Annotated in this window: 45 protein-coding genes and 3 pseudogenes; 26 read left to right on the top strand and 22 right to left on the bottom strand. The window is 61.5% G+C overall.

The genetic code is table 11. From position 1 onward, the window contains the following. On the top strand, positions 1–2,376 hold a 2,376-nt coding region (locus tag CXR02_RS13825; RefSeq protein WP_104062530.1), incomplete at its 5' end, for an Ig-like domain-containing protein. A gap of 87 nt (positions 2,377–2,463) precedes the next feature. Here the strand turns inward: CXR02_RS13825 and CXR02_RS22175 are convergent. After that, a complete protein-coding gene (locus CXR02_RS22175; RefSeq protein ID WP_258060968.1) occupies positions 2,464–4,281 on the bottom strand; it encodes a S8 family peptidase in 1,818 nt (605 codons plus the stop codon). An 876-nt stretch (positions 4,282–5,157) separates the two neighbouring features. On the opposite strand from CXR02_RS22175, the gene CXR02_RS22650 reads away from it, so the two are divergent. Further along, a complete protein-coding gene (locus CXR02_RS22650; protein ID WP_219816434.1) occupies positions 5,158–5,778 on the top strand; it encodes a transposase family protein in 621 nt (206 codons plus the stop codon). A 53-nt stretch (positions 5,779–5,831) separates the two neighbouring features. Next, positions 5,832–6,149, top strand: a pseudogene (locus CXR02_RS13805) (alkaline phosphatase D family protein); the annotation flags it as partial. A gap of 135 nt (positions 6,150–6,284) precedes the next feature. On the opposite strand, the gene CXR02_RS13800 reads toward CXR02_RS13805, so the two are convergent. The 3 genes from CXR02_RS13800 to CXR02_RS22420 all read right to left on the bottom strand — a co-directional run bounded on the left by CXR02_RS13800 (position 6,285) and on the right by CXR02_RS22420 (position 7,054). Continuing rightward, a complete protein-coding gene (locus CXR02_RS13800; protein ID WP_104062528.1) occupies positions 6,285–6,611 on the bottom strand; it encodes a type II toxin-antitoxin system PemK/MazF family toxin in 327 nt (108 codons plus the stop codon). After that, complete coding sequence (locus CXR02_RS13795) at positions 6,608–6,811, bottom strand: antitoxin MazE family protein (RefSeq protein ID WP_104062527.1); 204 nt, start codon at positions 6,809–6,811, stop codon at positions 6,608–6,610. Before CXR02_RS13795 ends, CXR02_RS13800 begins: the two co-directional genes overlap by 4 nt. Positions 6,812–6,892: 81 nt before the next feature. Then, positions 6,893–7,054 (bottom strand): hypothetical protein, encoded by a 162-nt coding sequence (locus CXR02_RS22420; RefSeq protein WP_181037230.1) that lies wholly within the window; start codon positions 7,052–7,054, stop codon positions 6,893–6,895. A gap of 139 nt (positions 7,055–7,193) precedes the next feature. On the opposite strand from CXR02_RS22420, the gene CXR02_RS13790 reads away from it, so the two are divergent. After that, positions 7,194–7,793, top strand: a complete 600-nt coding sequence (locus tag CXR02_RS13790; RefSeq protein ID WP_104062526.1) for a hypothetical protein — start codon at positions 7,194–7,196, stop codon at positions 7,791–7,793. 38 nt (positions 7,794–7,831) lie between these two features. On the opposite strand, the pseudogene CXR02_RS13785 reads toward CXR02_RS13790, so the two are convergent. Together CXR02_RS13785 and CXR02_RS13780 are read right to left on the bottom strand one after the other, a co-directional pair. Beyond that, positions 7,832–8,216: pseudogene (locus CXR02_RS13785) on the bottom strand (GyrI-like domain-containing protein); the annotation flags it as partial. Positions 8,217–8,297: 81 nt separating this feature from the next. Beyond that, positions 8,298–8,696, bottom strand: coding sequence for a DUF6416 domain-containing protein (locus CXR02_RS13780; RefSeq protein WP_104062525.1), 399 nt, complete (start codon positions 8,694–8,696; stop codon positions 8,298–8,300). 215 nt (positions 8,697–8,911) lie between these two features. Between CXR02_RS13780 and CXR02_RS13775 the strand changes: the two genes are divergently transcribed. Beyond that, complete coding sequence (locus CXR02_RS13775) at positions 8,912–10,171, top strand: S8 family serine peptidase (protein WP_104062524.1); 1,260 nt, start codon at positions 8,912–8,914, stop codon at positions 10,169–10,171. 110 nt (positions 10,172–10,281) lie between these two features. Continuing rightward, positions 10,282–10,704, top strand: coding sequence for an alkaline phosphatase D family protein (locus CXR02_RS13770; RefSeq protein WP_258060967.1), 423 nt, complete (start codon positions 10,282–10,284; stop codon positions 10,702–10,704). A gap of 599 nt (positions 10,705–11,303) precedes the next feature. Here CXR02_RS13770 and CXR02_RS13765 read toward each other — a convergent pair. From CXR02_RS13765 to CXR02_RS13755, 3 genes are all read right to left on the bottom strand, one after another. After that, positions 11,304–11,798, bottom strand: coding sequence for a hypothetical protein (locus tag CXR02_RS13765; RefSeq protein WP_104062523.1), 495 nt, complete (start codon positions 11,796–11,798; stop codon positions 11,304–11,306). Positions 11,799–12,012: 214 nt separating this feature from the next. Further along, positions 12,013–13,068, bottom strand: a complete 1,056-nt coding sequence (locus CXR02_RS13760; RefSeq protein WP_104062522.1) for a 2,3-butanediol dehydrogenase — start codon at positions 13,066–13,068, stop codon at positions 12,013–12,015. Between the two features lie 56 nt (positions 13,069–13,124). After that, positions 13,125–14,915, bottom strand: coding sequence for an NAD(P)/FAD-dependent oxidoreductase (locus tag CXR02_RS13755; protein ID WP_104062521.1), 1,791 nt, complete (start codon positions 14,913–14,915; stop codon positions 13,125–13,127). 182 nt (positions 14,916–15,097) lie between these two features. On the opposite strand from CXR02_RS13755, the gene CXR02_RS13750 reads away from it, so the two are divergent. The 5 genes and pseudogenes from CXR02_RS13750 (at position 15,098) to CXR02_RS13735 (ending at position 20,047) form a co-directional block, all read left to right on the top strand. Further along, the gene (locus CXR02_RS13750) at positions 15,098–16,384 is read left to right on the top strand and encodes a GAF domain-containing protein (RefSeq protein ID WP_104062520.1); all 1,287 of its coding nucleotides are present in this window, start codon (positions 15,098–15,100) and stop codon (positions 16,382–16,384) included. Positions 16,385–16,619: 235 nt separating this feature from the next. Further along, positions 16,620–16,868, top strand: a pseudogene (locus CXR02_RS23275) (hypothetical protein); the annotation flags it as partial. 67 nt (positions 16,869–16,935) lie between these two features. Beyond that, the gene (locus tag CXR02_RS23225) at positions 16,936–17,130 is read left to right on the top strand and encodes a hypothetical protein (RefSeq protein WP_308470688.1); all 195 of its coding nucleotides are present in this window, start codon (positions 16,936–16,938) and stop codon (positions 17,128–17,130) included. Between the two features lie 486 nt (positions 17,131–17,616). Then, the gene (locus tag CXR02_RS13740; RefSeq protein WP_219816433.1) at positions 17,617–18,822 is read left to right on the top strand and encodes a Shedu immune nuclease family protein; all 1,206 of its coding nucleotides are present in this window, start codon (positions 17,617–17,619) and stop codon (positions 18,820–18,822) included. A gap of 160 nt (positions 18,823–18,982) precedes the next feature. After that, a complete protein-coding gene (locus CXR02_RS13735) occupies positions 18,983–20,047 on the top strand; it encodes a DUF3800 domain-containing protein (RefSeq protein WP_146072549.1) in 1,065 nt (354 codons plus the stop codon). A gap of 581 nt (positions 20,048–20,628) precedes the next feature. Here the strand turns inward: CXR02_RS13735 and CXR02_RS13730 are convergent. Beyond that, the gene (locus CXR02_RS13730) at positions 20,629–22,239 is read right to left on the bottom strand and encodes a hypothetical protein (RefSeq protein ID WP_104062516.1); all 1,611 of its coding nucleotides are present in this window, start codon (positions 22,237–22,239) and stop codon (positions 20,629–20,631) included. A gap of 361 nt (positions 22,240–22,600) precedes the next feature. Between CXR02_RS13730 and CXR02_RS13725 the strand changes: the two genes are divergently transcribed. From CXR02_RS13725 to CXR02_RS13700, 6 genes are all read left to right on the top strand, one after another. After that, positions 22,601–24,637: a DEAD/DEAH box helicase family protein gene (locus CXR02_RS13725; protein WP_146072548.1), complete on the top strand. Its 2,037-nt coding sequence runs from the start codon at positions 22,601–22,603 to the stop codon at positions 24,635–24,637. 6 nt (positions 24,638–24,643) lie between these two features. After that, complete coding sequence (locus tag CXR02_RS13720; RefSeq protein ID WP_104062514.1) at positions 24,644–24,901, top strand: hypothetical protein; 258 nt, start codon at positions 24,644–24,646, stop codon at positions 24,899–24,901. Beyond that, positions 24,898–26,871, top strand: coding sequence for an AAA family ATPase (locus tag CXR02_RS13715; RefSeq protein ID WP_104062513.1), 1,974 nt, complete (start codon positions 24,898–24,900; stop codon positions 26,869–26,871). The genes CXR02_RS13720 and CXR02_RS13715 overlap by 4 nt, the downstream gene beginning before the upstream one ends. After that, positions 26,871–27,263, top strand: a complete 393-nt coding sequence (locus CXR02_RS13710; protein ID WP_104062512.1) for a hypothetical protein — start codon at positions 26,871–26,873, stop codon at positions 27,261–27,263. Before CXR02_RS13715 ends, CXR02_RS13710 begins: the two co-directional genes overlap by 1 nt. Before the next feature lie 278 nt (positions 27,264–27,541). Continuing rightward, positions 27,542–27,730 carry a hypothetical protein gene (locus CXR02_RS13705; RefSeq protein WP_104062511.1) on the top strand — a complete coding sequence of 63 codons (189 nt, stop codon included), beginning with the start codon at positions 27,542–27,544 and terminating at the stop codon, positions 27,728–27,730. 116 nt (positions 27,731–27,846) lie between these two features. Next, positions 27,847–28,521 carry a helicase associated domain-containing protein gene (locus tag CXR02_RS13700; protein WP_104062510.1) on the top strand — a complete coding sequence of 225 codons (675 nt, stop codon included), beginning with the start codon at positions 27,847–27,849 and terminating at the stop codon, positions 28,519–28,521. Between the two features lie 157 nt (positions 28,522–28,678). Here the strand turns inward: CXR02_RS13700 and CXR02_RS23220 are convergent, their stop codons facing one another. Together CXR02_RS23220 and CXR02_RS22415 are read right to left on the bottom strand one after the other, a co-directional pair. After that, complete coding sequence (locus tag CXR02_RS23220; protein WP_104062538.1) at positions 28,679–29,182, bottom strand: Chromate resistance protein ChrB; 504 nt, start codon at positions 29,180–29,182, stop codon at positions 28,679–28,681. Positions 29,183–29,211: 29 nt separating this feature from the next. Beyond that, positions 29,212–29,376, bottom strand: coding sequence for a hypothetical protein (locus tag CXR02_RS22415; RefSeq protein WP_181037229.1), 165 nt, complete (start codon positions 29,374–29,376; stop codon positions 29,212–29,214). 67 nt (positions 29,377–29,443) lie between these two features. Between CXR02_RS22415 and CXR02_RS13690 the strand changes: the two genes are divergently transcribed. Beyond that, on the top strand, positions 29,444–29,755 hold the full coding sequence (locus CXR02_RS13690) for a hypothetical protein (RefSeq protein WP_104062509.1): 312 nt from the start codon (positions 29,444–29,446) through the stop codon (positions 29,753–29,755). 22 nt (positions 29,756–29,777) lie between these two features. Here CXR02_RS13690 and CXR02_RS13685 read toward each other — a convergent pair whose 3' ends face one another. The 7 genes from CXR02_RS13685 to CXR02_RS13655 all read right to left on the bottom strand — a co-directional run bounded on the left by CXR02_RS13685 (position 29,778) and on the right by CXR02_RS13655 (position 38,248). Continuing rightward, positions 29,778–31,784, bottom strand: coding sequence for a hypothetical protein (locus tag CXR02_RS13685; RefSeq protein ID WP_104062508.1), 2,007 nt, complete (start codon positions 31,782–31,784; stop codon positions 29,778–29,780). A 4-nt stretch (positions 31,785–31,788) separates the two neighbouring features. Then, a complete protein-coding gene (locus tag CXR02_RS13680; RefSeq protein ID WP_104062507.1) occupies positions 31,789–32,961 on the bottom strand; it encodes an AAA family ATPase in 1,173 nt (390 codons plus the stop codon). Next, positions 32,958–33,755, bottom strand: a complete 798-nt coding sequence (locus CXR02_RS13675) for a hypothetical protein (RefSeq protein WP_104062506.1) — start codon at positions 33,753–33,755, stop codon at positions 32,958–32,960. Before CXR02_RS13675 ends, CXR02_RS13680 begins: the two co-directional genes overlap by 4 nt. Before the next feature lie 61 nt (positions 33,756–33,816). After that, positions 33,817–35,652: a DNA methyltransferase gene (locus CXR02_RS13670; protein WP_104062505.1), complete on the bottom strand. Its 1,836-nt coding sequence runs from the start codon at positions 35,650–35,652 to the stop codon at positions 33,817–33,819. Then, a complete protein-coding gene (locus CXR02_RS13665; protein WP_104062504.1) occupies positions 35,649–37,430 on the bottom strand; it encodes a DNA methyltransferase in 1,782 nt (593 codons plus the stop codon). Before CXR02_RS13665 ends, CXR02_RS13670 begins: the two co-directional genes overlap by 4 nt. Further along, positions 37,427–37,621: a helix-turn-helix transcriptional regulator gene (locus CXR02_RS13660; RefSeq protein ID WP_104062503.1), complete on the bottom strand. Its 195-nt coding sequence runs from the start codon at positions 37,619–37,621 to the stop codon at positions 37,427–37,429. Before CXR02_RS13660 ends, CXR02_RS13665 begins: the two co-directional genes overlap by 4 nt. A 153-nt stretch (positions 37,622–37,774) precedes the next feature. Further along, positions 37,775–38,248 (bottom strand): DUF1643 domain-containing protein, encoded by a 474-nt coding sequence (locus CXR02_RS13655; protein ID WP_104062502.1) that lies wholly within the window; start codon positions 38,246–38,248, stop codon positions 37,775–37,777. A gap of 688 nt (positions 38,249–38,936) precedes the next feature. On the opposite strand from CXR02_RS13655, the gene CXR02_RS13650 reads away from it, so the two are divergent. The 4 genes from CXR02_RS13650 to CXR02_RS13635 all read left to right on the top strand — a co-directional run bounded on the left by CXR02_RS13650 (position 38,937) and on the right by CXR02_RS13635 (position 43,242). Next, positions 38,937–40,166, top strand: a complete 1,230-nt coding sequence (locus CXR02_RS13650; protein WP_146072547.1) for a hypothetical protein — start codon at positions 38,937–38,939, stop codon at positions 40,164–40,166. 227 nt (positions 40,167–40,393) lie between these two features. Continuing rightward, the gene (locus tag CXR02_RS13645) at positions 40,394–41,170 is read left to right on the top strand and encodes a DUF5677 domain-containing protein (protein WP_104062500.1); all 777 of its coding nucleotides are present in this window, start codon (positions 40,394–40,396) and stop codon (positions 41,168–41,170) included. A gap of 357 nt (positions 41,171–41,527) precedes the next feature. Continuing rightward, a complete protein-coding gene (locus tag CXR02_RS13640) occupies positions 41,528–42,121 on the top strand; it encodes a hypothetical protein (protein WP_104062499.1) in 594 nt (197 codons plus the stop codon). A gap of 701 nt (positions 42,122–42,822) precedes the next feature. Beyond that, a complete protein-coding gene (locus CXR02_RS13635) occupies positions 42,823–43,242 on the top strand; it encodes a DUF732 domain-containing protein (protein ID WP_104062498.1) in 420 nt (139 codons plus the stop codon). A 487-nt stretch (positions 43,243–43,729) separates the two neighbouring features. On the opposite strand, the gene CXR02_RS13630 is transcribed toward CXR02_RS13635, so the two are convergent. Next, the gene (locus CXR02_RS13630) at positions 43,730–45,337 is read right to left on the bottom strand and encodes a hypothetical protein (protein ID WP_104062497.1); all 1,608 of its coding nucleotides are present in this window, start codon (positions 45,335–45,337) and stop codon (positions 43,730–43,732) included. A 109-nt stretch (positions 45,338–45,446) separates the two neighbouring features. Here CXR02_RS13630 and CXR02_RS13625 point away from each other — a divergent pair, with 109 nt between their 5' ends. Both CXR02_RS13625 and CXR02_RS13615 read left to right on the top strand, forming a co-directional pair. Next, positions 45,447–45,650: a hypothetical protein gene (locus CXR02_RS13625; RefSeq protein ID WP_104062496.1), complete on the top strand. Its 204-nt coding sequence runs from the start codon at positions 45,447–45,449 to the stop codon at positions 45,648–45,650. An 843-nt stretch (positions 45,651–46,493) separates the two neighbouring features. Then, positions 46,494–47,087: a hypothetical protein gene (locus CXR02_RS13615; RefSeq protein ID WP_146072546.1), complete on the top strand. Its 594-nt coding sequence runs from the start codon at positions 46,494–46,496 to the stop codon at positions 47,085–47,087. A 155-nt stretch (positions 47,088–47,242) separates the two neighbouring features. Here the strand turns inward: CXR02_RS13615 and CXR02_RS13610 are convergent, their stop codons facing one another. Further along, positions 47,243–48,652 carry an amino acid permease gene (locus CXR02_RS13610; protein ID WP_104062493.1) on the bottom strand — a complete coding sequence of 470 codons (1,410 nt, stop codon included), beginning with the start codon at positions 48,650–48,652 and terminating at the stop codon, positions 47,243–47,245. A gap of 54 nt (positions 48,653–48,706) precedes the next feature. Then, positions 48,707–49,804, bottom strand: coding sequence for a histidinol-phosphate transaminase (gene hisC, locus CXR02_RS13605; RefSeq protein WP_104062492.1), 1,098 nt, complete (start codon positions 49,802–49,804; stop codon positions 48,707–48,709). A 92-nt stretch (positions 49,805–49,896) separates the two neighbouring features. Between hisC and CXR02_RS13600 the strand changes: the two genes are divergently transcribed. Further along, on the top strand, positions 49,897–50,400 hold the full coding sequence (locus tag CXR02_RS13600) for an Lrp/AsnC family transcriptional regulator (RefSeq protein ID WP_056346961.1): 504 nt from the start codon (positions 49,897–49,899) through the stop codon (positions 50,398–50,400). 120 nt (positions 50,401–50,520) lie between these two features. Continuing rightward, positions 50,521–51,828: thiamine pyrophosphate-binding protein (locus CXR02_RS13595; RefSeq protein WP_104062491.1), on the top strand; the 1,308-nt coding region annotated here is incomplete at its 3' end.

Here is a 51,828-nt window from a genome sequence, read left to right as displayed (position 1 = left end):
TACACCGCCACCCTGACCGCCACCAACGACACCGGCTCAAGTTCAACCACCTCGACCATCACGGTCAGCCCGGCACCACCGCCCGTTGCGCCCACGTTGGACGCACCCTCCGTCGTCAACATTGCCAACGTCGATGCCGTGCCCGTCTCCGGCACCGCCAGGGCCAGGCCCGCGGACACCGTGAGTGTCACAGCGTCCGACGGCGCGGGCAATGCCGTGAGCGGAACGGCCACGGCCAGCTCGACCGGAGCCTGGTCCCTTCCGACACTCAACCTGACGAGCCTCAACGACGGCACCGTGACCCTGACCGCCACCGCCACCGATACGGCGGGCAACGTCAGCCCGGCGACGACGGCAACGGTCCCCAAGGACACCGTGCCCCCCGCCGCGCCCACGCTGGACGCACCCTCCGTCGTCAACGTGGCCAACGTCGATGCCGTGCCCGTCTCCGGCATCGCCGGGGACGCGGGCACCGTGAGTGTCACAGCGTCCGACGGCGCGGGCAATGCCGTGAGCGGAACGGTCACGGCCAGCTCGACGGGAGCCTGGTCCCTTCAGGCACTGAACCTCTCGAGCCTCAACGACGGCACCGTGACCCTGACCGCAACCGCGACCGATACGGCGGGCAACGTCAGCCCGGCGACGACGGCAACGGTCCCCAAGGACACCGTGCCCCCCGCCGCGCCCACGCTGGACGCACCCTCCGTCGTCAACGTTGCCAACGTCGATGCCGTGCCCGTCTCCGGCATCGCCGGGGACGCGGGCACCGTGACTGTCACAGCGTCCGACAGCGCGGGCAATGCCGTGAGCGGAACGGCCACGGCCAGCTCGACGGGGGCCTGGTCCCTTCCGACACTCAACCTCTCGAGCCTCAACGACGGCACCGTGACCCTGACCGCAACCGCAACCGCAACCGATACGGCGGGCAACGTCAGCCCAGCGACGACGGCAACGGTCCCCAAGGACACCGCGCCCCCCGCCGCGCCCACGCTGACGGCCCCCGCCACAGTCACCGCCGCGACCGTCACGTCCGTGACGGTCAGCGGCAGCGCCGAGGCCGGCACGACCGTCACACTCAACGTCACGGACGCCAATGCCGTTCACACCGTCACAGCGACCGCGACCGCGGACGGAACCGGGTATTGGTCCGTAACGCCACTGAACCTGACGAGCCTGAGCGACGGCCAGCTCACATACACCGCCACCGCGACCGACACGGCCGGTAACACCGGCCCCGCGACGACAGCAACGGCCCCCACGGACACCGCACCCCCCGCCGCGCCGACACTGACGGCCCCGGCCACCGTCACCGCCGCGACCGCCACGACCGTGACCATCAGCGGCAGCGCCGAGGCAGACGCCACCGTCACGCTCAACATCACTGACGCCGACACCGTTCACACCCTCACCGCAACCGCCACCGCGGACGGAACCGGGAACTGGTCCATAACGCCACTGAACCTGACGAGCCTCAACGACGGCCAGCTCACATACACCGCAACCGCGACCGACACGGCCGGCAACACCGGCGCGTCCGCAGCGCAGACCGGAATGAAGAAGACCACCGCAACGGCACCGCAGTTCACGAGCATGCCGTCCCAGATCACGGGCGACACGGTGACCGCCGTGCCATTCGCGGGGACCTCCGATCCGGGGGCAGCCGTGGCGCTCACGGCCACCGATTCGGGGAATTACAGCCTGTCGGCCACGGCAACGGCGAACGGCGCTGGAAACTGGTCCGCGACGATGAACTTGAGCCAACTCAACTCGGGCCTGGTCACGTTCTCGGCCCAGGCCACGGACTCCTACGGCAACATCAGCACGGTGATGACGGCGACGAGCCGCATCGGCCCGAGGGTCGTGTCCGTCACGCTACAGAACGGCGGAATCGCCGGCAAAGCGGACACCAACGACAAGGTCGTGGTCGTGTTCAACGAGCCGATGAGCCCGAGCTCGTTCTGCAGCACCTGGACCAGCCCCACAGGGCCGTGGACCCATATGAGCAGCAGCGTCAGCGTACTCATCAGCCGCAACACCTCCGCACCCAACGACACCCTGACCCTCTCGACGGGTTGCACGACCAACAACTTCGGCACCGTCAACCTCGGCGCCCGCTACACCACCAGCACCGGCGGAAACCTCACCTTCAAGGGCAGCAGCACCGTCCAACGGTCCTCCGTCTCGCTGAGCGCGGACGGCAAGACCCTCACGATCACCCTCGGAGCCCTCAAGAGCGGCACCCGGGCCACGGGCGTCATCGCCGGCACCCCCACGTACCAGGGGACCGCGAACGGCCAACCCGGCATCGCAACCGACATGAACGGAGTCCCGCTCGGAACCAAACCCTCCGGCTCCGGGACGGCGTCGGGCTTCTGATCCTCGAATCGCGCCGCATAACTTCCTGCAGAAACGAGACCTCAGCCGTTCCGTGTCTGACCGTTACAAATCAAACAGAAGGTGGGGTCATACTGTCAGCCGCCGTCGGTGATTCAGCCTCCTGATTGCATATGCAGCAGCCACGCCACCAAGGACCAGTCCGATCGTGATTACCCAGAATGAGTTGTTCGCTGCAGCGGTAACGGTATCCGCCGCAGCGTCGTCGAATGTATCCGCTACAGGGGCAATGGTGGCACCGCCATTTGGTAATGGGGCAGGGTTGGAGTTCGCTGCCACTGTTGCCGGTGTTTCCGAAGATGTGGTTTCTGGTCGTTGAGTGGCTTCGTCCACCACCTGCTCAGGTGAGATCACTCCAGGTTCAGCAATTGCCACTGCCTGTGCCGCGTTCGCAGCGGGAGGGTTATTTAGGGGCGATGCGGCTGCAGCCTGCTGGGAGGGAGCATCAGCAGGTTCGGGAGCCGGTTGCGCGGGAGCGGGTTGTGCGGGCCCTGGAGCTGGGGCAGTCGCAGCAGGTGCCGGGGCGGCATTGGTCGTAGCAAGGGGAGCGGGAGCTTCATCAGCGGTTACGGGGAGAGCTTCAGCGGTAGACGGGGTAGAAGCTGCTGATCCCTGCAACCCGCAATGCGTACCTGCCCCCGCCCATGCATCACCAGGCTGGAGATTGGAGCAGGAGGGAGCAGGTGGATTAGGCGCGGGGATAAATAGCAACCTGTTAGGGGTTGCGCCCTTATTGGCACTGATGACACCCGTCACCGCGTTGTTGATCATCGACTGGTGAACCTGTGCCGGGGATAACGAAGGGTCACGGGAAAGCAGGATTGCAGCCGCACCGGAAACGTGTGGAGCGGCCATTGAAGTACCGTCCAGAGTGTTGTAGCCGGTAGCAGCGTTGTTCCAAGCAGACCTGATGGATATTCCCGGCGCTTGAATATCAACGCAAGAGCCGTAGTTGGACCATGACGCCTGAGCGTCGTTAATATCCGTAGCTGCAACGGTAATGGCAGAGCGAACTCGAGCAGGAGAAGCAGCACAGGCATCAGCGCCGGCGTTGCCTGCTGAAGCGACTACCGTCATCCCGTCGTTAACAGCACTTTGAACGGCTTCGTCAAATGAAGAATTAGTGAAACCGCCAATGCTGAGGTTTAGTACTGCTGGCTGACCGGCCACGTGGTGCTGAACTGACCAGTCGATCCCGGCCATGATTGTTGACGCCCAGCCGCTTCCATCACACTCAAGCGCCCGGATGGGGATGATGCTGGCTTTCTTGGCAACGCCGTATGTTGTTCCGGCGGCGGTTCCAGCGACGTGTGTCCCATGACCATTACAGTCATTGATTCCATTGCCATCATGAACTCCCCACCAGGTTGCAGGAATCCTCCCGGAAAATTCCGTATGGGAAACATGCAGCCCAGTGTCAACAACATAGATGTTCACGCCAGCACCTTCATTGCCGATGCTGTACTGCCCATCTCGCCCTGATCGCTGATCTACCCGGTCAAGCCCCCAGATAGACGTGGCACCGGAGATTGAAACGGGAGTGTCAAGTTCAACTGAGGCCACGTCTTCTGATCTTTTCAGGGACTCCATTTCCTTCGGTGTCGCTACAACTACCGAAGCTTTCATTGCATGGGAAAGAGTCGCCTTAACTTCAATCCCCTGTTGCCGCAGGGACGTGGACTCCGCTTCTGCATTCACATCATTGCCATATTTCACGATGTACCTTTGCTCTCCTGCGGGCGGAGCAGAGGGCGAAGGAGAAGGAACAGTGGCAGATGGCGGATCAGTTGCAAAATCAGCATGAGCAACAGCAGGGGCCAGAAATAGAACCATTGAGGCAAGGAATACGGATGTGGCGGCTTTAAGGAAATACGGCCGTGTGGACATCTGCACTGTTCTTTCGTACGAAGGATGCCTCTTACCGCAGGAGCAGCCATAAGTGATTACCGAGCATTAATAGAAGCTGCACTACCGTGTGCCATACAAATGATAACGGCGAGGCTCCAGATATTAGACCTCAGCGGACTGATTGTCGAACATTCGCGTTGACTCATAGAAGATGCGCGCGTAGTGGGTATCGAAGAATCATTTGGTAATGCGCGCGTAGCGGGGTGTCTGCGGCTGCCGGTTCGCTGGCGGGGGTAGGGCTGCTGCTATGGAGCTGACGATGAGCGAACGCAGGGCTGTCACGAAGGTTCTGGCCACGGAATACCGGCGTGCTTCCAAGGCCAGGAAGGGCGAGATCCTGGATCAGATCTGCGCGGTGGCGGGCTGGCACCGTAATCATGCCCGCAAGGCGCTGGGTCTGGTCCTGACGGTCAGGGTTGTCCGTCCGCGGCCGCCGAGACCGCTGGTCTATGACGAGGCCGTCATTGAGGCGCTGCGGTTCTGCTGGGCGGTGCAGGGCACGCCGTGCGGGCGGCTGCTGGCGGCGGCTCTGCCTGATCTGGTGCCGCGGCTGCGGCGGTTCGGGGAGCTGGATATTGATGAGGGGACGGCGGCGCTGCTGTTGCGGATAGCGCCGGCGACGATTGACCGCCGGCTCAAGGCGGACCGGGCCAAACTGAATCCGCGGGGCCGGTCCCATACCAAGCCGGGAACGCTGCTGAAGGACTCGATCCCGATGCGGACCTGGGCCGAATGGGATGAGGCCAGACCCGGTTTCGTGGAGATCGATCTGGTCGGTCATGAGGGCGGAAATTCCCGGGCGAGTTCTGTTTCACCCTGGATATCACTGACATCGCGACGGGCTGGACGGAGACCGTGTCGGTGCGGAACAAGGCGCAGAAGTGGGTGTTCGCCGCGATCAAAGAGGCGACCGCGAAGTTCCCCTTTCCCATTCTGGGCATCGATTCGGACAACGGGTCCGAGTTCATCAACTGGGGGCTGTTCCACTGGTGCGAGCAGGAGCAACTGACGTTCACCCGGTCCCGGTCAGGGAACAAGAACGACGGCGCCCACGTGGAGCAGAAGAACTGGCACATCGTCCGTCAGACCGTCGGGTACCACCGCTACGACACCCCCGGTGAGCTCGATCTGCTGAACCGCATCTGGGAGCTGCAGCGGCTGCTGACGAACCATTTCGGTCCCCAGCAGAAACTCGTCTTCAAGGAGCGCAACGGCGCTAAGACCACGAAAAAGTACGACCTGCCCGCCACGCCATACCATCGGATCCTGGCCGACAAGGGCACGGTCCGCCAAACGGTCAAGACCAGACTCACCCGGGAAAACCAGCCGCTGAACCCGGCAGCCATCCAACGACAGATCCAGGCACTCGCGGCCGAGTTACTAACGCTCACGACCAGCAAACAAGCCGCCAAACCCAAGCCCGCCGCGCGCGCACTTCGGAATGATTCCACGAAGAACGCTACGCGCGCATCTTGACATGATTCCCCGGGACATTATGGTCCGGCACGAACGTCTTTGCCTAAGAGCACCTCGCCGAGGACCGCACCATCACCCGCGCCGAGCAGGAGAAGTGGCTGCTGGACGACTTCAAGAACTCCACCCAGCGTTGGGACATCCTGGGCCAGCAGGTATTTTTCGCCGAGCGGGACCGGAACTAGGCGCCGGAGATCGACGACGTCTCCATGGACGGGTGGGACGGCTACGCCGCCTCCCGCCGCCGCATCACGAAAGAGGCGATGACCGCGGACTTCCGGGTGCTGGACTGCGTCACGACGCCGGGATCCCCCGTCAGCACGAAAGCCTCCTTTGAGATTCGGGACGGTTTGGCGGGACTGATCGGTGGTTGAGCCTGTCGAAACCACCGCACGACGTCGGCTACCTCCCGCCGGTTGGACGAAGTATTCGGCCGAATCGAGGAGTCCCGTCATGGCGTCGTCCCCCCCGAGACCTAGCCATTGAACCTACAACACCAGGTGTGTGAGTCAGCGTCCCAGACCAAGAAAGACGGCCAACGACTGCTCGACTGCGACCATGGTCTTGGCATCCACTCGCCCCATCCGCAGGCCAAGGTTGGCGCGACGCACCGTGGTCAGCTTGTCCACCATGATCTGACTCACGCGCTCCAAGCCAGTGAGTTGGCCGGGTTCAACCGTCAGCCTCAGCAGTGGGGCGTCCGTCAGTTGCGACGTCAAGGGCAGGAGGGTGATCGACTCTGAAGCCGCAAACAGGTCATCCTGGATGATCAGTGCCGGCCTGGGTCTTTGAGCATATGTTCCGCCTGAGACCGTCCACAACTCGCCTCGATTCACTCCGGCCAGTCTTCCGAAATTTGCTCAACGAAATCCTGGTCGTCACTGCCGCGGTCAGCGGCGGCAACTGCCATGGCTTGCCGGCGCGCTTCACGCTTGAATTCTTCCGTGCGTGCGTCCGGCACCCACATTTGAATCTGTCGGAAGCCACGCTCGCGCATGGCAACCCGGTGCCGGGCAACGCGATCCCTTACGCTCATGGGTCAATGTTACATGTAACGCGTCCGCAGCGAGGTGATTTATTCCCATCCAGGTTCGAGAGCCGCGGCCAAACAAACTCCCTAGATCTTGACCCGGGCCACGTCAAAGAAGGCCTCGAAACCAACGCCGAGCTCGCCATGTTCAAGCTCGCGAAGCGCATAGCGCCTGAGCCCGGCACGGGCGTCCACCATGATGCGGCCGGCCCGGATGAGCCGGCCCCGAGGGCTACCGCAAGCTAACACTGTGGCAGGAGCAGTTCGACGCCTTGGACTCCAGCCGGCACGACAGTTAAACATCTGCCGCGGACGCCCGGTGCGACTGGGATAGGCTCGCCTGGGACCGGGGCACGCATGGCACCGGCGGCAAGGAGCGAGGAATTCATTGGATCTGCTGGGTGGCTTGAGCCGCGACGAACTCCGCTTCTTTCCCTGGATTGCTGCCGCCGTCTTCGCGCTGTCGGCCGGCCTCTGGCGTCCGCGCAGGTTTCATTGGACGGCGCTTGGTTCCGTCCTGCTCTTTGCGGCCCTCAACGCGGGTGCCGGGATCTATGTCCTGAGCCAATTCCGTGATTCCCGATGGTCCGCAGGAGGGGAACCGCCGCTGACCGTCCCGTCGTTCTCCGGGACGCCAATCGTGGGCCAGTATCTGGGCCCCCTGGACTCCGCGCTGAACGGGGTGGTCGGTGGCGTGAACGAGTTCCTGGCATTCAAGCAGGCACTTCCCATAGCGCTGGACTTCCTTGCCGTGTCCGGCTGGGCCCTGCTCCTGTCGTTCCCGCTCGCCATTGTCGCCGCCGTCGTCAGTTACGCCGTGGCTCGGCGCCGAGCGGCGGACTTTGAAAGGTACCGCGCCACCGTTGACCTGCTCAAAGAAGAGCTTGAGCAGGTCAAGCGGCAGATCTCGTCAGGGAGTTTCGTTGACACGGCGCTCCCTGCAGAGGGCGAGGTCAGTGATGTGCGGCGCAGACAGACGGGCCGATAATTCCGCTAGGCGCGCCTCACCGGCAGCCACAACTCGGTGACTGCCCACGTGCCGGCCGGGACTCGATTGCATCGAGGTCCTCGGGCACCGGCGTTCCTTCGCTGACGGCGACGCCGTGCAGGTAAGTCAGGCTGCTGCCTCGGTGTAATCGGGGTCGACGTCGGCGCGCACCTGCAGCAGTCCTGCCGGATCGGTGTTGCTCAGCACTTTGAGGCGAAGGTGCTCCCCTGCGGGCGCGCCGCGATATGCGCTGAATGTGCGGGTTTGGGCCGTGGTGAATGAGCGGCACGCGGGCCGCATGGTGGAGCCATAGCCGAAGCGCACTGAAGTCCACAACAGGTCGCGGCCACCTATGACATCGGCCGCGGCGACGGTCATGCGCCGCCGCCGGATGAACTCGGACAACGCGCATCCAGCCTCGCTCATCGACCCAATCTCACACCCAACCATGGCGATTCGATCCGTTCGCGCTCCGGCCAGTCCTCATCGGAAGGTTCCTTGCTGTCAGTTACCGGCGGCCGTGCGCAAGAGCCGAGCGACCTCGGGGGTCATGCAGTAGCGCTGACCGTCCCAATCCCAGATGTAGTGCCAGGAATTGCCCTTGGGGGTGGTGTACATCGGAAGCCCCGCGCGACGGATGGCCTTCCCCTCGCCACCGAGAGTGCCTGCGACGCCCGACGCGCCTTTCGGGTGCGAAATCGCCTTGGCGATCTCCTCTGGAAGGAAGTGCACGGCTTCGTCACCGGTCCCCCGGATCAAGTGAAGGAGAACTCCTTGTCCCTGCGGCGAGATCTTGTCCCACAGGGTCGCGGCGATAGCTGGAGCTTCGTCGGCCTCAACCCAGGAGGGGACGGTCCCGGACGGCAGCCGGTGGGCGCATCCGGACGCCCTGAACTCCGGCAAGCCTTGGTTTCCGCTACTCTTTTCTGTCTAGGTCAGCTGTCTCTTCGGGGCACTTGTCTTTCACACCCGATCCACCTGGCCAAACCGCCGTCGTCCGTAATGTTGGGTGACGTCCGCGGGGACCGTTGACCATGGACCGCAACCGGCGGAGCATTGGCTTCCTTGGACCCGTGCACTGCGTGCGGGCTGATGGAAGCGACATGCAATGGGGTTTGATGATGAAAAAGGTTATAGCTGGCTTCGCGGCGGTAATTATGGGATTTGGTGCAATTGCGTTCGCCGCCCCAAGCAGCCCGGCAATTGCCAGCAGTGCAGCGAGTCAGGAGTCGCACGCCTCGGGCCAAATCATCATCAAATTCCGCGACGACAGGGCGGCAGCCGGCATATTGCGCCGGCACGGCCTTGGCGACGGCCCTGGCATCGGCAGCACCGGCGCCCACCTCATCAAAGTACCGGCCGGCAGGGAACTGCAGCTCATCGATGCCCTGAGCCGGAACCCCGCCGTTGAGTATGCCGAGCCCGACGAACTCGTGACTGCCTCGACGGATGACACGTATTTCCCGCGCCAGTACGCCCTACAAAACACCGGCCAGTCGTTTACCAACACCGCCGGCACCATCGTGGTAGCCGCCGGCAAAGCAGACGCTGATGTGGACGCCGTCGAAGCATGGGACGTCGCCACCGGCAGCGAGATCAGAGTTGCCGTCCTCGATTCCGGCGTCGCCAGCGACAACGCAGACATCGCACCGAAGGTGGTCGCCCGCGCCAACTTCAGCGGCGCGGCAACCGGCGAAGACAACTACGGCCATGGCACCTACATTGCCGGCGCTGTGGCCGCGAGCGCCAACAACGCCATGGGCGTCGCCGGCGTGTGCCCGGGGTGCGAGATCCTGGACGGCAAAGTCCTCAACGACAGCGGGATCGCATCCAGCTCAGGCCTGGTGAACGCCATCAACTGGTCCGTCAATAACGGTGCGAAGGTGATCAACATGAGCCTCGGAGTGCGCGCGTCACGCACGCTCGAAACTGCCGTCAATAACGCCTGGAGCAATGGTGTGGTGCTCGTTGCCGCAGCAGGCAACGGCGGCAACCAGACCAAGATCTACCCCGGCGCATACCCTAACGTCATCGCCGTCGCCGCAACCGACAACAACGATGCCAAGGCATCCTTCTCCACCTACGGGGCCAGTTGGGTGGATGTCGCAGCGCCAGGGGCCAACGTCTACTCCACCTTTCCGAACCACCCGTTCTACCTCGGTACCCAAAACGGCCGCTCCCAGGGGTACGACGTCGGCAACGGCACCTCAATGTCCTCAGCCATCGTCGCCGCAACCGCCGCGCTTGCTTGGAGCTCACATCCAGGCGCTACGCAAACGTCAGTCCGCGCCAATGTCGAAACGACCGCCGACAAGATCGCCGGCACTGGCACCTACTGGGCACATGGTCGCGTGAACGCCTACAACGCCGTCCGGTAGTTTCCAGCCAGTACAGAAACACTCCCGTCAGTTGCCCGCGGACGAATGAGGGTTCGACGACGACGTTGTTCCCCGGCTGCGCGGCCCGTCACCGCATCGCCGACGTCTCCATGGACGGCTGGGACGGCTGGGACGGCTACGCCGCGTCCCGCCGCCGCATCACCCAAGCTGGGTTGACGCCAACGTGCGCAACGCCGTGGTCCTCACCTGCGACGTGCACCGCAACTGGGCCAACGACCTCAAGGTCGACTACAAGGACTCCGCCTCCCCCCGTGGTCTGCTCCGAACTCGTCTACACCTCCATCACCTCCACCGGCAACGGCAACGGCTCCACCACGGACCCGACCATAGCCTGGAGCCCCCACCTGAAGTTCCACAACGACAACCGCGGCTACGTGAACACCCGCATTACGAAGGACGCGATGACCGCAGACTTCCGCGTGCTGGACGACGTCACGACGCCGGGCCACCCCGCCAGCACGAAGGCCTCCTTCGCGATCCAGGACGGGGTGCCCGGCCTCATCGGTGGTTGAGCATGTCGAAACCCCCGGTGGTTGAGCCTGTCGAAACCAGCCCGTCGAAACCCCCGGCCGAGTCCGCTCAGCCGGGGGTTTCCCTGCTGTTTGAGCGGCACGATCTTTCGAAACTACGTATCGTTCCGAGGGAGCCGTGTTACGCGGCGTGGCCGGCCGCTTCGCAGGTGGCCACCCAGGAATCCGCTGGCCAGCAGCAGCACTGCTCCTGCCCGTGCCAGGCCAATACCTAGCCCGTGGCGGCCGCGTTCACGGGCTGCCCAGGAGGCCAGGTATACAGGCGTGGCAGCGGCATTGATGGCGGCGTGGACGATGCCTACGCGCTTCGTGGCTTGACCCTTCAACGACCACTGCGCCCAGCCGGAGACAGCGGTGGGAACTGCTGCTGTCTACCCAGGCCGACTAGCCGTTCTGCGGCGTTCCGGGAGCAGTCGTCCGACGATCGTCCCCACGCCCGGCGACGAGGCACTGCTGCGGAAAGTCGGCGCTCCGCGCATCCGCCAACGATTTTCCTCGGCCCTCTTTGAGTTCTTACGATTGGCCGCACAAAGTATCGCCTGGGCAGCAGTGCTCTACCGCTGCCCAGGCGATACTTGCGTCTACCTCAACTCTGCACAGATGTCCCGCTGCGTACCTGTTTGCTGCTGGATAGGCTCGTGCAGGGTGTAATTGCTGTCAGTGGTGAATCTGACCAGCCCCGTGTACAGGACGGTGGACGGACCGCCAACGTCGACCTTGTCGAACAACAGGACCAGGTTTGCACCCGAAAGCGCAAACTCGATATCGCCCGTTGTGGTGTTCGTGGCAGTCCTGGTGACCGAACCCTTCGTATTGAAAGTCACGGTTTCGCCGGTATCAGCATTCGTCACCGATATGGTCGTCCCGCGGCCGGCAACGATCGTGTAGATGATGCCGTCCTTGAGTCGCGTCATACGGACGTCTTGGTTCCCGCCACTTGAATTGATGGTGACGCTAAAGCCGGGGCAGGCAGGATACGCAGTAACGGGCGGTGCGGCCAGGGCCGATTGTGGAACGGTCAGCGTCATTGCTGCCAGCAGCGCCGTGAGCAGCAGACGCCACAAAATTTTCCTCATTTTGGGGTTCCTCCATTTGCCTGAAGTTGTGCATGTTTGGGCTGGCGCACCACCAAAATGTGGGGAGGAGACCGTCCGCCGTACTAAGTCCGGGTCGTGCCCTGTGTACAGCACCGGAGCGGGCTGTGAGACGTCGTTGGCCGGAATCCGACCCACGCGCCATCATACTTAGAACTTCGATTAGATGTAAGAGGTAGCGCACCATCGACCACCCCTAAGGGTGCACCAGCACGTTCACCGCCGTCTCCTTGTGGTTGATCAGGATGTCGAAGCCCTGCTCCACCAGGTCCTCCAGCGCGATCCTGCCGGTGATGAACGGCTTGAGGTCCACCTTCCCCTCCTGCACCAGTTTGATGGCCGCCGCGTGATCCCGGACGTAGGCGATGGTCCCGCGCAGGTCGATCTCCTTGAGCACCAGCTTCTGCATGTCCACTGTGGCCGGCGCACCCCAGATGGACACGTTGACCACCACGCCCGCCGGCCGAACGGCGTCGAGCATGGTGTCCAGCACCGCGTTCACGCCCGCGCATTCGAAGGCGACGTCCGCACCGGTACCACCGGTGAGTTCCAGCACCCGCGCCGGGACATCCTCCTTGCTGGGGTCCAGCACATGGTCGGCCACGCCGCTGGAAACTGCCTTCTCCTTGCGGGCCAGCGTCAGCTCGCTGACGATCGTGGTCACCCGCATGCCCTTGAGGACGGCCGCCGTGAGCAACCCGATCGGACCCGAACCGCCCACCAGCGCCACGTCGCCCGCCTTCACGCCGCTGCGCGCCACCGCATGGTGCGCCACGGACAGCGGCTCGATCAGGGCCGCCTCATCCAGCGGGATATCCCCGATGGGGTGCACCCAGCGGGCGTCCACCACGATCTTCTCGCTCAGGCCTCCCCCGCCGCCGGAGAGCCCGATGAACCCCATCTTGCGGCACAGGTGGTAATTGCCCGCCTGGCAGGAATCGCGTTCGTCGCAGACAAAATAGGGTTCGACGACGACGTTGTCCCCCTTCGCGAGGCCCGTCACCCCTTCGCCGACTTCAGACACAGTCCCGGAGAACTCGTGCCCCAAAGTCACCGGAGCCTCCTCCCCCGAGAGCGGGTGGGCATGCCCCGGGGCGGGGACGAAGATGGGGCCTTCGAGGTACTCGTGCAGGTCGGTTCCGCAGATGCCGCACCAGGCGACGTCGATCTTGACGGCCCCGGCGCGGAGCTCCGGCTCCGGCACATCCTCGATCCGGATGTCTTTCCTGCCGTGAAAACGTGCTGCTTTCATGATTTCTCCTCAAATTAGCGGGTTTCGACGGTTTCGACAGGCTCAACCACCGGGCGTCAGCGCGCGTGGTGCGTCGGCTGCAGTTCGTACACCGGCGTTTCCAGCCCTACCATGCGGGCTTTGAGCTGCAGGGCCAGGTAGGAGGAGTAGTGCCGGCTTTGGTGCAGGTTGCCGCCGTGGATCCAGAGGTTGGGCACGTTGGTGGGCTTCCACATGTTGCGCAGCTCCCCTTCCCAGGGGCCCGGGTCCTTCGGGGTGTCCGAGCCGTACCCCCAGCATTTCCCCACGCGGTCTGCCACCTCGGGTGACACCAGGTCCGCCAGCCAGCCGTTCATGGAGCCGTAGCCGGTGGCGTACACAATCAGGTCCGCCTCAAGCTCGGTGCCATCACCAAGGACCACCGCATTCCCGGTGATCTTCGAAACCTCCCCCGAGCGCAGCTGCACCCGGCCGTCGATGATCAGCTGCGAGGCGCCGACGTCGATGTAGTAGCCGGAGCCGCGCCGCAGGTACTTCACGAACAATCCGGACCCGTCCACGCCGAAGTCCAGGTCGAAGCCGGCGGCCTCCAGCTGGGAGTAGAACTCGGCATCCCGGGCAGCCATCTCCTTGTACACCGGCACCTGCGCCTCGGGCAGGATCCGCATGGGCAGCGACGCAAACAGCAGGTCGGCCTTCTCCGTGGTCACCCCGGCAGCCAAAGCCTTCTCGGAGTACAGGTCTCCCAGCGCCAGGTCCATCAGCGACTCGCTGCGGGCGATGTGTGTAGAGGAGCGCTGCACCATGGTGACGTCGGCGCCGTGCTCCCACAGGTCCGCGCAGATATCGTGCGCGGAGTTGTTGGAGCCGATCACCACGGCCTTCTTCCCGGTCCAGTCTCCACCGCCCGGGTGCTGCGAGGAATGCCGTTGCTCCCCCAGGAAGGAACCCGCGCCGTCGAACGCGGGAATGTTCGGGTAGCCCGAGACGCCCAGGGCGAAGACAAGCTGCTTAGGCCGCAGGGTCACCGGTGACCCATCGCGGACTACACGGACCACCCATTCCTGGGTGCCGTCGTCGAACTCGGCGCCCACGCACTCAGTGCCGCCCCAATAGTTCAGCTCCATGATGCGGGTGTAGTGCTCCAGCCAGTCGCCGATCTTGTCCTTGGCGGCGAAGACGGGCCAGTCGTCGGGGAACTTCAGGTAGGGCATGTGGTCGTACCAGACGGGGTCGTGCAGGTGCAGGGACTTGTAGCGGTTCCGCCAGGAGTCGCCCGGCTTCTCGTTCTTCTCGATGACGAGGGTGGGGACGCCCAGGCGCCGCAGCCGGGCCGCGAGGCCGATGCCGCCCTGCCCGCCGCCGATGATGACGGTGTAGGGCTGCTCCTCGTAGCCGAGCCGCGCCTCGCGCTCCTCCTTCTGTTCCAGCCAGGAGCGGCGGCCCTTGATGATTTCGTGCGCCACGCTCTTCTCGCGGCGCGTCCCCTTCTTCTCCTCGAAGCCTTTCAGCTCCTGCATGGTGGTGAGCAGAGTCCAGCATTTGCCGTTCCGCAGCCGGAGGTGGCCGTAGCCGCGGGCGGCGGCGGTTTCGAACGTGATCCAGGCTTCTGTGGTGCCGGCGTCGCCCGTGGCCTCCTCGGCCAGAATCCAGTGGGCGGGCTGCACGTGGTCCAGGGTGGCCTCGAGCATCTGCAGGATGTCCGCCTTGCCTTCCAGCGTTTTCAGGTTCCAGGTGAACGCCACGAAGTCGCGCCAGTAGCTGTCGTCCTCGAAAAGCTCCAGTGCGGCGTCCACGTCGCGCCGCTGCAGGGCGGTATCCAGTTCCGTCAGCCAGGCCTGCGCGGCTGCGGTGGGTGTTTCGGTCATTGCCACTCCTTTGTGTCTTATGGTCCGTGTCTCTGGTGGTCCCGGCGGCCCCGTCCCGCCGGGATCCCCTGCGCTATGCTGGGACGGGCGTGAGCTGCATCACTAGTGGAACGCAGTGGGGGTAACAGCCGCGTTACACGGGCACTGCCGGCAAGGACGCCGCCGGTGAGGAGGACACTGTTTTGGACTACGGCCTGAGGTTTTCGGACCCGGCGAAGTACTCGCGCGCCCTGCGCCGCGCCCACGAACTGGTCATCTCCGGCGTCCCGCGCCCGGAGATCCCCAACGACCTGGCGGATTCGTGGCGCCGCTCCATGGCCCTGGGCATCAGCCCGGACCAGCACAGCCCGCGGCACCTGCACGACGCCGCCGACGTCCTGGAGCTGCGGCGGGAGCACCGGCTGCAGCAGGTCATGCCGGCGCTGCACGACCTGCTGGCCGACGACTCCAGTTCCGGCCGACACCTGCTGGTGCTGACCGATGCCCGCGGCGAGATCCTGTGGCGGGTGGGCAGCCCGGACGTGCTGCGGCGGGCGGACCGGCTGGAGTTTTCCGAAGGGGCCGACTGGTCCGAGGCCGGCATCGGCACCAACGCCATCAGCGAGGCGCTGGTCACCGGCCGGCCGGTGCAGCTGTTCTCCGCCGAGCACCTGGTCCGCACACATCACGAGTGGGCCTGCACGGCGGCACCCATCACGGACCCGGCCACGGGCCGGCTGCTGGGCGTGCTCGACGTCTCCGGACCGCTGGACACCCTCAGCGCGGATACGCTGCGGATGGTGCGGTGCGCGGTCCGGGTGGCTGAGGCTCTGTTGGGAACGCCCGACGGCGGGACTTCCGTGAGTGCCTCACCTCCCCGGAGTGCGTCCCGGCAACCCGTCCGCCGGCCGGTTGCGGCCGTTGAGTCGCTGGAGCTGCTCGGGGACAGGCCTGCCGCGGTGTTCCGGGACGGCAGCCGGGCGCCGCTGACCCTGCGCCGGGCGGAGATCCTGGCGCTGCTGGATTCACGCGCCCAGGGCTGGTCGGCTGAGGAGCTGGCCTATGAGCTCTACGGTGATGCGGGCACCACGGCCGCCATCCGCACGGAGATGTTCCGGGTCCGCTCGATGCTGGGCGATGCCGTGGAGTCGAACCCTTACCGGTTCGTCGCGGGCCTGACCGGACGTTCGGACTCGGGGCGGGTCCTGCAGCTGCTGCACGAGGGGCGGGTGGCCGACGCTTTGGAGGCGTACCGGGCTCCCCTGCTCAGCCGCTCAGGCGCCCTGGCGGTGCAGCTGCTCCGGGACCAGCTGGACCTGGCCCTCGGTTCCGCCGTGCGGTCCAGCGGCGACGCCGGGCTCCTCATCCGCTGGCTGTCCACGGACATGGGCTCCGCGGATTTTGAGGCAGTCGAGGCACTGGGCCGGCTGGTGGGTCACGGGGATGCGCGGTACTTGTCGTTCCGGGCGTCGTCCGTTGTCGGTGGTTAAGCATGTCCCCGATGGTTTGACCTGCCTTCATTGGTTGAGCCTGTCGTAACCCCGATGGTTAGCCTTGTGGAACCAAATGCGCTACCCATTCGGTTCGAGGTGACGGCCTCCACTGTGGGCCCGAAGCCGGCGACGCCGTGGCCGCGGGTTCACACCCGGAGGCGTCGCTGCGGCAAGCCCCGGGGAGGCGTTCGAGCAGAAGCACCCCATCGCCCGCTGGGCGGCGTCCGTAATCGTGCCCGGAAGAACATCCTCCTCGACGCCGGCTCCACCACGGGCGCCCTTGCCCACGGACTGCGTGGCGTTGAGAAGCTATTCCGTGACCACGCCGGGCATCGACTCTATGCAGAAACTGGCCCAATCCGATGGCATTGAGGTGGACTGCTTGGGCGGACGGCTGCCAAGCCTCAGCCAAAGGTTCGTCGGTCCGCTGGCCAAAGCCGCTTTGGAGCGCCTGAGCTTTGACCGGGCATTCCTTGGCGCTGACGCCGTCACCGCAGTGGACGACATCTGCGAGACCGACCACGCCCAGACCGGGCTCAAGGTAGCTCATGGCCCGGTGCGGCAACAACGTCTACGTGCTGGCGGATTCGTCCAAGCTCGACCTGAGACCGTTCCATGCCTGGGCACGCCTCGCGCTCCCCTGGACTTTGGTGACGGACGACGGCTCCCACCCCGAGCAGGTGCAGAAGTTCCGCGACGCGGGGGTGCAGGTTGAGGTAGCTGCAGTTGCGGCAGGGCGTTGAGCTCTCGAAATCGAGGCAACGTCCCCCCACTCTAGGCGACCTCCCCACACCACAGAGCTACCCCGTAAGACAAGAACACTGGAAAGGTGACCTTTTCACTCGTAATGAAAAGGTCATCAGTTCGATTCTGATAGGAAGCTCGGGACAGACCCCCTAGAAACCACTGCTTCTTGGGGGTTTTTCGCTGGTTCTTGACAAATTGGCATTCTTGCTAGTTCCATTCTTTTTCTGCCGATTCCCAGACTTTCCGTCACTTTTTCGTCACCTTCGGAGGCCTCAGAAAATGCCTCCGGGCAGCCGCATCGGGATTGTCCCCCGCTGCCCTATGATCGGGAAGAGAGACCGGGGCCGCATCTGGGTACGGTTGTGGATTGATTGGGGCCCGGAATGCAAAAGTCTTGGAATGAGCTGATGGACATGGCTAACGCCGCTCCATCGGCCGACGAGGTGACTTACGCCCGCGGGAGACTCGCTGGCTTTACATACATGAGCCAATCATTTCCTTTTGCGCGTCATGGTTCGTCTGATGAGAACGAGCCATCACGCTTCGTCGTCAAGGTCTTCGACACGGTCGATGAAGATCCACTCGACGACGCCGATCCCTCCTTCGAGAAAACGGAGACCACGTTGACAAGTTCGTCCCGCACGCGCACCCAGATCTCATCTCTAGTTGTTCGGGAAACCGGCCGCGTACGGCAGATTCAGATTCAGAGGGTCCCGCAGAAGCCCAACGCCCCGCGTTTGGAGCCCCTGCTGACGTTGAGAGATGAGGATGCTCAGACGCTGATTGACTACATCTCGTTGCTCAAAGATGTATCGCCGGCAGGTGAAACCAGCGCCCGCATCGACGACCGACTCCTGGAGGCGGCATTCTCAGACCCGACAGCCTTCAAACGAGCTTACGTAAACCACAGTGAGGAACTGCGCTCTCTTATCGAGAACGATATTTCGGCTGCTGATGTGATCGCTATCGCATCCCGCAAGGCGACAGTTGCTGAGTTTGAAAAGCTACTGAACGACGACGCGCACTTCGACAGCGTGAAAAGCGAACTAAACTGTGGGCCCGAGGGCGTATGGCAGAAGTTTCTCGAACGGAACCCTTGGATTCTCGGGGCCAACTTGTCCGGGCAGCTGCTAACTAGTTGGTCCGACGACAAGCTCGAACAGACGGTTACCGGGAAATCAATCACGATGCCGGGGAAGCGAACCGATGGACTACTCCGTACCAACGGAGAAATTAGGTCCATGGTTTTTGCCGAGATCAAGCATCACCGGACCGACCTCCTCCGCGGGCCCGACCCCTACAGGTCAGGCAGCTATTCGCCCACTGACGAGCTGTCCGGCGGAGTCGCACAAGTCCAGCAGACCGTTTACCTCGCGGTTCAACAAATAGGCGCGTTTCTTGCTGACAAAGATCCGGAAGGTTTCCGCTTGTCTGGACGGGGCACTTATCTTCACCGTCCCCGTTCCTTCCTAATCGCTGGCAGTCTTGCTGAGTTCAAGAAGGAGGAAGCGGTGCACGAGGACAAGTACCGTTGCTTCGAACTCTATCGCCGCAACTTATATGAACCCGAGGTGCTCACTTTCGATGAGCTTCTTGGGCGTGCTCAGTGGCAAGTTGCTTTAGCCGAGGCTGAGTCTGAGGCTGCAGGGAGTCCGGAGGACCAGCAGCAAACGGCTTCCGGCGCATAGCAAGGGGCTTGGGAAGGGTCTCCTTAGCAGAGTCATCCCAGCAGTGAGGTTGCCGCAGCCATAGATGACTGCGTGAAGAAATCGCTCCAGAGCGCCGTCAAGAAACGTCTAAGTTAGTTCAGCGCAACTCTTACTTGACCCAGGACCTGAAGGGGTTGTCTTGCCAGAAGTACCGGAAACAGAAATTTGCTGCGACGAATCCGGCAACGATGGTGAGAATCTTATAGCCGGCACAACTACTGTGTTCGCTCATGGGAGCGTTGACTTACGCCCCGATGAGGCCGCGGAGATAATTGCCGCTTTGCGGGCCGAGACGGGAAGCCGTTCCAGCGAGTTCAAGACAAAAAATCTTCTTACTCCAAGGAATCTACCGATTGTGCTTGATCTCTTCGGTGGTGGCGGTCCGATTATGGGGCGAGCCAATGTCGTCTTAGCGGAAAAGTACTATTTCGTCGTCGGCAAGGTCATCGACCTTCTGGTGGAAGAACTTGCCTATGCAAACGGTGTTGACTTGTACACGGGGGGCAAGGCTAGGCGGCTTGCATACCGTTTCTACCGGGACGGGCCGAAGGCCTTCGCTGCAGCGGACTGGACCGAACTCCTCAGTTCCTTCAACTCACTCATGCGGATGACGCAAAACAATGGTGCCAAAACAACTGTTGATGAGTTCTTTTCGACCGTCGACAGGCTTCGTTTGAAAGGGACTAAAAAAACTGTCGAGGGTGTTCTCGACCTGGTTTGGAAATCACGCGACCACGCAGAAGAGTTCCAACGAAGCATCACCGACGGGACCGGCTACCGAGCGTTGGAGCCGTTGATCCCCACCATAGCTCAGACCGCTCGAACCTGGCACGAGAAGTTGAAAACCCCGATCACCATCGTGCATGACGAACAAAACACGCTAACGCCTACCGCCGTGAGCCAACTCGTTCAGGGACTCAACGATGTTCCGCTGGAATTCCGAAAGTACGGCATTAAGCCTGTACCCCTGACCGGCATCGTCCTTGTCGATTCGACAAAGGATCCGCGGATTCAAGTTGCTGATCTCGTTGCCGGAGTTGGGCGGGCCGTTGCAACCGCGGCTTTAGAGGGCTCTGCTTCAGACGAGATGCTCACCGCCCTGCAACCATATGTGGATGCCAACTCCCTCTGGGGCAATGGCGCAAGCTGGAAGCAGTTGACGAATAGGGAACTTCCGGACTTAGGAGAAACTGCTGGTCCTTAAGGCCCGGTGGTTGAGCCGGTCGAATCCGAACGAGTTGAAACCACGGTAATTGCCCTCTGCGACCACCAAAACGAGCTGCAGGTCTGATATGCCGCATGGTGGTGGGCACTGGTCTGATGTTATGAGCGCAGATTAGTAATTGACAGGGGAAGCGTATGGGCAGCTTGGGTGACTGCCAACTGATTACGTCCGTTGCCAAAAAGTTGGCGGACCCAAATCCATGACGGCGATCGTGGTTGAGCCCGTTGAAACCCAGCGTCTGGGTCGGTCGTTGCGGCCAGGAATACGCAGACCCTGAAGACCGGCGGTTCACGCGGAAAAGTCCCACTGGCCTTCAGAGGTCGACGTTGTCCTGTGAAATTGATAAGAACCTGGTCAGGGCTCGGCCGGGTGGAGGAATGGGCCGTGATAAGTTGCTTCATTCCATGCCCGATCTGATCTCGGCGATCGAGCGCTACCTGCCCACGACGATGAGCCCGCCGGGCCCTGACGTGAACGGCAACAGCGGGATTTGTCCTCAAAACGGTTGCCCGCGGCCTCGCCACGTTCAAAACCGTCAAGCCAGAAACGTAGAGGCACCACTAGATCCCATACAGCTTCAGCCCAACGTGGTTGACGACGATTCGTCCCCTCGCTTTGTCTAGATCGAAGTAGATTCTCCCGACTTCGTTGGGCTTTACCGCGTCGCGTACTTTGACATGCGGTTCCTGCGAATAAACCTCATCCTCGAACCTAAACGCCCGAAGCTTCCGGTCTTGGCCGATGGTCTGGTCCTTCATAGCGACATTCAACCCGAAGTTAGTCTTAAACCAGCTGCCTAGATGACCCATTCCGTCTGAGGGACCGCTGTACAGCTGCTCGGCTGCGCGTGCCAGCCGGATCACTTTATCTGTCATGTCCGCAGGATCCGGGTAGTCGATGCTGCGCCAGGAGGCTTCTGCCGCAGCCGTGAAGGCAATATGACCTTCCGACGCATCTTCTATGGCCCGGAAAACGTCCGAGGGGTTCTCGCCTGGCAATAGCATCGGAATGACTGTCCACGGATCCGTGACTTCAATTGGTTCAGATACTTGTGCGGTGTACTGTTCACGCCAGTAGTTGGCATCCGCCTGATGTCGACGAGCAGATTCTGCATCCTGCTGAAGGCTGTTGGCCCGTTGCTCTTCAAGTTCTGACAGCTCGCGCCACGTGTCGACGTCAGCATGCAACTTCGTTATCGTCTCATTCAGCGTCGCTAATTCTTCCGCCTTGTTGCCTGTGGAACGGGCGACCTTCAATCTGGCTTCCAGTTTTGCCGACGCCGCTTTGTCGACGGCTGATCGCACATCCCGCCACCCGTTGTCTCTGCCACGAACTAGGACGGAAACTGCGGCCAAATGACGCATAGCTTCCTGCAACACAACAGGCGCAGTCCGGCCGTCTATATCATTCTGGGTCCAGCCCGGGCCCTTCACTGCGCAGTCAGACCAAATCAACAAGGCACCGCCAAATGGCACTGCCACACCAGGGTTCTGGGCACGCAGGGACTGTGCCGTGTGAAAGTTGACGGTAGCGACCCGGGCCAAGCCAATCAACTTTTTAGCCAAAATACCGGCCAAGTTCCAAGTCTCATTACTGCGCGGATGGACGAGGATAATGGGAAGTCTTTTCCGGTCCTGAAGTGCTTCGGACCAGACAATGACGTCGTCAGGCGAACGCACCTGCAAGTATCTCGAGTCGAGAAGCTGGCCGGCCGATCGTGCAACGATTTGTGGATCGTCATACAAAATCCGGACAAGACCCGGCTGGAATATTGACGTAGTTGCCAGAGGCGACAGTCGCCCCGAGGATTCTTCGCGTCCCAAGCTGATGCGGACCAAGACACCGGAAGGCAACGTGGAGACGGTGCAGCGTGTAATCAACGAAGCATCAGCGCCAGTTTCAAGCGCTTGGACGATTTGCAGTCTCATTGCCCGGCTTTTGCCGGCGGCCAGTGATTCCCACCTCAGGTTTCTGTCTGGGTTCCTCCGGCCCCAGGTGTCGTGGGCAAGAATCTTCAGGCTTCCATCCATCGCGAAGTCGGCGGTTTTTGGGCCTTGCCCACCGCCGTGCAGCCACTTTTCTACCGCGCCAAGTACATGCATGTAGAGATCATCAGTGGCCGCCGGTAGCGCCCAGGTAGCTTCGAACTCAGTTACATACAGAAGTTCCATTCGTCCCCAATTCAGCTGATCGCATCAGCCCGAAAACCGATACTGAGCAGGCCATAGACCTTTCAATCTCTGGGGAAAGGCTACTAGCAACTCCGGCTTCATTCGCAATTGAAACGACAGCGAAATGCACCAACCTCGACGGGATCTACCAAATTGGAAAATCAGACTCAAACTGCGACATGCCATGTATCTAGTTGCCTATTTATTCCGGCCTTAGACGATTAACGGTCCGGAAACCGCAACATCCCGTGCGGTTTAAAAATAGCGACCTCCAGCTTCCCGATTTCGGCACTTCAGACGGTTACAATTTCGTAGGCTCGCAGGGGGCTACGAGGGGGCGATCGACGTCGTGTTGGAGGATTTGAGTCTGCAGACAAGCTATCGGTCTGGGCGCGACGCCTTGCTCGATGACTTCTACATCCCCTGCCTGCAGGAAGCAGTGCGCTACGACAGAGCGGTCGGTTACTTTTCCAGCACCCTGTACCAGGTTGTCGGGCTCGCATTCACCGACTTCGCTCGACGGGGAGGGCGCTTACGCCTGGTGTGCTCGCCGGCATTGACCCCTGAGGACTTCGACGCAATGAAGCAGGGTGACGAGATCGGTCGACGTGCGCAAGAGACCGTCCGTGAAGACTTGGAGCGCCTGCTTAACGACCCGGCCACCGTGCCGGCAACGAGGCTGATGGCGACACTGATCGCCAACGACATCATGGACGTTCGGATCGCGTTCGCCGATAAGCCGAGTGGTCTGTTTCATGACAAGCTTGGCATCTTCGAGGACCTCGAGGGGAAGCGCGTCTCCTTCAGGGGTAGCGCCAATGAAACATGGCGTGCCTGGGGATACAACCATGAGTCGTTCGATGTCTCGTGCAGCTGGCGGAACGAACAGGAACTACTACGTACTCGCGAACACGCCGACAGCTTCCAGGATATCTGGCGGGGTAGGGAGCCGGGTGTCCTGATCGCCCGGCTCGACCAAGTCACCCGCGAACAACTTGAGGCAGTGGCCGACGAGGACCTCGACCACGCCCTCGATGAGGTCCGACTTCATCAGGGCCGCAGGCTCACTCAGGTGGTCGGCCGGCCACTAATGGAGCACCAGCGTCTGGTCCTTGATGACTGGGAAGCTCAAAGTCATAGTGGCATCGTGAATTTCGCTACCGGTGCCGGAAAGACACTCACTGCGATAGAGGGCGTAAAGCGCTGGACCAACGCAGGAGGCGCGGCGGTCATCCTGGTTCCGGGCCGGGAGCTGCATGCTCAATGGATCCGCGAGGTCGAGAGTGAGCTCGGTGCGGTCCAGATTCTGCCCGCCGGCGCCGGCAGCAGCAAGAAAGATTGGATGCAACTGCTGCCCACTTTCACTGCGCCCGGAAACTCCGCCGACCTGCGCCGGGTAGTTGTTGCCACCAACGCCACCTTTGCGTCCGAGGACTTCCAGCGACGTCTGAAATCGGGCAGCCACCTACTCCTAGTGGCCGACGAAATGCACCGTGTAGGCAGCAAGAAGGTGCTGCCTACGCTTGAGCAATCGGCGTGTGGCGCAACGTTGGGTCTGAGTGCAACCTTCCGTCGTCAGTTCGATGACGACGGCACCGACCGTCTCATCGGTTTCTTCGGTCCAGTGCTCTCCCCAGTCATTGGACTCGCTGAGGCGCTCATGCTCGGACTCCTCGTGCCCTATGATTACCGATTGCATGAAGTGACCTTGGACGACGACGAGCAAGAGGAGTACGACCATCTGACGAAGCGGATCGGCCAGCTGGTAGCTCAAGGGGAAGCGATGGGTGACCCTGACAGCCCGCTCCAGATGCTACTCATAAAGCGCTCTCGTGTCCTCAAGCAGGCCCGCAGTAAGGTCCCGACCGCCGTCGACATCCTGGTGAGCGAGTACCGGCCCGGCCATAGATGGCTCGTCTACTGCGATGACGTCGCACAGCTCCATGCCGTGATCGACGGGTGCCTAGGGGCCGGCCTTCCCGCGCTGGCCTTTTACTCCGGCATGCCGAGTGATCGTGACTCCGTGATCCGCAGCCTGGCTGAGCACGGAGGGATCGTCGTCGCTATCCGCTGCCTCGACGAGGGAATCGACATCCCAGTCACGGACCACGCCATGATCCTGGCAAGCTCCACAGTTAAGCGTGAATACATTCAACGACGGGGCCGTGTGCTGCGACGGGCTCCTGCCACGGGCAAGGTGAGCGCCGAAGTTCACGACCTAATGCTGGTTGATCCTATCGGTGGAGCTCTGACGAAGAGCGAGGCGCTGCGTGCGCTCGAGTTCGTGCGGCTGGCGCGCAACCCTGCGGCCCGCGAGCGTCTAAAAGTGATCGTCGCACTGAGCCGAGATCCGATCGAATTGCCTGATCTGCTTGATGAGGAAGAAGGAAGTGACTGACAGCTGATGGATGAATTAGACCAGACGAGCCACGCCCGCGAAGGAGCTCTCTCTGCACTCCGTGAGGTGGCCGAAGTCGCCGACCGGGAGCGGTTCGGATTCGCCATCGACTCGTTCGAGGCCGACGACTACGAACAGATCGTGCGCCTGGCATGGCGCTACCAGTTCGATGATGACCGATCGAAGTTCAAGCGCGAACTACGCCAGCTGCAGGGGCACGTCAGCGAACGAATCCTGGCGCGGCTGGAGTTGATGAACGAATGACACTGCGATTCGAGAGCATCAGCCTGAAGAACTTCGGGCCGTACCGCGAGATCGATGACCTCAGCCTCACCACCGAGCCGGAGTCCCCCGTGGTCGTAATCCACGGTGAGAACACACTCGGCAAGACCAGCATTTTTCGTGCGCTACGTTGGTGCCTCTACGGTGCACCCGAGGCCGGCAAGACCCCGGCGGAGTCCGCGCGTAGCCTCGCTGACTACATGAACCGTCCTGCCCGTGCTGACGGCGAGACGGATATGCAGGTCGGGATCAAATTCAGCGCCAACGGCCAGAATTATCACCTCACCCGGACAGCGACCTTCGATGGTGGAGGCACGCCGCGAGTGACCACTGATTTGCGCATCGGTGCCAACGTCGTGCAGCAGGCTTCAATCGATGCCGAGATCGGGCGGCTCCTGCACCCGCAGATCTCAGAGTTTTTCCTGTTTGACGGTGAGCTTCTCCGGGACTTCTACGACCGTCTCAACTCTGACCGAGAGCGCGACCTTTTGCGGGGCAGCATCGAGAGCGTTCTCGGCATCCCCGCACTTCAGCTGGCTTCGCGCGACATCGGAATCATGCGTGACGACGTCATGCAACGGCAGGCCAAGGCGATGAAGAACCAGAAGGAGGCCGAGAACGCCCGGCGCCAACTCCGTGAGCTCAAGTCTGGGCGGGAGAGCCTGGACAAAGACCGATCCGACACCATGGCTTCGCTCCGCAAGGCAGAGCTGGATCTTGAGGATGTCCTGGAGCGCATCGCAGCTGTTGATGATCTTAAGGCGGATGCCCGTGAGATGGAGGGCCTCGAATCGCAAATCAAGGGCGGCGAGGCTCAAGAGAAGGCTCTGCGTGAGGAGATGCGGGGCCTTCTGGTGCGTGGCTGGCTCGCACCGGCGAGATCTAGGCTGACGAGCGCCCTCCTTGATGTCCAAACGAAGAACGATGCCGCGCAGGCGAAGCAGAAGGAGATCCAAGCCGCACGCGACCGGGAAGAGCTCCTGCAGAAGCAGATTAACGGCGGCACTTGTCCTACGTGCAATCAGGAGCTTCCGCCGCCGGATGCCGCCACTCAGGGGGCTCTTTTGGAGGCCGGCGCAGAGTTACAGCGCCTGCGAGACACCGCCGGTGACAGCCCTGACCTTGCGCTTGAGCGTCGTATCCAAGCACTGATCGATACCAACACCACCAACGCCTATCGGGACAAACAGGGCCAGTTAAACAAGGTGGTCAGCACGCAATACGACCGCAGACGGCGTCTTAGCACCATCAAAGACCGCCTCAAGGACAATGACGCGGCTGCTATCCGGCAGCTCGGCAGTGAACAGGACCGGCTTGAACATGCAATCGATTCCTACCAGGCTCTTCTCCGCAAGCTCGCTGAAGGTGAAACCAAGATCAACACCGAGCAGAACAGGCTGGCTAGCGTCCTGCAGAAGCTCGGTGGTGGACAGCCAACGCTGGCAGCAGAGGCGTACTTCTTTGAGTACGTGTCAGACCTTGCCGCCCAAACTATCGAGAGATACCAGGAGCGCACACGTGCCGAGGTCGAGTCGACGGCAACAAATATGTTCATGAAGCTCATTCGCCACCCAGAGGGCTACGAGCGCGTTGCCATCGGCCGTGACTATCGGGTGGACCTCGTCGGCAAGCGCGGTCCGTCGATGAAGACTAGCGAGGGTGGCCGTCAGCTCATCGCATTGTCGCTGATCGGTGCACTCAAACGTGCCGCCGTTCGGGGCGGCCCGGTGGTGCTGGACAGCCCCCTTGCACGTCTTGACCTCGAGCATCGAGAGAACGTGCTCAACTCATGGGTCCCTGAGCTCGGGAGCCAAGCAATCCTCCTGGTGCAGTCCGGTGAACTGACCGAAGATCAGGCGCGCAAGATAATGGGCAAGCGCATCGGTCAGGCGTATCGGATCTACCGACCGAACCACGATCCCGAGGAAGCCGCCATCGAGAGGACACAGTGATGGCCAACGAGAAGGACGATAAGAAGCAGATTGGCCTCACTCCAGAAGCTAACGATGCCATCGCGAAAATAGCGCATGACCACTTCGGAGGCAACCAGCAGGACGCCTACCGCTTAGCCATCTCGTATGCAATTGGCGCTGGTCTTAACCTGGACGAAGCTCCTGCGGGTGGTTACATCACGAAGTATCACGCCGAGGCAGTCGAGAGCGGCACGACGCTGCGTGATCTCTTCCAAATCCTTGGGCTCGGCGACCCTGACCGGCCCTTTTCGACGGCTGAGAAGCTGGCCGAGGTCGGTGTGCGGGACATGGCACGCAGGCTCGACGGCAGCGAAACGCTCGCCGATTTGCTTGGTGATGGACCTGAAGCCTCTATTATCGATAGGGAGTGACATCCTATTGTGGTGCATGTGGACCCAGATCGTACGGATACGGGACGTGTTCGCGAACTACTCGCCCGCACGCTTGAAGATTATGCGACCGTCTCCTTCGACTTGACCCAATGGCCCGCAGGAGGAGAACCTCTAACCAGTCTAGGTAATCAGGGATCCTTGCCTGGACCGCCGGACCCGACCCCCGGTGATGCGGCAGCTCGTCCCGGGTCTTCATCGACGAGGGCACCTACTGCCCGCGCTTCCAGTTCCTCCCCGACGGACAGCTACACCCCGCCGTGGTGTACCTGTTCCGGCATGCGATGGAACTGCAGATTCCGCACAACTACTTCACCGCTTGGATGATCGCTCCCTCGGCCGGCCTGGGCGGGGCACGGCCCGTGGACTCCCTCCCCCACGTACCGCAGCTGCACCGCGCTCTGGAGGGCTTCGCCGCGCATCCGGCGGGAACATGGAAAGCCAGTTAGGCTGACCAGGTGGAACTAACCGGAACAATCCAAATGGCCGACGGCAGCATCGACCACATCACTGCCCACGGGGAGGGCACGGAGCTGAACGCCATCCGCACGGACAGCTGACAGGCATGCCCGACCAGAAGCGGACAGCGCCATACGCGGAGTGGGTCCTGATGTACCGGCAGGGACTCACCACCACCCAAATCTCCGCCACTGCCGGGGCCGCCCAAAGCACCGTCCGCTACCACCTGGCCATCGCCGCGGCCGCGGAACCGTCCCTCAGGGGCGACCACCGCAACGCCGCCCGCCCAACACCGGTCATCCGCGTCACCGCAGAGGGGGTGCAAAACCTCCGTGACACCATCGCCCTGTACAAAACCGAAGGCCGGCTCCCATCGTCCAAGTCCGCCTCCGCCCGGGAACGGGCCCTGGCCACTTGGCTCCTCAGACGGCGCCAGGACCACGATCAGGGCACCCTCTCCCCCACCTACAGCGACGGCCTCAAGGAAATCCCCGGATGGGAACAACGGACCCGCAAAGACAACGACGAAAAACGCTGGAAGGAACGCCTGCAAGACCTCACCGCGTACATGGCAGCTGGGAACGACTGGCCCCGTCACAAGAAGACGGACACCGAAGAAGAACGGGTTCTAGGAATGTGGCTGCACATCCAACGCATGAAATATCGACGCGACGAACTGGACCAGGACAAGAAAGAAAAGCTAAACAGGATGCTTTCGGGCTGGCGGGAGGGCAGGACCCGCGGCCGCCCGCCCGGATCCCCCAACATCCGAAGAGGATGACAGTCACGGCCCCGTGCTACATCACGGTTGCAGTAAGCCGTATTTGCTGCGTGCATCGTCAGCCGACAGGTGATTCCGGGCGCTGGGGCTGGGGGATTTGATGGGCGGGTCAGCGTCCATCGCAGATGAGCTTTACTTAGTTTGCATCAAGCCATCACTAGTGCACCTCGCCATACACGAGAGCGGCAAAACCGTCCAGGGCCTCGCTGCAGGTCGTTAACTCTTGGCCGGCACTCTGAGCCGCGGGACTGCCGAATACATCCCGGACCCGGACCGCACCGAACCAGCGGCGGAGCCGATCCAGCCCCTGCTCCGCTTTTTCTAGCTCGGCCAGAGTGAACTTTTTCTTTGCGATCTCGCGGCCGATTTGGTCCGTGAACTTGCCACAGTCGGCGATGAACTCAGTCCACTCGTCCGCGCGCGCTGCGGTAAACAACTCGCGCAATCTCGTGGCGTCTCCATCCGGTCCGGTGGGAAGTACAAGCAGCTCGCCGGCGCCAGCGTGCGCAAGCTGTTTAGCCTTTTCGGTGCCCTCCCGGCAGACGGGAACATCTGGTGCAGTCCAAGCACCCCGGCCAACGGGTACCGCTCCGAAACGCCGAAGCTCGCGCCATACTGCCACACGGTGCCGGGATGGCTCGGAGGAAACACGCACGAGCATCACCAGCCAGGAGACCTGCTCTAAGGAAGTCACACATAACCGTAGCAATCGCGACCTTCGGCCACGTGCGGGAAGTCCGTGAGCAGTCCGGCGTCTTCAGAGTCGAACCCGTCAGCCGCTGCGGGTCGCACCAACGAGAAGGCGCCGGCCAGAACACTGAAGCCATAGTCCCGAAGGCCATAAGCTGACGTCATTCGCTCTAGCAGCTACGAGTTGTTGCCGCTGTCGTGGCCGCACCAACGGAAAAGATACGCTGATTGTATGACTGATTCACTGTTTGAAATTGACGCGCCAGAACGTCAAGCGCCACTACAGCACATGCCTATCACTGATGAGCAGATTGCTCAGATCAGGGCAGCTTTCGCCGACGCCAGTATTAACGAACAACATGAGCGGAAATCAGTCATCGAGTCGTGCGTGGTTCGCCCCGTGAGCTCTCTTCGCGATCTCTACGCTGCAGATGCACATCGTGTACTTAGCCTTATCCGACAGCGTAAAGAGGCGCGGCCGAGGGTTGAGGGTGGTTCCGCCTGGGACAACAGAGAGGAAGAGACTTGGATAGACAGGCTCTAGACGGCCAAGCTCACCATTGCCTTCAGGAGCCCGTTGGCGTTGTCTCAGCTGACCCGAAGGACCTCATCAGCCTGACCAGCAACCCCTGACGGGGATCCAGAATCATGTCACGGCCGTCGGCCCAGGTTCCGGCCGTCACGACGTCTGAATGGGCAGCCGGTATGCGGTACAGCCGGTTCATATTTTTCGAATCGCGAAGAATTGCCTGCAGGTTGGAGGTGTTTATATTCTGCTGGTCGTCTAGGAAGCCGGCGATGGCCTTGGCTTCAGGTTCGTTGCGCCCACGTAGGGCCGCGTCGAGCGTGTGAAGTCGGCCGCCCAATGTCTGTGTGAGGTTTACAGCCGAACCATACGTAGCCGCCGCCGGGTGGAAAATCTGTTCGTTCAATACTCTTTCGAATGCTGCTGCCAGCCCAAGCAAGGGGCCTGAATGATCAGCATTTTCGGGAGCACTGAGTCCGAAATATTCGGCTGTGACGATCATCGTCTGGGCTTGCTGATCTAGCTGCGGCCAGATGGTGCGCAGCGACGTAGCGGTCGCTTTCCGAGTCGGCGTGAGTGTTGTAGGCGGTAATCTGTCGGCTTCTCGCTGCATTGCATCGACAGCGACCTCTTGATGAATTGCGGCCGTGAATTCACCCGCATCCGCGGAGTCTTCCGGTCTCGGCGATTTTAGAAGAGACAGGGAGCGCTCCCCCAGGCCGGCTGCCTTAACCGCCAGCTGCGCCGCTGCCTCGAAGGGAGTCATAGCGTCAGCTTCGGGGTCTAGTCCGAGCGCATGGAGCTCGCCACCATCATCGCTGACGAGAGTGTAATCGGTCGCTTTTCCCGGGCTGTAGTAGAAAATTGCTCCTATCGGAGGCTTTGAGTGCTTTAAGTTACCGAAGTAGCCAAGCAGTTTGTAAAGCTCCTCCGTGGGCAGTTTCCCTGGTCTGCGCCGCAACTTTGGGTCGAAGATAGCCAAGCCTCTTCCGGCGACCGTATCAGCTGTAACTGCCAGGTCGGGAAAGCCCTGCAGTTTTCCCGGGCCAGGTTTGAATGACCACAGCACCCCGTCCTCGGTCAGCGCCGCGAGTGAAGCTTGAAAGTGCAGTTTCAGGCTGCCGGCTCCAACGTTCCATGAGTACATCGGCCCGCGGTGACGCTGAGCAAGACTCTCGGCGGCCATGGCGGGAGCTCCGATAAGTGCTGTGATGGCGTTTGCCAGCTTCAGTAGGCACCAGATTTCAAAGAGCTTGGTATCAAAGCGCGCATCATAGAAGCTCCACTCACGGTTTCCTACATCGGCGACAGCGTTGCCATTGCGCGTGGCTGCGACCCAGTCTGCCAACTCTTTGTAGGGTTCCGGGGAGGCGATGTGCCCGGCATCGAGCCGGGCGTTGACTCGTTCCATCAGGTCTGGGAGCGCCGAACGGCGCCACACGTTCAGGGCGGCTGCGCTGGTTCCTGAAAGCAGCGGTAGGCCGAGACTTCGACCCAGTCCCTCTTGGAGGCGCTGGAGATCCCTGAGTTCCGGCGATTTGGCTGGGAGAAAGTTTCGAGGAATGGTTGCTAGATCGCGTCTGATCCAGTGCGCTGCGTAGGATGCCAGAACGTTTTCTGGGGTTGCACTCTCACGTTCCACCAAGCGGATTGGGTACCGCCTGGGAACGGCTATCCGCCCTTGTTCGCGGCTGTAGCGGGAAAGATCCAGACGACCACGGATTTGGCCGACGGACTCGGCGCTCACTTGCGTGTAGCGGAAGGTGGGGCGTGCCGCTACTTCTCCCAAGATGCGCAACAGCCTCTCTGCGGCCGCCAACGAAGCGCGCAGCCTCACTGCCGTCGCCAAGTCATCAACGACCATTTCATCAGGCGTCGTAGCAAGTTGCTGGCTGACTTCCAACTCCCAAGTGGGGGCATCAGCGAAGTAGGTGGCCAACAAAGGCAACGATGCATTGATGGCCGCGCGGCGTCCAGCACCTGTAAAGCGGCCACCCTCGGCTTCTACATCAGCGTCAGCCAGTTCTTCACCGCTTGCCTGAGTCATCTGCTTAGTAGCCCGTGCTGGAGGCCATCCGAAGATGCTGCAGTGCGGCCTGGGTGCGGGGAAGCGCTTGTGCCTGCAGCCAGGTTTCGGTCGCATCCAGTTGAACTTTAGTGAGGTTTCCTGCCTGTGGGATAACTCGATCGGCAAGGGCAAGATCAAGTGCGGCAATCAGCGCCGTCTCCTCATTCGATGCGGTGGGTAGCCTAAGCGCGAGTTGGCGGTAGACATCCACGACTTGCGCCGTGCCCAGCGGCCAGCCTGGGCGTGCGGTGGCTTCGTCTCCGTACCGGAGGGTTGAAAGCAGGTCAAGCAAGATGGAAGTAGCGTGCGCGACCTTCGGATCAGCGACGAAGGCTTCTGCATTGAACTCCTCGCCCCCATATGTGTCCCCGTACCACTTTGCCGCGCTGATCCGCGCCTGCTCTAGTTCAGCCACTAGCTGGTCTTGTTGGGGCACTCCGACGTAGACGAATTGGAACCGTCGGCTCAGCCCTTGCGAGAAGGTGTACACGTAGTTGGTATCAACGGTGTTCATTGTTGCGATGATTCGGAAGCGCTTAGGCAACCAAACCGCGTTTCTCTCTTCAGAGTCTCCGAACCACAGCGGGAGTGGCACGTCGTCGCCGCCACCACCCAGGACCGTGTAGAGGGGGCCAATGGCCTTGTCGATCTCGGCTCGGCTGAACTCATCGATGATGAGCCAGTGGGCTTGGCGAGACTGAGTTTTGCGCTCTTCAGTGTCCGCGTGACGGCTGATGACGCTCGCGCACTGCAAGGCGGCTCGAGGGACGTGCCCAAGCCATGGCACCAACGTCTCGATTCCACCCTTGGAGGTGGGGTGCAGCCCGCCGATGACGTCATATGTGCTCCAGTCCGCTGTAGCGGTCTCCAGATGGGCTGTTGCATTGAAGGTTTCTGCCAAGACGTAAGCCAACGTGGTCTTACCCGTTCCCGGAGGACCCTGCAGCACAATGTGGCCTCCGAGCAGTGCGACTATGCAACGTTCCAGCAGTGCATCTGCGTCCGGGAGCAACAGGTTTTTGGAGTCCGCAATCTCCTTGGCACGGGCTGCCAGCGTTGCAACGTCGGCGGACTCCAGATGCAGCTGTGAAACCGTCTTTGCCGCTTGGTAGTCCTCCTCAAAGTAGAAGAGGTTCGCGTTATCGGAAAGGCTCATTGCGCGGGTTCCCTTTTGGTTAGTCCGGCCAGAAAATTGGCCTCGTCGGTAGTGGTGACGCGGCCGTAGCGCCGGCAGGTGAATGTCACTTTGCGGCGCGGGTTGCGGCCTTCCCTGATGACCGCGACCGTAAGATCCGTGATTTGCCAGATGGCTGTGTCCAGCAAGTCGTCGCCATTCCGGTTGGCCAAAACCAACAGGTCTCCCCGTCTCAGCCAGGCAGCGGGGGCCGAATCCCACAGATCGGCCACCACAGTCGTTATAGCTCTGTCATCGGAAAAGCGGTAATCGAGTGGTTGAACTGCGGCAGTGCGGGTTGCCTGTTGCTCGGAAATCCACGGCAATAGTAGGTGAATGTCTGAGTATCTTGCCGCTGCACGACTGTCCCAGCGAGGTTCCTGGACTGCGAACCCGTCAGCTGCGGCTTTGTCCAGCGTCGCCCTTTTGATGTGGACGCTCGACGAACTGCCGGTTGCACGCTTGGTCCATCCGTCAAAGACGGCAACAACTTGCCGATCGGCATCCACGCCGAACCCCACGGTTTGTCGTCCGTTCTGGGCAAGCAAGTCATCTTCGTGAGAGCGAGTCGTTTGGATCCGGTAATTCATACCGGCCCGGCCTTTGCCTTCGTGCGTGATCTTCCATGCGTAGGCGAGCAGCGAAAAGGACTGCTTGCCCCGGACAAGATCGACGCGTGAAGGGTTGACGCTGCGGCCGCCACCGACGCTTTCGCGCGCGGCAACAGTCCATCCGGCTTCACCGAACTTCTCTAAGACGACATCAAGGGCGCTCACGTTGCATACACTACAGATATGCCCAGTCGACGGAGAAACTGCGTCGACTGGGTGGGACGCTTTAACTCAGGTAGTAGTGCCTGTCCCTGTTAGCCAAGTTGGAGTTCAGCAGTTCCTCGAGAGCCTTGAATGACAAGCCCGTGGGTTTAGAGCCATTGGCTATGACGGCACCTATCGACAGCGAGTACAGGTATTCGAGGCTACGTTGATGGGTGACTTCGTTCTTGTCGCCCTGAGGCAGATTGCTTAGGTGGCGACGTATGGCGTCCAACGCAATCTCGCCGGCGCCGTTAAGGTTCCGCACGTCGCCCTTGGCTCCGGCCGTAAACGTGATCACGAGGTCGAAGAACGGTACAAGCTCTGCGCCACTACGACCCTTGTAGCCCTTCATTGAGCGTTGCTGCTTGTCCAGAACGCTCACGTCCGTTTGGACGAGTCCTGCATGGTCAGTGGCCGCGAGAAGGGCGGACCACACCTTGTCATCGGCATTGTGAAAGACCACGCTAGCCCGAGCGCCCGGCGCCAAAACCCTGCGAACTTCGGAGAATGCGCTAGAAAGCAGTTTCTCGTAGTCATCCAGAGACTTGCCGCCTGCAGTTGAGGGAAGCGATTTGTTGACAACAATTTCTTCAGTGAGATCTGTGACGTCACCCAACCAGGATTCCCAGACGACATTGCAATCGCCATAGAACAGGTTTGCCCCGAAGGGCGGGTCGGTAAATACGTAGTCAATGCTTGAGCTTGGAAGCCAGGAAAGATCTGTCGCCGACGATTGGCGAGCGAAAGCACGGTCGGTGTCGTCTGCCAAGTTCTCCAAAGCTGGATGACTCGAGTAGAAGCGGCTGACCTGGGCCACCTGATGGCGGAAAATTTCAAAGACGTTACCCTCAGCGATCAGCTGGGGGATGTAGAGGGTTCCGGTGAGGGGACGCTGGCCGCCGAAAGCGTTATAACGCCGCATTCTCGTTGAATGCCAGGCTGTGTTGGTAAATGCGAACTTCAGAGCGGACTGAACTTTTGGGTCCGCTTGTGTGGTGATGTAGTGCCACAACTCGCTGAGCGCGAGTTGGCTGCGGTGATTCCAGAAGTCGGCTACCTGGGTGACGTTTCGGAGATGCAGTGCTGACCGGCGGTACATTTCCCGGTCGGGACCCAACGGAACGTTGGGCATCCACCGGGTGATTGGTTGCCGGGCAATTGAGGCCAACAGGGTCAGGTCATGTTCGTCCGCGGGTCCTCTTTGAAGCTTGCGGCATGAAACGCAGGCGACAGCTTTTTCCGCAGGTTTACTGGGCACGCCACTAAGACCAGAACGGGTCTGCTCGTTGCCGCATTTTCCGCAGGTAAGAGTGCGTGAACTACTGCCACTTTCAGTTTTCTGGTCCCAGACGCGGATGGGTTCTGCGCATTGGGTGCATGCATGGACATCCGTCCAAACCTGGTGGCGCAAGCGCTCCAGGCGGCCGCACGTCGGGCAATTCGACGCATATAGCGCTGTCTCTGTGGGGGTCAGGGCCGTAGTCAGGGAGACCATGGCTGCCGCGAGGACCGTCGGCGGTACCGGATGGCTGTGGTTATGGGCGAGATGAACAGCGCCAGGGGCAAGATCTGACAGCAGGGCCCGCCGGCCTGTGTTGAGAGCGGCAAGCCCAGTCATCCCTGATCCGCAGAATGGGTCCAGGACCAGGCTGTCGGGTTCGCTGCTCGCCAAGATGAAAGGCTCAATCGCACCGGGAGGAACCTTTGTCGGGTAGGTATGAACCTGGTAAGCGCTGCTTCCCTTAGATGACGAAGTGTCTGTGGGGATGGGCCGTTGCGCAGGCCCTGCGGTGTCCCGAAGCAAGTCCGTGAGCCGGGGTTCCATGCTCGCCTCGGCGATGTCGGCGGTCAGGCTCATACTATTCCTTCAATCTTGGTGTTGGCGGGGCTGTTGGACGGCTGTGCACGATTCCATGCGCCCTTTTCGAACAGAAAGTTCTTTGACAAAAGGACCTCCACCTGCCCGTATGAGTAACCGGCAAAGGATGCGCCGCGCTCTAGCAACAACCTCATGACGAAGGAATGGAGATAGGGCGTGCTTCGCTGCCGTGGAGTAGCGGTCTGGAGGTGGTTAGCAATGGCCTCAAGAACATCTTGCTCAGCAACTGACGCCGTGATGGCCTGCCTTCGTCTGGCCACACCTCCGGCAGTGGAATGGAGATGAAGTACGAGGTCGAAGCTGGAGACGCGCTCCTGGTTCGTCATCTGCTTAACGCCTTTGAAGCTTGGCTGGGACTTGTCGAAAGCAACCGCCGATTCGAGTGTCAGGTCCGCACTTTCAATGGCGCGTTCGAGGCTGCTCCACACGGCATCGTCGCTGCTATGGAACATAACGCTCGCCCATGCACCCGGCTTGAGGACTCTGGCGATCTCTCCAAAGCTCGCCGACATCAGTTTTTCGTAGTCGTTAAGAGTCTTGCCGCCGTGCTGCGCCGTCAGGGACGTGGATACGATCGCTTCGTTGGTCGTATCCGTGAAGTCATCGAGCCACGCCTCCCACAAGAAGGATGCATCAGAGTAATAGATGTTGGCGCCGAAGGGGGGATCGGTGAAGACGTAGTCAATGCTTTGGTCCTGCAGGTGGTTGAGGTCCGTGGCAGAAGAACGCGTGACGCTGCACTGGCCCTGAGTCTCACCCACCTTCTTGGCGAGTTGAATGACGGCGCTCAGCTTTCGACGTAGCAGCGAGAAAACGTTGAACTCGTAGGTCATTGATGCGATATATAGCGTGCCTGAGAGCACGTTCGTAGGCCGCTTGGGGTTCCATTGGTATCGGCGGGAAGCTCGGTTCACGATGGCGGTCGTGGCGAACCGAAGCCCGAGTCGCTCCGGGGAAGCGTTGGCTTGCTTCCAGACGGCGGCCAGGGCGCGGAGGTTGCGATCAGTGAAAAAGTCAGCAGCTGTGGCGATACCCATTTTGCCGTGCTGCCCGCGCCACATTTCACGCCAACTTTCCAAGGGAGCGGTGGGATACCAGTCAGTGATTTCCCTTCGATGGGCATAGTGAGCCATTTTCAACTCGACCGGAGTCAATGGCCGCTGCTCACGGCTACGACAGCTCAGGCAGCCGACTGAGACCAGCACAGGAGCGCCGGGGCGTATCTGCGTGTCCCCTTTGCGGAAGCTGGTGGAGCAAAGTGGGCACACTAGGTTCTTAGAAATCGTCCCGTCTGGCTGCCGCGCGGCATCCCAAAAAAGTACTTCATGACTGCACCCTGGGCAGACAACGGTATCGGACCAGACGGTGTACTCGATTCGGGCATCGCCTGTGCAGCGCCCGCACTTTGTCCCGTATAGCTCCTGCTCAAGATCTGCCAGATCTGCGAGCAAGGCACGTGCAGCCTCAGCCAGGGCAGCAGGATCATTGGGTGCCGTGTACCCAGCAGCTATATGGACGGCCGCGGGCGACAAATCGGACAGCACCCCTTTTCGCCCCGTCAGCAGGGACGCAACTCCGGTCATCCCCGAACCGCAAAACGGGTCCAAAACGGTGTCCCCGGGGTTGGTGTAGTGCTCGATGACCGGGACGATGCCCTCGGGCGGAACCTTCGTGTGATAGCTATGGGCCCTATAAAAGATGGATCCTTTTGCGCCGATAATTTCCCGCCTGTACGGCTCCGTTACGACGCGACTCATTTCTTGTCGCCCGTCACACCAAAGCGCACGACGAAGACGACGCCTAGGGCGTCAGCGATCCTTGCTAGGTTAGCCATAGTGATTTCGTGCTCTCCAGTTTCCCATCGGGCGACGATCGACTGACTGGATCCCATGCGGGTCGCAAGTTGATGCTGAGTCAGCCCGTGGTTCTCGCGATTTAGGCGAACCATTGCAGCAATTTCAGCGGGGCTACACCCGGACTCCGTGGATGATTCTGGGGCTTTGTCTTGAAGGATCTGCACAGCTCCTATGCTATGAGCTGATCAGACGCCCCTCGTAATCGACACGCCACGCATTTGGCCCACCCGTTTGAGACATTCGCCTCATTGGGCTTGTTGGAGCGATAGCTCCAACGCCTTGTCGAAAGGCATGCCAGGGTAACTCCGTGCCGTATGGCGTTGCCAGCGGGATGGATGTCTCGGCTGGTCGCTTACCGACCATGTTGTGCTGCCAAGGTCGTGCAACCTTTGGCGGAGCCACGCAATTTGAGCCCTAAAGTGAACCCGTACCTCTCCGACTGGTTCCTGGCATCCATAGGCCAGCAGAACGTCCCCGCTCGCTGCTAGTCGTTCGGCAATATCAGAACGAGCCGAAAGCCAGAGGTCACCGTCCTTGCCGATCGTGTTGACCTCCAGAACGCTTTTTGTGGCTAGTGGGAAGAGATTCACTATCACAGCTTCTTGGTGGCCTAGAAGCTTGGCAGCGAGAGCGACCCTAGCGAGCGTTCTCGCGCCAGTAGACAGAGGGGGGTTGAACAACACTGCGGTAAGGCCTCGGGTTGCCTCAGTGTGTGCCATTCACGGTCTTTCTGTGCTGCTGATCACGGGTCGGTTGCCGGGCAATCAGATTTTACGGACGTCCAAGCGTAGCGGATGGGGAACGACTGGAGAGTGAATCATCAGGTCTTTCCTGAGTCGGGTGTTTACGATCGATCATGACATGGAACAACAACCGGAGGGATCTCATCCCTGAACTTGATGGTCAGACGTCCATCAACGACTACTTCCCCCCCCCCCACTGCAGCCATAGTGCCTGTGGAGGTCAGAGCACCCACAGATGAAGATCTGGTGGTGTTCCTATCAGACGATTCCCCCCGAGATCCTGGTTGACCGCTCATCTCAGACCACCACAGTGTCGGAGGACAGCCGCCCTCCCTGCATGTGCGTGCGGTCGTCAGGTGCCCTTGTAGGAAAAGGCCGCAGGTGCGTGAAGGAGCTACCGGAAGTGGTTGTCAGCAGTAGGCTTACACGAGTAGACATTCCCCTCGTTTTTGCCCGTGCCCATAAGGCGACACGGCCGCTAGAGTAGTTCTTTGTGTTAAATGAGCGTCTCCCATACGGGAAGCAGATCAGCCCAAACCAGATTAACCTCCGTCTGGCACTGGGACTGGTGCGAGATACCCCTGGCGACAGAAGCGCCTTGCATGACGCGATCGGGGATGCCTTCTTCGCAGGTCGCGATGACAAGAACCGCCGAACTTCCGGCATGAACGCATTTCTAGCGATGCGTTCCTATGGTCTGGTGATTGGGGACAAGGAGTACGCGCTCACCGCGCTTGGTGAGGATCTGCTTAAGACCCAAGGTGAGCAAGCGTTCCATGAGCGGTTGGGTCAGCACATTCTCCTGAACCTCCACGGCCTGCAGGTCGTCGAAGCAGTCCATTCACTTCAATCACGTGGAGTCAAGGTCAAGGTTGAGACTGTCGCCCAAGAGCTCAGCACCCTAGGCATCGGCTCGGGGGGTGACAGCGGCGAGGACATCAACCCGCTACGTCTCTTGTTGGAACGTGCCGGAGTATTCATAGCTGGCAAGGGCCAGTGGATGATTGACTCCGCCGTCGTGAAGAAGCTCACGGGCGCCTCCACGGTCGAGATATCCGAGATCGCGGACCTCAGCAAGCAGCAGCAAGCCTTCCTGCGCGCACTGGCCACCTACACCGACGAGGAATCACCGATGGCTTCTAAGGTGCGTTCGCTCGCGGAGGGGCAGACCCCCGACGTCAGGTTCGACACCAAGACCTTCGCTGAGCGTGTGGTTAGGAGCCTCGCCGACGCCGGCTGGATCGAGCTCGAGAAGGCTACCGGCGGCCGTGGTGCAAAGTCAGGTCGCGTCACACCTACCGAGAAGTTCCGTGAGATCATCAGCGAACCGCTCATGAACACGGTACTGGAGCAGACCCACCTCCTCGACCCTGCTTCACTCCGCCGCCCACTCAGGGATCTGCTTACGGTCGTCAACGACGTGAAGAACGCAACCAACCACACACGCGGCCTCGCCCTGGAGGGCGTATGCGTCCAGGTCATACGGATGATCGGGGCGCGCTTCCTCGGCTGGCGTCTCCGTGGCGACCAAACCGCTGGGGCAGAAGTCGACTTGGTGGCGGAGACGTCCAACAACCCCTACCTGCTGATCCAACTGCAGAGTAAGGCCTCGGCAATCAACGGCCGCGAGATTATTGACCGGGAGGTCGGCGTAGCTCAGTCGCTCAAGAGCAACGTCATCCTCTTCGTTTCAGCGAAAAATGTTGGCGAGGCCGCGCGACGCGCGGCAGCTGTCTACATGCAGGAGACAAGCCTCGCAGTGTTGTTCCTGAATGGAACCGATCTCAGCGGCGGCGCTGCTGGGGTCGCAGCAGGAATTGAGCGCGAGTGGGACCATGTGCGTCTCATCAAGGCCGAGCGGGGACAGGAACGGACAAGGGCAATGACGGAATAGACGTCCCGCGCTGCCTAATTCCAGCAGCCGCCAAAGAGACCGGGGCTTCACCCTCGGCCAGGCACTTCCCGGAGTGCCCACTGCTTATCGACTCTCGCCGGATATCCCCTCGGATCTAACGGCCAGCTGTACGCCGCACTTGTGGCTTCTACGCTCGGGCCCGTGTCGCGATTGACCCTGGCGTGTCGGGATCGGCCCTTGACGATATTCGGGACCAGTCTTGAAACATGACCAGCGTGCAGAGCGACAGCGAAGATAGGATCCTGGCGGACCTAAGGGCACTGATTGAGCATTCTCCTCGACCACCCGCGAGGCCGGTTGGTGACTGGAATCGAGATGATCAGGCGGCAGCACGGGCGGTGAGCATCAGCTGGGGATGGCTGATTAGGGTGCTCCGGACGGCGGAGGCCATCAGGGTCTTGGAGGCCGGCGGCTATGAGGCCGAGTGTGCACCGCTTCGTCGCTCCGTAGTTGAGCACGTGATCAGGCTGCACTGGTCCACCACTGTCGATTCCCGCATCTTCGTCGAGGCAGTTTTGAACCACCGCAAGCATAGCTTGGGCAAAATTACGCGCGCTGCAGCGACTGGCACGCCGCTTCCCGAAGGTGCTGCGGATGTCATCGCGGCTCTCCAATCCGAGACTGACCCTGATTCCGAAAAGATTTCGTTCAAAGACATGACATCACTTATGAAAGACATTCCCGATTTCGAGATCCTGTTCAAAATCTGGCTAGCGGAAACGCAGGAGTCTCACGCAACGCTCACTAGCTCAGCTAGTTATGTCGACTTCGACCCAGACGAGCCTGCCGCAAACCTTCATATGGAGCCCACCCCTCGGAGCCGGTTCGACGCGATGCTGCCCAGCATGGTGCTGCTGGCAGCTGAATCTTTTGTGGAGCTAGCCGTCCTGACCGAGGAATTCAAAGAGTCGCTGACGGCCATCCGGGAGCGAATAACTCTGCTAGGGGCGCCGAAGAACAACAGACCAGTGGCACGGGGCTGAACAGGGTAAAGGCAACGTCAACTTGGTTCCTTCACGACAGAGAGTTGCAGATGTCTTCGCACATATAGGGTCGATTTCGGATCGGACAAGGTGGACAAAACCGCCGAATGCGCGCCGGTCAAGGCCTTGACGAGCGCCCTTCGCGGAGAACCCATATGTGCGGGCCCAGGGTGTCCCAGTTCCTAGGTTCTCTCGGCGTCCGACGGGACTCCGGCAAGGAACAGACCTCGTTTGTGCAGGTCAGGCGTCGTCGGGCGCCACTCTGGCGTGGGCCACAGGTGTGGTCCTAGTGATTACACCCGCCTGGTGCGGTGGATAGAACGGGACGGGCGGAGACATAAATGCGATACTGTGCCCATGACATCGCTGCTGGAGACGATGGCCCGTTATGAGATGACGGCGTCATGGGCGGTGTGGCCTCCGTCGGCGTCGTACGACCGGATGAGCGACATCTCCTTCCCTTTTGGAGATCTTGACGGGGTTCTCCACGCTCGCTCCGTCATCCTTGGGTTAAATCCTGGAGAATCGTCAGTCCAACGCAGGCCGTGGCAGAACTTTCACACGTCGCCGCGACACAACGACCACTTCCTTGCCGAGGCGTTCCGTGACACCTTGCACTGGGGCGCCTACATGACGGACCTGCTCACCGAGGTCAATTCAAAGTCGAACACTCTGGATTTGAACGCCACGACCATTCACCGTGACGTCGCGGTGCTGGTAGATCAGTTTCAGGCTCTAGGTGCTGCCGATCCGCTTGTCATCGTGATTGGCACGACGGCCACGAAGGCCTTCAAGGAGCATGAGACTGTCCTCGCGGCAGCGCTAGACCTCACTAGCGTCAGATGGGTCGAGGTGCCTCACTACTCGGCAGCGAACGGTCGGGTCCACGGGAACGACCCCAGAAAGTATCGGCGGCTTGTCCTTAATGCGCTGAGGGATGCTGGGCGCTAACAGCGGTGCTGAACCAGCTCCACACCTCCTGTTGCCCCGGTCGGGCAGTGTCGCACGGAGTGTCCCGGTTCCTAGGAAGTGGGATGCTGGCAATCTCAATCTTGTTTTGTGCGGCGAGTGTTGCTCTCGTTCATTCGGCGCAGCAGATCGAACTTCGCCAATTTTTCAGGATGCGCCATGCGAGAGTCGGATCGTTCAGGGACGGAGCGATGGACATAGGATCGAAACGCGGACTACTAAAACCGTTCCAACTGGGCAGATGAGAGCGAAAATGGCTCCACGATTTATATGGCGCAAAATCTTCAAGAACCTTTGTGATGACCTAGAGTCACTGCCAAATGCCACCGTGCAATTAGTAGAAACGCCGGGTTCGGGGACACATGGACTCCGTATCGAAGTGACGCAACTGAATCACGTCCATGGCGAGCATTCGTTTGTTCGCCTATACGACTACAACGGATTCTGGCACTACGACCACTTCCTTTGGAAGAACGGAACCTGGTCTCCAGAAGCAAGAGCTGCTGCGGTAGATACCGTTACGGGACCGCCTTGGGGTCCGGTCCCCATAGCTGCACCTGATGATCATGTATTCCTAAACATCAAGTGGAACCATCTTCTGTACTACTAGACGCTATGTACGCCGGCTCAACCGTACCCATGCGCCCTGACAACATAGGGGTATTAGCTTCTATCATCTGCTTATGGGGATCGAGGATGAACTGAACGCACACATGCAAGCGCTACCTCGGGACCAGACTGCGAACTACCCAGGAGATCTACGCCGCGCGGCTTCAAATGGAGGCTCGAGGGCCCGGGCGGTCAACGTCGCCATCGGCGGCCTACTGACTGTGGCCTCGCTCCTGACAGGGTGCTCCAGCCCACCGCCCGACAAGCCGTTCATCGAGGACATTCGAGCTAACGCGTCCTTCTTCAGTACCTATAGTGACGAGTCCCTAGTCGAGCTCGCCCACTACATTTGCAAGATGCGGCGCGACGGCATCTCATACGGTGAGATTCGCAACGGTCTCATAAAGCCTGACGATACCCCCGAGTTTGAGGTTCAGGTGGCGTTCGTCTTGGCTAGGTCAATCGGCCACTACTGCCCGGAACAGGCTCCGTAGTTCACCTTCCAGGGAGATTCCGCGACCGTCCTACGCTTTGGGGGAGGACCAGTCGTGCAAGGCGGGGACTGCCCGACATTCCAGGGTTCCTATCAGGAGTCCAACGTTTGTGCCGGCTGTGGTTGGAGGTCGGAGTGGACGGATATTCCTCAGTTGACGGACGGCGAGTGACGACTGCGTGGAGTACCAATTCCAAGGAATTGGGACGCGCTACGTGATGCCACTCCCCCAGGCACAACGACCGCAATTCCCGCGCAACTGGGGCCGTCCGCAGGATGCGCGCTGCCGACCCTCGAGTGTTTTACTCCGGACGCGGCGCAGGATAAATTTGGGCGGCTAGGAGCGGCCATGATCGTGAACCTCAATGCCGCGGTCTTGACCTTGCCAAGATCAAAGCCCCCGGTCACCGCTCAACCGCCGATCTCGTCCGCGAAGGCAATCAGACTCAAGGCGGAGCGTCCGAGCCACTTCGGCGCGTAGCGCCCGCTTATCGTTGCGCCGACCGTTTTACGGCCCATCTCGGCTGGTTCCGTGTTCCGTTGTTGACCGTCCAGCCTTGCCGCCTGGCTTTCGTCAGCAGATTTTTCATCCAGGCCGGGTCCACTGCCATGTTCTGCGTCTCTTTGATGTGGCCCTCGATCTGGGAGCGGCTGGCTTCGCCGACTTCACTAAGGAATCTAACCAGGCGGTGTACGTCTGGGTCATCAGGTACGTTGGCCTCGAGCTTGGCGCGAGAGAGATTCAGTTCTGTGATGCGCTGGAGGGCTGCCGTCATCCCAGTCGGGCCGGCCTTGAAGCCTTGGAGGTCAACTTCCTTTGTTGGCATTTCAGTCGCCCTTGCAAGCGGAGTCAGCGCGGCTGCGAGTCCCTCGACATCGACTTCCTTCGCGACCATTTCAGTCGCCTTTGCAAGCGGAGTCAGCGCGGCTGCGAGTCCCTCGACATCGAGTTCCTTCGCGACCATTTCAATCGCCCCTGCAAGCACAGTCAGCCCGGCGATAGCGCCGTCAAGCTTGGGGTAGATCCAAACCTTTTCCGAGCCGCGGACTCGGTACTCCCGCTGAACCGTTCGATTTGGGTTGGACAGCCACTCGCTTCTCCCCGGAAGAGCCGCGAACCCGACGGCCTTGATCTGGCCAGACGAAGGATAGGTTGCAACCTTTCGGATTCGGTAGCCAGCCGCCCACCAAGCGCTGACTTGAGGGCGACCTTCAGGCTTCGTTCCGCTTCCCGACCACCACGATCGGTCGGCGGTGGCGCTGGCAGGAAGGCGCTTCGCGCCAGCCTCAACAAGGAAGCGGTCAATCTCGGCGAGTGTGTAGTCAGGGGCAACCCTCTCGTCTGCAGCGAGGACCGTGTAAAGCGACCAGTAGCGGCCACCAGGCTGAGGAGCATGATAGATATCCAGGTCCTGTGCCCGCCCAGCATCGGCGGATCCTCGTGGAAGCTTCTTCGCGATGCTCTCGAGATTATCGACAGTGAGGTACTGCAGCTGGCTGGAGATACTGCTCGCAACGACTGACCGTTCGATGCGGTGCAGAAGGCCGGCCGGGTCGATTTGGAAGCCAGCGTCCACAAATTCCAGCTGGAGGGCGCTGCATAGTCTGACAATGACCGGGAACGCGAACGGCGTGTACCCGGTGAGCAGCCGATGCAGATCTTGGTCGGTGAGAGGGACCGACCATTTCAGGTGGGTTCTAAGATCCTCAATGGAGCAACCAACCGCCTCCGCTGTCCACTTAATGATCCGGTCAAAGCGACTAGCGATGATTTCGCGCTGTCTTTGCAGTCGGCGTTTCAACGCGTACTCCACAGCCGCAGTTCCGTTCTCTGCACCAATCCCCGGCGAGAGTTTGGCGACATTCTCCCAAACAGCTTGGTTTACTCGCGACGCGATATAAAACGGATCGTCGCCCTCCAGATAGAGCGGGCTCGGCCAGAGCCAAGCGATGATCAGAAGGCCTTCCTTCGAGTTCAGTAGCTCCGCGTCGTCACGCACCTCATCCTCCGACGGATACATTCGATCCAGGTAGGAAACCTCATTCTGGAAACGGACGATCTGCGCTTTGTCCGCAGCGATGGCGTTGGGTGTCATTCTCAAATTCTAGCTCATAGTGCACATGAATGGCACTGCTGTGCACAGAGCAATAATGGTGCTAGCCTCCTTGAACACGCAATGCACACTCATCTGAAAGAAGATCACCATGACTCATCCCAAACCTGCCCGGCGAGAATTCGACTCAACCAAATTCGCCAAACTCGGGCAGGCAATCCACTTTCTGTCCAACCCCGCGCTATATGAACGCTGGCGTCCTGTAGCCGGCAACTGCAAAGCAACTGTCGACTCGTTCGTCATGGCCAGCAGGGAAACATCCATCCTCTGGCGGCACTCCGACAAAACTGATTGAAGATGCATGTTGTTCAGAAGTCCATTTGCAGCGCGGGTCTCACGCCCTTGCTGTTGCGTGTTCGGACCTGAACAAGGAACTGTCTGACTTGGGCCAACAGCTGAACCAAGATCCACGCAGGTGAGACGACTTCTGCCGTGTTCCATTACCTTGGACAGGGGATGGTCCGGCCAGCGGGCAACTCGCTGTGTCAAGCCGCACTTTAAGCACCAACGAGCCGAGAGATTTCGGTTGGACCAGAAGAGTGCCAGGTCTCTTCTTAGAATTGAAACGGCTCATCACAGGACTTGCATCGACGGCGACCAGCGACACCGAATTCTGCTATCATGAGCAACCCTTCGGGCTTATCATCCCAGGCGGTGCCGACGGCAATGCACCAGGCTGGGTGGAAGACCTGTCCTGTGCGGGTCACATAAACGTGACCAGGGCAAACCTGCGGAGAACCGTCCCCGCGGCGGGTAGCCGGCTCCACGCGTTCCAGCGGGCCCAGGTCTTTGGCGTTCTCATGAGCTTTCGCGGCTGAGAGCCAGGTGCGCTTCTTCCTTAGTTGCGGCATGGGGAGATGTTACTCGGCGGATCGGCTCTGTTGCTGACAATGACCTGAACAGCCGACTATCGGGGCAACTCTGAGTGTTCCTTTTCCTAGGAACCGGAACACCTCTGCGCGACCCTCCCCGGCGGCTGCCTCGACGTCGTAACGAGGCCGCGGGAGGGCAGTTGGCCCGCAATTTGGCGGCCAGTGCCGTGCAGCGCTGGGCACGGGGACGATTGACTGAAATCCGCATTGACTAACGGTAGGCTTCAGCCGTGACCAGACCCCAACCTCCGGCCCCCGCTCACGTCATGACGAAGAAGGCATCTTGGCGCTTCGCGTGGCTCACTCTGAAGGCAATACTGTTCCATCGGAACACCGAAGGCCGCGCCGTCGTCCACTGGATCGCGCCACTGTTCCTCGCCGCCTTCACCGCCGCACTATGGTTTGTTTGGGGCCCGGTCTTCGCTATCACCGCACTCCTATTGTTTTTGGCGGGAGAACTCGCCATGGTCTATTTCGTTGAATGGTCCGGCAAGTGCACGACTCGCTACGTCAATAGAGAACAGACCATAGCTCTCGTGGTCAGAGTACTTCCGGATGGCTCCTGGCAACCGGACACACATGTAAAGGAGCCAGAGGTGCAAAAGGAGGAAACTGCCGCCTTCCGAGCAAACGTAATGGCCCAGCTACTCGAAGCAGCAAACCGGGGTTCTGTGATCCTGAAGATGACCGCCCGCGATGCGAAGCTCCTAGAGAGCTATGAGCAGGACCTAAAGACGGCACAGGAGCAGATGGCGATACCAGCAGCTGAGTTCAGGACTATTGAAATACTGGGTAAGAACTGGATTCGCGGCTACAACTGTGTGGCCAAGCCTATTTTGACGGCCCCCGTGAACAGATAGTTCGCCGGCAGCCGATGGACAAAAGAGCGCGCATCCGCTTCCTATCGGGGACTGGCGAACTCGGAAAGCCGGTTTCTGGCGATCCAACAAGGGTTCTTTCGGCCGCGCGGCTTGCGCCTTCGAGGAACCCGTGAAGTGGGTTCCGTGCACGGGATTCAGTCGATGAGCACCGGGGCCTTGGCCGCGTCCGATGCTTCAATGGGTACAACCTTCCCAGAACGGTGGTGGAGCCAGTTCGCTACCGCCAGCAGCGCCACGAGCGCGAAAGTGCTCAGGAGCTGGGGACGGGAATCCTCGCCGATGAAGCCCACCGTGAAGATCGCCGCGAGGATGAGCAGGCCAAAGCACGTGAGCCAGGGGAAACCGGGCATTCGCAGGGGAAGCTCCGTTCCCTCGCGGTCGGCGCGGAGGCGCAGCGCGAGCTGGGCGAGGAGCGCGGACGTCCACACCAGCAGGCAGGTCGAGCCCACGATATTGAGCAGGACGGGAAGGACCTTCTCGGGGAAAGCCAACTCCAGCACAACCGTGACAACGCCGAAGGAGACGCTGGCCAGGACTGCGACAACCGGGACCCGTGCCTTGGACACGGAAGCAAGCAGGCGCGGAGCCTCACCCCGCTCGGCGAGGGAGAACGCCATCCGTGAAGCGCCGTAGAGATTGGCGTTGAGGGCGGAGAGCAGCGCTGCCACGGCCACCAGGGTGATGGCGGTGGCCGCGCCGGGCATGCCGGCAGCCTCCAGCACCGCGGCGAACGGGCTCTTCAGCCCCGCCGAACCCACGGGAACCACCGCCGCGATCACGAAGATCGCGCCGATGTAGAAGACCAGGATGCGCCACAGCACGGTCCGGACCGCCGTCCGCACACTGCGGGCCGGCTCCGCGGTCTCAGCTGCCGCCACGGACACGATTTCGGTGCCGCCGAAAGCGAACGCCACCACGAAGAGCGCCGTGGCGATCCCGGCGAACCCATCGGGCGCGAATCCGTCTCCGGTGAAGTTGACCAGGCCCGGCGACCGGACGCCCGGCAGCCAGCCGAAGAGCAGGGCGGCGCCCACCAGAAGGAACCCGATGATTGCTGCCACCTTGAGCAGGGCGAACCAGAACTCGAACTCGCCGAAGTTCTTCACGCTGGTGAGGTTCACAGCGGTGAGCACCACGATGAACACGAAGGCCATCAGCCACACCGGCAGGGCCGGGAAGATGGTGGACAGCAGGCCTGCCGCACCGAGCGCTTCGGCCGCGATGACCACCACGAGCTGCAGCCACCAGAGCCAGCCCACCGTGGCACCGGCCACCGGCCCGTAGGCCTTGGCGGTATAGACGGAGAAGGCACCGCTGTCCGGATTGGCGGCAGCCATCTCGCCGAGGGCCCACATCACCAGGATGATGAGGGTGCCGGCCACGAGGTAGGAGATCAGCACGGCCGGGCCGGCAGCCTGGATGCCGGCGCCCGAGCCGATGAACAGGCCCGCGCCAATGGCGCTTCCGAGCCCCATCATGGTGAGCTGGCGGGGTTTGAGTGCGGCGCCGAGCGCGCGGCCAGACGTCATTGTCTGTTGTTCCATGGGGAGTCCTCTGGTTGTAGGTGGAACGGGTTGGGGTTTCAGGTCAGTCGTTTGTCAGGCTGCGTGGGCTTCCAGGAGCCGGAGCACGCGGTCGTTGGAGGCGGGGGCGGCCACGGTGATCCGCACCCCGTCCCCCTGGTACGCCCGGACCAGGATGCCCGCGCGGTCGAACGCGTCCACCAGCCTCGCCTGGAGGCGGTCATCCGCACGGATCCACAGGAAGTTGCCCTGGCTCCCCTGCAGTTTCCAGCCCTGGGCTTCCAGCTGCGCGGCCATCCGTGCGCGCTCCTGCCTGACGGCCGCGACGCGCGCTTCCATCTCCTCCCCGGCGTCCAGCGACGCGATGGCCGCCTTCTGGGCGAGCGCGCTCACCGAAAAGGGAAGGGCGGTCCGCCGCAGTCCCTCGGCGATGCCCGGCGCCGCCACGGCGTATCCCACGCGCAGGCCGGCGAGCCCGTAGGCCTTGGAGAAAGTGCGCAGGATGCAGACGTTCGGGTACTGGCGGTAAAGCGCCAGGGAATCGGGGCCGCTGCCGGCTTCGGCGTATTCCACGTAGGCCTCGTCGATCACCACGAGGATGTCGGAGCGGACGGACTGCAGGAAGGCCTCGATGCGTTCGTGGCTGATCGGCACGCCGGTGGGATTGTTCGGGGTGCAGAGCAGGATGACCTTCGTGCGGGCGGTGACGGCCGCGGCCATGGCATCGAGGTCGTGGCCCTCAGTGCCGTCCAGCGGGATGCGGACCGGCCGGGCGCCTGCCAGCTCAACCAGGATGGGGTAGGCCTCGAAGGAGCGCCATGCGAAAATCACCTCATCCCCGGCGTCGCACAGGCCGGTGATGATCTGCTGGAGGACGCCAATACTGCCGGGTCCCACCGCGACCTCTGCGACTGTGAGGCCGAGGTGTTGCGCAATCCGTTCACGGAGTTCGACGGCGGCACTGTCAGGGTAGCGGTTCATCGTACCGGCCGCTGCGGCCACGGCAGCGGCGGCAGCGGGCAGTGGCTCGTAGTGGCTTTCGTTGCTGGCGAGGGCCGCGATGTCCGTGCCGGCGGTGCGCCGGCCCGGGACGTAGGGCGGGAGGCCGGACACCGCGCCGCGAAGGGTGGGAAGCGCGGTGTCCGGTGCGGTCAGGAGTTGATCACGGGTCATGATCAACGATCATGTTGTGACCCGGCCCACAATGCAAGATACGCTCAACCCATTGGGACTTCTGCTCAACTTCTACTGTCTGTGGTGAAAATATGACCATCCCGAACCCCCGCACCGTGGATTCCCTCGACGGCAGGATTATCCTGGCCCTCGACAAGGATCCCGAAGCCAGCGCCCTGGCACTCTCGCGGACGCTCGGCGTCGCACGGAACACGGTCCATGCCCGGCTGGCACGGCTCGAGCGCAGCGGCGCCCTCCGTTCCTTCAGCAGGCGACTGGATCCCGCCGCGCTTGGCTATGACCTCATGGCTTTCCTCTCACTGTCCATCAGCCAGACCCGGACAGGTGCGGTGGAAGACGGGCTCGCCGCGATTCCGGAGGTCATCGAGGTGCACGCCACCACCGGGGATGCGGACCTCATGGCCAAGGTGGTGGCACGCAGCACGGCCGATCTCTACCGCATCACCAACCAGATCCTGGAAATCGAGGGGATCCAACGGACCAGCACAGCCATTTCCGTGCTGGAACTTATGCCGCCCCGCTACGACGGCCTCCTGAGCCGGCTCTCCGAGCAGGAATCCCGCCCCTCCACCTAAGTTCGGGTGACGCACGCCACAACTGGGCAAATTTTCAGTTGTGCCCGCGCTCTCCTGCCAAATATCCCAATCAAATTCACTCCTCTTGCCTATCTGTGAACCAGCCCACAAGATTCCTGCATGACTACTCTCACCGTCTCAGGCCGCGTTGCACAGGTTCTCAGCAGCTACCTCAGCGATGTCTTCGGCGTGATGGGCAACGGAAACGTCTACTTCCTGGACGCCGCGGAAAAGCTGGGCCTCCGCTTCTCCCCCGTCCGCCATGAGGGCGCCGCCATCGCCGCGGCCGACGCCTACTACCGGACGTCAGGACGTCTCGCAGCGGGCACCACCACCTACGGCCCCGGCTACACCAATGCACTCACCGCCCTCGCGGAGGCGGTCCAAGCGCAGATCCCCGTGGTGCTGGTCACCGGGGACGCGCCGAGCACTGGCGCCCGGCCCCAGGACGTGGACCAGGCGGCCATCGCTGCAGGCCTCGGCGCGGCGACCTTCACCGTCACCCGCGAAGCCGCGGGCTCCATCACGCGGCAGGCGGTGGAGTACGCACTCACTAAGCGCACCGCCGTCGTCATTGCCATTCCCTACGACCTCGCGGCACTGGAGGCTGCAGACGAGGAACTTCCGGCGACGTTGGCACCTCACGTGATGGACGACGTCGACGGCGGCCTTGGGCAGGCAGCCCGACTGCTCGCCGGGGCGAAGCGGCCGCTGATCCTCGCCGGCCGCGGTGCGCACCTCGCCGGAGCCGGCCCGGAGCTCCGGGAGCTCGCCGACCGTCTCGGCGCACTGACTGCCGGAACCGCCCTGGCGCTCAACCTCCTCAAAGGCGAGGGGTACTTGGGCGTCGCCGGCGGTTTCGGCACGGACACCGCGGCCGCGCTCATGGGCGAGGCCGATGTGGTCCTCGTGGCCGGGGCGAGCCTGAGCCCCTTCACCATGCGGTTCGGGCACCTGCTCGGCCCGGACAGCACCGTCATCCAGATCGACGCCGCCCTGCAGCCCACGCACCCCCGGGTGGATATGTTCGTCAGCGCGGACGTGAAGTCTGCTGCGGGACGCCTCCTGGGGATGCTGGATAGCCTGGCCTCGACGGACGCCAGCCGCGCAGAAGCCTGGCGGGCGGAAGCCCGCAAGCGCCTGGCCGAAGGACCCGCCCACCACTCGGGCTCCGACGAGACCCCGGACGGCCGGCTGGACCCGCGTTCCCTGGCCACGGCACTGGATGCCGTGCTGCCGGAGCGCCGCACGGTGGTCCAGGACGGAGGGCACTTCGTCGGCTGGGCACCCATGTACTGGCGCATCCCGAGGCCCCAGGACCTGATCATGGTGGGGACCGCATACCAGGCCATCGGGCTGGGCCTTGCCAGCGCCGTCGGGGCGGCCCGGGCAGTGGAGGACGGCCGCACCCTGGTGCTGGCCTCCGGC

The sequence above is a fragment of the Arthrobacter sp. 4R501 genome, assembly GCF_002929755.1.
Taxonomy (GTDB): domain Bacteria; phylum Actinomycetota; class Actinomycetes; order Actinomycetales; family Micrococcaceae; genus Arthrobacter.
The sequence above is the reverse complement of the archived record's forward strand: the minus strand, read 5'-3'. Positions and strand labels throughout refer to the sequence as shown.

What these genes read in the sequence shown, in the direction of transcription:
- CXR02_RS13795 (WP_104062527.1), bottom strand. Translation starts at nt 6,811, where the DNA reads ATGAGCGTAAGGGATCGCGTTGCCCGGCACCGGGTTGCCATGCGCGAG.
- CXR02_RS13645 (WP_104062500.1), top strand. Translation starts at nt 40,394, where the DNA reads ATGACCAGCGTGCAGAGCGACAGCGAAGATAGGATCCTGGCGGACCTA.
- CXR02_RS22415 (WP_181037229.1), bottom strand. Translation starts at nt 29,376, where the DNA reads ATGACGTCAGCTTATGGCCTTCGGGACTATGGCTTCAGTGTTCTGGCC.
- CXR02_RS13730 (WP_104062516.1), bottom strand. Translation starts at nt 22,239, where the DNA reads ATGGAACTTCTGTATGTAACTGAGTTCGAAGCTACCTGGGCGCTACCG.
- CXR02_RS13755 (WP_104062521.1), bottom strand. Translation starts at nt 14,915, where the DNA reads ATGACCGAAACACCCACCGCAGCCGCGCAGGCCTGGCTGACGGAACTG.
- CXR02_RS13625 (WP_104062496.1), top strand. Translation starts at nt 45,447, where the DNA reads ATGACTCATCCCAAACCTGCCCGGCGAGAATTCGACTCAACCAAATTC.
- CXR02_RS13610 (WP_104062493.1), bottom strand. Translation starts at nt 48,652, where the DNA reads ATGGAACAACAGACAATGACGTCTGGCCGCGCGCTCGGCGCCGCACTC.
- CXR02_RS13765 (WP_104062523.1), bottom strand. Translation starts at nt 11,798, where the DNA reads ATGAGGAAAATTTTGTGGCGTCTGCTGCTCACGGCGCTGCTGGCAGCA.
- CXR02_RS13720 (WP_104062514.1), top strand. Translation starts at nt 24,644, where the DNA reads ATGGATGAATTAGACCAGACGAGCCACGCCCGCGAAGGAGCTCTCTCT.
- CXR02_RS13660 (WP_104062503.1), bottom strand. Translation starts at nt 37,621, where the DNA reads ATGGTTCGCCTAAATCGCGAGAACCACGGGCTGACTCAGCATCAACTT.
- CXR02_RS13770 (WP_258060967.1), top strand. Translation starts at nt 10,282, where the DNA reads ATGGACGGCTGGGACGGCTGGGACGGCTACGCCGCGTCCCGCCGCCGC.
- hisC (WP_104062492.1), bottom strand. Translation starts at nt 49,804, where the DNA reads ATGACCCGTGATCAACTCCTGACCGCACCGGACACCGCGCTTCCCACC.
- CXR02_RS13685 (WP_104062508.1), bottom strand. Translation starts at nt 31,784, where the DNA reads ATGACTCAGGCAAGCGGTGAAGAACTGGCTGACGCTGATGTAGAAGCC.
- CXR02_RS13680 (WP_104062507.1), bottom strand. Translation starts at nt 32,961, where the DNA reads ATGAGCCTTTCCGATAACGCGAACCTCTTCTACTTTGAGGAGGACTAC.
- CXR02_RS13700 (WP_104062510.1), top strand. Translation starts at nt 27,847, where the DNA reads ATGCCCGACCAGAAGCGGACAGCGCCATACGCGGAGTGGGTCCTGATG.
- CXR02_RS13775 (WP_104062524.1), top strand. Translation starts at nt 8,912, where the DNA reads ATGATGAAAAAGGTTATAGCTGGCTTCGCGGCGGTAATTATGGGATTT.
- CXR02_RS23225 (WP_308470688.1), top strand. Translation starts at nt 16,936, where the DNA reads ATGGCCCGGTGCGGCAACAACGTCTACGTGCTGGCGGATTCGTCCAAG.
- CXR02_RS13690 (WP_104062509.1), top strand. Translation starts at nt 29,444, where the DNA reads ATGACTGATTCACTGTTTGAAATTGACGCGCCAGAACGTCAAGCGCCA.
- CXR02_RS13650 (WP_146072547.1), top strand. Translation starts at nt 38,937, where the DNA reads ATGAACGCATTTCTAGCGATGCGTTCCTATGGTCTGGTGATTGGGGAC.
- CXR02_RS13670 (WP_104062505.1), bottom strand. Translation starts at nt 35,652, where the DNA reads ATGAGCCTGACCGCCGACATCGCCGAGGCGAGCATGGAACCCCGGCTC.
- CXR02_RS13665 (WP_104062504.1), bottom strand. Translation starts at nt 37,430, where the DNA reads ATGAGTCGCGTCGTAACGGAGCCGTACAGGCGGGAAATTATCGGCGCA.
- CXR02_RS13630 (WP_104062497.1), bottom strand. Translation starts at nt 45,337, where the DNA reads ATGACACCCAACGCCATCGCTGCGGACAAAGCGCAGATCGTCCGTTTC.
- CXR02_RS13615 (WP_146072546.1), top strand. Translation starts at nt 46,494, where the DNA reads ATGACGAAGAAGGCATCTTGGCGCTTCGCGTGGCTCACTCTGAAGGCA.
- CXR02_RS13740 (WP_219816433.1), top strand. Translation starts at nt 17,617, where the DNA reads ATGAGCCAATCATTTCCTTTTGCGCGTCATGGTTCGTCTGATGAGAAC.
- CXR02_RS22175 (WP_258060968.1), bottom strand. Translation starts at nt 4,281, where the DNA reads ATGTCCACACGGCCGTATTTCCTTAAAGCCGCCACATCCGTATTCCTT.
- CXR02_RS13760 (WP_104062522.1), bottom strand. Translation starts at nt 13,068, where the DNA reads ATGAAAGCAGCACGTTTTCACGGCAGGAAAGACATCCGGATCGAGGAT.
- CXR02_RS13655 (WP_104062502.1), bottom strand. Translation starts at nt 38,248, where the DNA reads ATGGCACACACTGAGGCAACCCGAGGCCTTACCGCAGTGTTGTTCAAC.
- CXR02_RS13600 (WP_056346961.1), top strand. Translation starts at nt 49,897, where the DNA reads ATGACCATCCCGAACCCCCGCACCGTGGATTCCCTCGACGGCAGGATT.
- CXR02_RS13640 (WP_104062499.1), top strand. Translation starts at nt 41,528, where the DNA reads ATGACATCGCTGCTGGAGACGATGGCCCGTTATGAGATGACGGCGTCA.
- CXR02_RS13635 (WP_104062498.1), top strand. Translation starts at nt 42,823, where the DNA reads ATGGGGATCGAGGATGAACTGAACGCACACATGCAAGCGCTACCTCGG.
- CXR02_RS13715 (WP_104062513.1), top strand. Translation starts at nt 24,898, where the DNA reads ATGACACTGCGATTCGAGAGCATCAGCCTGAAGAACTTCGGGCCGTAC.
- CXR02_RS13710 (WP_104062512.1), top strand. Translation starts at nt 26,871, where the DNA reads ATGGCCAACGAGAAGGACGATAAGAAGCAGATTGGCCTCACTCCAGAA.
- CXR02_RS23220 (WP_104062538.1), bottom strand. Translation starts at nt 29,182, where the DNA reads ATGCTCGTGCGTGTTTCCTCCGAGCCATCCCGGCACCGTGTGGCAGTA.